The 56,019-nt window shown below is 72.0% G+C and carries 55 protein-coding genes and 1 pseudogene (2 of these 56 cut by a window edge); 14 read left to right on the forward strand and 42 right to left on the reverse strand.

The window, feature by feature from the left end:
* The 7 genes in view from FB470_RS00270 to FB470_RS00300 are tightly spaced (at most 29 nt apart) and all read right to left on the reverse strand, a layout consistent with a single transcriptional unit that may run on beyond the window.
* On the reverse strand, positions 1-145 hold the 5' portion of the coding sequence (locus FB470_RS00270; protein WP_306987730.1) for an acyl carrier protein. Its footprint begins 86 nt before the window's first position; only the first 145 of its 231 coding nucleotides appear in the window; the start codon lies at positions 143-145; its stop codon lies beyond the left edge, outside the window.
* 23 nt (positions 146-168) lie between these two features.
* Positions 169-1,260, reverse strand: a complete 1,092-nt coding sequence (locus FB470_RS00275) for a beta-ketoacyl-ACP synthase III (RefSeq protein ID WP_306987732.1) — start codon at positions 1,258-1,260, stop codon at positions 169-171.
* Positions 1,260-2,291 (reverse strand): 3-oxoacyl-ACP synthase III family protein, encoded by a 1,032-nt coding sequence (locus tag FB470_RS00280; protein WP_306987733.1) that lies wholly within the window; start codon positions 2,289-2,291, stop codon positions 1,260-1,262. The genes FB470_RS00275 and FB470_RS00280 overlap by 1 nt, the downstream gene beginning before the upstream one ends.
* Positions 2,288-3,070 (reverse strand): enoyl-CoA hydratase/isomerase family protein, encoded by a 783-nt coding sequence (locus tag FB470_RS00285; RefSeq protein WP_306987734.1) that lies wholly within the window; start codon positions 3,068-3,070, stop codon positions 2,288-2,290. The genes FB470_RS00280 and FB470_RS00285 overlap by 4 nt, the downstream gene beginning before the upstream one ends.
* A gap of 29 nt (positions 3,071-3,099) precedes the next feature.
* Positions 3,100-3,966, reverse strand: a complete 867-nt coding sequence (locus FB470_RS00290; protein WP_442320119.1) for an SDR family NAD(P)-dependent oxidoreductase — start codon at positions 3,964-3,966, stop codon at positions 3,100-3,102.
* Positions 3,915-4,367, reverse strand: coding sequence for an acyl-CoA thioesterase (locus FB470_RS00295; RefSeq protein WP_306987737.1), 453 nt, complete (start codon positions 4,365-4,367; stop codon positions 3,915-3,917). The genes FB470_RS00290 and FB470_RS00295 overlap by 52 nt, the downstream gene beginning before the upstream one ends.
* Entirely contained in the window at positions 4,364-5,095 is a 732-nt protein-coding gene (locus tag FB470_RS00300) for a hypothetical protein (protein WP_306987739.1), read from the reverse strand. Before FB470_RS00300 ends, FB470_RS00295 begins: the two co-directional genes overlap by 4 nt.
* Positions 5,096-5,642: 547 nt before the next feature.
* Here FB470_RS00300 and FB470_RS00305 point away from each other — a divergent pair.
* Both FB470_RS00305 and FB470_RS00310 read left to right on the forward strand, forming a co-directional pair.
* Entirely contained in the window at positions 5,643-6,782 is a 1,140-nt protein-coding gene (locus FB470_RS00305; protein WP_306987740.1) for a hypothetical protein, read from the forward strand.
* Complete coding sequence (locus FB470_RS00310; RefSeq protein ID WP_306987741.1) at positions 6,760-7,101, forward strand: helix-turn-helix transcriptional regulator; 342 nt, start codon at positions 6,760-6,762, stop codon at positions 7,099-7,101. The genes FB470_RS00305 and FB470_RS00310 overlap by 23 nt, the downstream gene beginning before the upstream one ends.
* A gap of 360 nt (positions 7,102-7,461) precedes the next feature.
* On the opposite strand, the gene FB470_RS00315 is transcribed toward FB470_RS00310, so the two are convergent.
* A complete protein-coding gene (locus FB470_RS00315) occupies positions 7,462-8,493 on the reverse strand; it encodes an AraC family transcriptional regulator (RefSeq protein ID WP_306987743.1) in 1,032 nt (343 codons plus the stop codon).
* A gap of 245 nt (positions 8,494-8,738) precedes the next feature.
* On the opposite strand from FB470_RS00315, the gene tsrT reads away from it, so the two are divergent.
* The 3 genes from tsrT to FB470_RS00330 all read left to right on the forward strand — a co-directional run bounded on the left by tsrT (position 8,739) and on the right by FB470_RS00330 (position 12,332).
* Positions 8,739-10,388, forward strand: a complete 1,650-nt coding sequence (tsrT, locus tag FB470_RS00320; protein ID WP_306987744.1) for a tryptophan 2-C-methyltransferase — start codon at positions 8,739-8,741, stop codon at positions 10,386-10,388.
* A 163-nt stretch (positions 10,389-10,551) separates the two neighbouring features.
* Entirely contained in the window at positions 10,552-11,229 is a 678-nt protein-coding gene (locus tag FB470_RS00325) for a TetR/AcrR family transcriptional regulator (protein ID WP_306987745.1), read from the forward strand.
* 2 nt (positions 11,230-11,231) lie between these two features.
* A complete protein-coding gene (locus FB470_RS00330) occupies positions 11,232-12,332 on the forward strand; it encodes an FAD-dependent oxidoreductase (RefSeq protein ID WP_306987746.1) in 1,101 nt (366 codons plus the stop codon).
* Between the two features lie 27 nt (positions 12,333-12,359).
* Here FB470_RS00330 and FB470_RS00335 read toward each other — a convergent pair whose 3' ends face one another.
* Positions 12,360-12,722 carry an STAS domain-containing protein gene (locus FB470_RS00335; RefSeq protein WP_306987748.1) on the reverse strand — a complete coding sequence of 121 codons (363 nt, stop codon included), beginning with the start codon at positions 12,720-12,722 and terminating at the stop codon, positions 12,360-12,362.
* A 156-nt stretch (positions 12,723-12,878) separates the two neighbouring features.
* Between FB470_RS00335 and mftD the strand changes: the two genes are divergently transcribed.
* A complete protein-coding gene (mftD, locus tag FB470_RS00340) occupies positions 12,879-14,060 on the forward strand; it encodes a pre-mycofactocin synthase MftD (RefSeq protein ID WP_306987750.1) in 1,182 nt (393 codons plus the stop codon).
* Positions 14,061-14,198: 138 nt separating this feature from the next.
* Positions 14,199-16,079 (forward strand): MFS transporter, encoded by a 1,881-nt coding sequence (locus FB470_RS00345; RefSeq protein WP_306987752.1) that lies wholly within the window; start codon positions 14,199-14,201, stop codon positions 16,077-16,079.
* Here FB470_RS00345 and FB470_RS00350 read toward each other — a convergent pair.
* A complete protein-coding gene (locus FB470_RS00350) occupies positions 16,069-17,241 on the reverse strand; it encodes an MFS transporter (protein ID WP_306987754.1) in 1,173 nt (390 codons plus the stop codon). The genes FB470_RS00345 and FB470_RS00350 overlap by 11 nt on opposite strands.
* A 61-nt stretch (positions 17,242-17,302) precedes the next feature.
* Here FB470_RS00350 and FB470_RS00355 point away from each other — a divergent pair, with 61 nt between their 5' ends.
* A complete protein-coding gene (locus tag FB470_RS00355; RefSeq protein ID WP_306987755.1) occupies positions 17,303-17,680 on the forward strand; it encodes a MerR family transcriptional regulator in 378 nt (125 codons plus the stop codon).
* 98 nt (positions 17,681-17,778) lie between these two features.
* A complete protein-coding gene (locus tag FB470_RS00360) occupies positions 17,779-18,654 on the forward strand; it encodes an NAD-dependent protein deacetylase (RefSeq protein WP_306987756.1) in 876 nt (291 codons plus the stop codon).
* Here FB470_RS00360 and FB470_RS00365 read toward each other — a convergent pair whose 3' ends face one another.
* A complete protein-coding gene (locus FB470_RS00365) occupies positions 18,655-19,272 on the reverse strand; it encodes a class I SAM-dependent methyltransferase (RefSeq protein ID WP_306987757.1) in 618 nt (205 codons plus the stop codon). It abuts the gene before it with no gap.
* Positions 19,273-19,343: 71 nt separating this feature from the next.
* On the opposite strand from FB470_RS00365, the gene FB470_RS00370 reads away from it, so the two are divergent.
* Complete coding sequence (locus FB470_RS00370) at positions 19,344-20,141, forward strand: IclR family transcriptional regulator domain-containing protein (protein ID WP_306987759.1); 798 nt, start codon at positions 19,344-19,346, stop codon at positions 20,139-20,141.
* 3 nt (positions 20,142-20,144) lie between these two features.
* On the opposite strand, the gene FB470_RS00375 is transcribed toward FB470_RS00370, so the two are convergent.
* From FB470_RS00375 to FB470_RS00490, 24 genes are all read right to left on the reverse strand, one after another.
* A complete protein-coding gene (locus FB470_RS00375) occupies positions 20,145-20,519 on the reverse strand; it encodes a VOC family protein (protein WP_306987760.1) in 375 nt (124 codons plus the stop codon).
* Positions 20,520-20,654: 135 nt separating this feature from the next.
* Positions 20,655-21,014, reverse strand: coding sequence for a hypothetical protein (locus FB470_RS00380; protein WP_306987761.1), 360 nt, complete (start codon positions 21,012-21,014; stop codon positions 20,655-20,657).
* On the reverse strand, positions 21,011-21,871 hold the full coding sequence (locus tag FB470_RS00385) for a DODA-type extradiol aromatic ring-opening family dioxygenase (protein ID WP_306987763.1): 861 nt from the start codon (positions 21,869-21,871) through the stop codon (positions 21,011-21,013). Before FB470_RS00385 ends, FB470_RS00380 begins: the two co-directional genes overlap by 4 nt.
* Complete coding sequence (locus FB470_RS00390) at positions 21,864-22,652, reverse strand: citryl-CoA lyase (RefSeq protein WP_306987765.1); 789 nt, start codon at positions 22,650-22,652, stop codon at positions 21,864-21,866. The genes FB470_RS00385 and FB470_RS00390 overlap by 8 nt, the downstream gene beginning before the upstream one ends.
* Positions 22,645-23,796: a CaiB/BaiF CoA transferase family protein gene (locus tag FB470_RS00395; RefSeq protein ID WP_306987766.1), complete on the reverse strand. Its 1,152-nt coding sequence runs from the start codon at positions 23,794-23,796 to the stop codon at positions 22,645-22,647. Before FB470_RS00395 ends, FB470_RS00390 begins: the two co-directional genes overlap by 8 nt.
* A complete protein-coding gene (locus tag FB470_RS00400) occupies positions 23,793-25,241 on the reverse strand; it encodes an amidohydrolase family protein (RefSeq protein WP_306987767.1) in 1,449 nt (482 codons plus the stop codon). The genes FB470_RS00395 and FB470_RS00400 overlap by 4 nt, the downstream gene beginning before the upstream one ends.
* A 4-nt stretch (positions 25,242-25,245) precedes the next feature.
* Complete coding sequence (locus FB470_RS00405) at positions 25,246-25,755, reverse strand: DoxX family protein (RefSeq protein ID WP_306987768.1); 510 nt, start codon at positions 25,753-25,755, stop codon at positions 25,246-25,248.
* 75 nt (positions 25,756-25,830) lie between these two features.
* Positions 25,831-26,721, reverse strand: coding sequence for an RNA polymerase sigma-70 factor (locus FB470_RS00410; RefSeq protein ID WP_306987772.1), 891 nt, complete (start codon positions 26,719-26,721; stop codon positions 25,831-25,833).
* A 229-nt stretch (positions 26,722-26,950) separates the two neighbouring features.
* On the reverse strand, positions 26,951-27,337 hold the full coding sequence (locus FB470_RS00415) for a DoxX family protein (RefSeq protein WP_306987773.1): 387 nt from the start codon (positions 27,335-27,337) through the stop codon (positions 26,951-26,953).
* A gap of 303 nt (positions 27,338-27,640) precedes the next feature.
* Positions 27,641-28,942: an NAD(P)/FAD-dependent oxidoreductase gene (locus FB470_RS00420; RefSeq protein ID WP_306987774.1), complete on the reverse strand. Its 1,302-nt coding sequence runs from the start codon at positions 28,940-28,942 to the stop codon at positions 27,641-27,643.
* Positions 28,943-28,958: 16 nt separating this feature from the next.
* The gene (locus FB470_RS00425; RefSeq protein ID WP_306987775.1) at positions 28,959-29,753 is read right to left on the reverse strand and encodes an SDR family NAD(P)-dependent oxidoreductase; all 795 of its coding nucleotides are present in this window, start codon (positions 29,751-29,753) and stop codon (positions 28,959-28,961) included.
* Between the two features lie 224 nt (positions 29,754-29,977).
* Entirely contained in the window at positions 29,978-30,190 is a 213-nt protein-coding gene (locus FB470_RS00430) for a helix-turn-helix domain-containing protein (RefSeq protein WP_306987776.1), read from the reverse strand.
* On the reverse strand, positions 30,187-30,783 hold the full coding sequence (locus FB470_RS00435) for a LutC/YkgG family protein (protein ID WP_306987777.1): 597 nt from the start codon (positions 30,781-30,783) through the stop codon (positions 30,187-30,189). Before FB470_RS00435 ends, FB470_RS00430 begins: the two co-directional genes overlap by 4 nt.
* Positions 30,780-32,240, reverse strand: coding sequence for a lactate utilization protein B (locus tag FB470_RS00440; RefSeq protein ID WP_306987778.1), 1,461 nt, complete (start codon positions 32,238-32,240; stop codon positions 30,780-30,782). The genes FB470_RS00435 and FB470_RS00440 overlap by 4 nt, the downstream gene beginning before the upstream one ends.
* A complete protein-coding gene (locus tag FB470_RS00445) occupies positions 32,237-32,974 on the reverse strand; it encodes a (Fe-S)-binding protein (protein WP_306987780.1) in 738 nt (245 codons plus the stop codon). The genes FB470_RS00440 and FB470_RS00445 overlap by 4 nt, the downstream gene beginning before the upstream one ends.
* A complete protein-coding gene (locus FB470_RS00450) occupies positions 32,971-34,440 on the reverse strand; it encodes a rhamnulokinase (protein ID WP_306987782.1) in 1,470 nt (489 codons plus the stop codon). Before FB470_RS00450 ends, FB470_RS00445 begins: the two co-directional genes overlap by 4 nt.
* Positions 34,440-35,861: an L-fucose/L-arabinose isomerase family protein gene (locus FB470_RS00455; RefSeq protein WP_306987783.1), complete on the reverse strand. Its 1,422-nt coding sequence runs from the start codon at positions 35,859-35,861 to the stop codon at positions 34,440-34,442. Before FB470_RS00455 ends, FB470_RS00450 begins: the two co-directional genes overlap by 1 nt.
* A 21-nt stretch (positions 35,862-35,882) precedes the next feature.
* On the reverse strand, positions 35,883-37,919 hold the full coding sequence (locus tag FB470_RS00460) for a bifunctional aldolase/short-chain dehydrogenase (protein WP_306987785.1): 2,037 nt from the start codon (positions 37,917-37,919) through the stop codon (positions 35,883-35,885).
* 6 nt (positions 37,920-37,925) lie between these two features.
* A complete protein-coding gene (gene rhaI / locus FB470_RS00465) occupies positions 37,926-39,101 on the reverse strand; it encodes an L-rhamnose isomerase (RefSeq protein WP_306987786.1) in 1,176 nt (391 codons plus the stop codon).
* Positions 39,098-39,382 carry an L-rhamnose mutarotase gene (locus FB470_RS00470; RefSeq protein ID WP_370876648.1) on the reverse strand — a complete coding sequence of 95 codons (285 nt, stop codon included), beginning with the start codon at positions 39,380-39,382 and terminating at the stop codon, positions 39,098-39,100. The genes rhaI and FB470_RS00470 overlap by 4 nt, the downstream gene beginning before the upstream one ends.
* Positions 39,383-39,478: 96 nt before the next feature.
* Complete coding sequence (gene rhaS, locus FB470_RS00475) at positions 39,479-40,558, reverse strand: rhamnose ABC transporter substrate-binding protein (RefSeq protein ID WP_306987790.1); 1,080 nt, start codon at positions 40,556-40,558, stop codon at positions 39,479-39,481.
* A gap of 19 nt (positions 40,559-40,577) precedes the next feature.
* Positions 40,578-41,618 (reverse strand): ABC transporter permease, encoded by a 1,041-nt coding sequence (locus tag FB470_RS00480; protein WP_306987792.1) that lies wholly within the window; start codon positions 41,616-41,618, stop codon positions 40,578-40,580.
* Positions 41,611-42,654, reverse strand: coding sequence for an ABC transporter permease (locus FB470_RS00485; protein WP_370876426.1), 1,044 nt, complete (start codon positions 42,652-42,654; stop codon positions 41,611-41,613). Before FB470_RS00485 ends, FB470_RS00480 begins: the two co-directional genes overlap by 8 nt.
* A 37-nt stretch (positions 42,655-42,691) precedes the next feature.
* On the reverse strand, positions 42,692-44,209 hold the full coding sequence (locus tag FB470_RS00490; RefSeq protein WP_306987793.1) for a sugar ABC transporter ATP-binding protein: 1,518 nt from the start codon (positions 44,207-44,209) through the stop codon (positions 42,692-42,694).
* A gap of 160 nt (positions 44,210-44,369) precedes the next feature.
* Here FB470_RS00490 and FB470_RS00495 point away from each other — a divergent pair, with 160 nt between their 5' ends.
* Both FB470_RS00495 and FB470_RS00500 read left to right on the forward strand, forming a co-directional pair.
* Complete coding sequence (locus FB470_RS00495) at positions 44,370-45,425, forward strand: LacI family DNA-binding transcriptional regulator (protein ID WP_370876427.1); 1,056 nt, start codon at positions 44,370-44,372, stop codon at positions 45,423-45,425.
* Positions 45,426-45,480: 55 nt separating this feature from the next.
* The gene (locus FB470_RS00500) at positions 45,481-46,212 is read left to right on the forward strand and encodes a maleate cis-trans isomerase family protein (protein WP_306987794.1); all 732 of its coding nucleotides are present in this window, start codon (positions 45,481-45,483) and stop codon (positions 46,210-46,212) included.
* Between the two features lie 252 nt (positions 46,213-46,464).
* On the opposite strand, the gene FB470_RS00505 is transcribed toward FB470_RS00500, so the two are convergent.
* The 3 genes from FB470_RS00505 to FB470_RS00515 form a co-directional block, all read right to left on the reverse strand.
* Positions 46,465-50,592, reverse strand: coding sequence for a cation-translocating P-type ATPase (locus FB470_RS00505; RefSeq protein ID WP_306987796.1), 4,128 nt, complete (start codon positions 50,590-50,592; stop codon positions 46,465-46,467).
* Positions 50,593-50,595: 3 nt separating this feature from the next.
* On the reverse strand, positions 50,596-51,111 hold the full coding sequence (locus FB470_RS00510) for a hypothetical protein (RefSeq protein WP_306987798.1): 516 nt from the start codon (positions 51,109-51,111) through the stop codon (positions 50,596-50,598).
* 90 nt (positions 51,112-51,201) lie between these two features.
* Positions 51,202-52,026: an endonuclease/exonuclease/phosphatase family protein gene (locus tag FB470_RS00515; protein ID WP_370876428.1), complete on the reverse strand. Its 825-nt coding sequence runs from the start codon at positions 52,024-52,026 to the stop codon at positions 51,202-51,204.
* Positions 52,027-52,089: 63 nt separating this feature from the next.
* Between FB470_RS00515 and FB470_RS00520 the strand changes: the two genes are divergently transcribed.
* A complete protein-coding gene (locus FB470_RS00520; RefSeq protein ID WP_306987802.1) occupies positions 52,090-52,536 on the forward strand; it encodes a sigma factor-like helix-turn-helix DNA-binding protein in 447 nt (148 codons plus the stop codon).
* A 22-nt stretch (positions 52,537-52,558) separates the two neighbouring features.
* Here FB470_RS00520 and FB470_RS00525 read toward each other — a convergent pair whose 3' ends face one another.
* From FB470_RS00525 to FB470_RS00535, 3 genes and pseudogenes are all read right to left on the reverse strand, one after another.
* The gene (locus tag FB470_RS00525; RefSeq protein ID WP_306987803.1) at positions 52,559-52,720 is read right to left on the reverse strand and encodes a hypothetical protein; all 162 of its coding nucleotides are present in this window, start codon (positions 52,718-52,720) and stop codon (positions 52,559-52,561) included.
* A 184-nt stretch (positions 52,721-52,904) separates the two neighbouring features.
* Complete coding sequence (locus FB470_RS00530) at positions 52,905-53,399, reverse strand: winged helix-turn-helix transcriptional regulator (RefSeq protein WP_306987805.1); 495 nt, start codon at positions 53,397-53,399, stop codon at positions 52,905-52,907.
* A 205-nt stretch (positions 53,400-53,604) separates the two neighbouring features.
* Positions 53,605-53,850: pseudogene (locus tag FB470_RS00535) on the reverse strand (DUF305 domain-containing protein); the annotation flags it as partial.
* A 362-nt stretch (positions 53,851-54,212) separates the two neighbouring features.
* Between FB470_RS00535 and FB470_RS00540 the strand changes: the two are divergent.
* Positions 54,213-55,028, forward strand: a complete 816-nt coding sequence (locus FB470_RS00540; protein WP_306987807.1) for a DUF427 domain-containing protein — start codon at positions 54,213-54,215, stop codon at positions 55,026-55,028.
* A 523-nt stretch (positions 55,029-55,551) separates the two neighbouring features.
* Here the strand turns inward: FB470_RS00540 and FB470_RS00545 are convergent.
* Positions 55,552-56,019, reverse strand: the 3' portion of a protein-coding gene (locus FB470_RS00545) for an alpha/beta fold hydrolase (RefSeq protein ID WP_306987809.1). It continues 360 nt past the right edge of the window; the window shows 468 of its 828 coding nt (coding positions 361-828); the start codon falls outside the window, past its right edge; the stop codon is at positions 55,552-55,554.

Below are 56,019 nucleotides of genomic sequence, written 5' to 3' on the forward strand. Positions count from 1 at the left end.
CGTCCTGCAGATTCATGAACAACTCGGCGACGGCGAGCGAATCCAGTCCCAGCTCCGCCAGCGTGACGCCGGGACTGATCTGCTCCGGGTCGGCGGAGAACTTCTCGACGAGGGTGCGAGTCAGCTGCTGATAGCGGTCGGTCATCATGTCCTCTCTTCGAACCGTGTTCAAGCCAGGGTCGTGGCCCGGCGTGCCGGGGCCGCGGGTATCGGCGCCCCGGCGGAGTGCGGAGCGAGGCTGTAGGGCATGGCCGCGGGGAACCGCAGCGTCGCCGAGCCCCACGTGTAGCCGGCGCCGAACGCGGCCAGAAGGGTGCGATCGCCCGGACGGGCGGCGCCGCGGACCGCCGCGTCAGCGATCGCCAGGGGAATGGACGCCGCCGCCGTGTTCCCCAGGTCGCGGAGGTTGCCCTGCTGACGGTCCGGTGGCAGGCCCAGGTGCTCGGCGACGCTGTCCAGGATCCGCTGGTTCGCCTGGTGGCCGATGAACACGTCGACGTCGTCGACCGACCACCCGGCCCCAGCCAGAGCGTCACGTGCGGTTGCCGTCATCCGTCGCACGGCGTTGGTGTAGAGCGCACGCCCGTTCATCCTGACGTACAACTCCTCGGCCGGGCCCTGGCCCATCCGGAACGGTGATCGGGAACCTCCGACCGGCACGTGCAAGACCTTCAGGCCGGTGCCGTCACTCCCGAGCCGGACTGACTCGAGCGCGCCCGGTTCGCCGTGCACCGTGGGAGCCACCACGGCAGCCCCGGCTCCGTCGCCGAACAGGATGGCCGTGTCCCGGTCGTGCGGATCGATCAGCGTCGTCGTGTACGTCTCGGCGGCGATCACGAGAACATGCCGATAGGCTCCGGCGACCACCAGTGCATGGGCGAGTGAGAGCGCATACACGAACCCCGAGCACGCCGCGGACACGTCCACGGCCGCGACGTCCTTGAGACCGAGGCGCTGCGCGATGTGGGGCGCGGTCGACGGGCACCGGTGATCGGGTGTGGTCGTCGCCAGGATCACCATGTCCGGCCGCACGTCGCCTCCGGTCGCGAACCGGGCCGACGCGAGTGCCGCGGCGCCCGCAGCCGCGCCCAGGTCTCCGGTGCTCGTGCACTCGTCCGCCATGCGCCGGGCGCTGATTCCGGTCCTTGTTCTGATCCAGTCGTCACTCGAATCGAGGCCGTTCTCGCGGATCAACCTCTCGTTGGACACGATGTCGGGCGGAAGGCTCAGCCCCAGCCCGACCAGGCCGGCAGTCGTCATCACAGGTTCTCCTTCGTGGCGTCCAGCAACTTCACACCCGGCGCCCAAGTCAGCAACGCGCCACCAAACGTCATGCCGGCCCCGAAGGCGACGAGGATGACGCGGGAACCCGGCTGCAGGAGATCCCGTGCTACCGCCTCCGCGATCGCGTAGGGCGTACATCCCGAACCGATGTTGCCGATCCGGTCGGCCACGACGATGAGCCTGCCCGGATCGACACCGTGCTCGGCGGCGACAGCCTTCAACAGCACGGGATTGGCTTGGTGACAGGCGAAGGCATCGATGTCGCCGAGCTTCAGGTCGTGGTCGTCGAGCAAGCCGTAGAGCAACTGTGGGAACCGGGACCGGAAGAACTGAGTGACGGCACGGCCGTCCATGCGGATCGTGTGCTCACGACGCTCCACTGTGGATGTGCTGGCCGGCAGCCGGCTGCCACCCCCGGGCACGATCACCGCGTCCGCGAGCGCACTTTCGGTGCCCAGGCGGATGTCGTCGAAACCCGTCCCCTCCGGGACCGGCCCGAGCACCGCCGCCGCGGCTCCGTCACCGAAGATGACGGCTGTGGCGCGGTCATCCGGGTCCAGGAACCGGGAGAACACCTCGACGCCGATGACGACCGCGTAACCGCTTCCTGGCTTGTCACGCAACCAGTCCCGCGCGATCTTGACGGCGAACAGCCAGCCGGCACACGCGCCGTTCACGTCGAAGGACACGGCGTCGGCGGCGCCGAGCGCGGCCTGGACCCGGCACGCGGTCGCGGGGCTGGGCTCGTCCGCGGTTGTGGTGGCCACCACGAGCAGGTCCACCTGCGCGGCGTCCAGACCAGCAGCCGACAACGCCGCCTCGGCGGCGGGAGCCGCCAGGTCCGACGCCGCTTCCCCGGGTGCGGCGACGAACCGGCTCAGCACCCCCGTCCGGCGCCCGACCCACTCCGCGTTCACCCCCGGAGTACGTGCGGCGACGTCCTCGTTCGTCCGCATCTCGCTGGGCAGGTACCTGCCCAAGCCGATGATCCCCACGTCAGTGCTCATGACCGCCCGCCTTTTCCGCTACCGGTCCCGAAGCGCGCTCGCCCCGGTCCGTGGTCCAGGAAGCTGCGCATGCCGATGGCCCGGTCGGGTGCCCGGAACGACTCGACGAAGTTCGCCAGTTCGGCGCCGAGACCGTCGTCCTGGCCGAACTCGAGCGCGGCCTTCGCCGCGCGAAGTGCCGTCGCCGAGCTGTGCTCGTAGCGGGCAGCCCAGCGCCTGGCCTCCGCGAGCACCTCGCCGTCGGCCGTCACCACGTCCACGAGCCCGATGTCCCTGGCCTCCTTCGCCTCGAGCGACCGTCCGGAGTAGACGATCTCCTTGGCCCTGGGCAGGCCGACCAGGGCAGGCAGGCGCTGGGTGCCGCCGCCGGTGGGGATGACACCCAACAGGATCTCCGGCAACCCGATCAGGGAGCCCTCGGCGCAGACCCGGAAATCAGCGGCGAGCGCGAGTTCGCAGCCTCCGCCGACCGCGGCGCCCCGGATCGCCGCGATCACCGGAACCGGGATGTGGACCACCGACATCACGGCGTCCTGCATCGCCCTGGCGTGCTGGGGCACGTCCTCATCGGTGAGCTGTTCCAGCTCGCGGATGTCGGCGCCGGCGGAAAAGACCGCCGGACCGCCGTACAACACGACAGCCTTGATCTCCGGTCGTGTGGCCACGTCCTCGGCCGCCGCGCGCAACGAGTTCAGCAGTTCCAGGTTCAGGACGTTGAGCGGCGGCCGGTCCATGCGGATCGTGGCCATCGCGCCTTCCCACTCCACCTCGACGTGCACGGTGCACTCCCTCCTGTCGATTCGCTTCGTCACGACCACAACAGACCGCCGTTGACCTCGAGGACGTGACCGTTGACGTACGACCCTTCGCCGCTCGCCAGGAACACCGCCGCGGCTGCGACCTCCGATGGTTCCCCCGGTCGCCCGGACACCATCGTGCGCTCGTACCTCGACCGCAGCCGCTCGTCGTCGCGCAGGGGCTCGTACATGCCGGTGTTGACGAACCCGGGTGCGATGCAGTTGGCGAGGATGCCCTTCTTCGCGAGCTCGACGGCGGACGCCCGCGTGAACATTTCGAGCGCCGCCTTCGAGGCGGAATAGGCGGCGGCGCCCGGCGCGACGCGCGACGACATACCGGCCGAGATGTTGATGATCCGCCCGCCCCCGGCCGCTTCCATGCAGGGCACCACGTACTTGGTGCAATAGAAGGCACCGGTGAGGTTGGTGTCCAGTACTTCTCGCCAGTCGCGTTCGGCGAGATCGGCGATCTTGCCGCTGCGGCTGACCCCCGCGTTGGAAACCAGGATGTCGACCCGGCCGAACCGCCGCATCACGCGCTCCATGAGCGATCGGACCGAATCCGCCGAGCAGACGTCGACCGTCTCGACGCGCACGCGATCGCCGTGCCTCCCGTCCAGTCCGGCGAGAGGAACCGCCCGCCTGGCCGCGCAGACAACGGTCGCGTCCTCGTCGAGAAAGGCGGTGGCCATCGCGAGACCCAACCCACGGGTGCCGCCGGTCACCACCGCGACCTTGCCGGCGAGCCTGCCCTCCGTGGCCCGATGCCCGGACCCCGGCGCCGCACCGGCCGGCGCGAACGCCGTGCCACTGTCACTGATCACGATCAACCTCCGTGTTTCGCCATCGATGCTGCCGGGGAGCCGGCCACCGCACACTCCCGGTAGGCTCCGAAATGAGTGCGTTCGTTTTCGCTGAGCCGGCGAGGTGTGCCGTACCTCAGATCGAGCGGGACGAGATCGGCCTCACCCTCGACGTAGACCTGGGCGTGATCGCGGACCACATGGGCGAACCGCACAATCGCCGCCTTCATGTCCGTGACCCAGGTTTCGACGACGATCGGCTCAGCGCGGTAGCACAGCGGCCTGAGGTAGGACATGGACTGCCGGGTGACGACACTGCCACTGGCCAGATCCTGCGCCTCGTACCGCGGCAGCAAACGGTGGATCAGCTCGAGCCGGGATTCTTCGAGGTAGCGCAGGTAGGAGATGTCGGCAACGTGTCCACGGGTGTCCAGATCGGACCAGCGCATCGGGCAGAACTGGACGAACCTGGTCATGGTTCCACCGCCGCACCGGCGCCTCGCACCCGTCGCCCCGGCGGCCACTCCCGTCCGGAGCGCAGATCGTCGATCAGGCTGGTCGTGGCGCGACCAGCCGTGGCGTTCCCCCGGCGGCGCGGATAGTCGGGCCACGTGGCCAACCAGGACCGCGGAATTCCTGACCGCCGGAGCACGCCGGGCAGAGCGTGATGGCACTGCACGTCACCCACGTCGCGTGCCCCGGCCGCACCCGCACGGTAGAGATCGCCCGAGCGGGCCATCGTCGCCCGCATGTCCTGCTCGAACTCCGCGCGGGCGCCGGCTTCGGCGAGCAGCGGTGCCGCTGCCAGCCTCCACTGACCGAATTGCCGCGACTGTCCACGCTCGACCAGCACGATCGCCCGCCGCCAGCAAGGGTCGCTGACGGCGACGAGCTGCGACCGGGCCAGGACCACCAGAGCGGCTGACAGGACGAGCCCCCGGGCGATCACCGACGACCAGCTCTGGTCGGAAGTCCGGAACAGACCACTCGGCCACCAGTCCCGAGGCGGGCGGCGGGTCAGCCGCACCCGGTCAGGTGCCACGCCGTCGCGGCAGACAACCGTCATCTCCTCTGCGTGAGCCAGATTGTTCTCGCTGATGGAATCGAGGACGCGAGCCCTTGCCGGGCGCGCGTCGTGCTGCTGCCTCCACGCCACGAACGCCATCAGGCACAAGTCGTCCACCAGAGCGGTCCAGATCTCCACCGACCCGTCGTCGGGCCGTGAATCCGCGGGGAACGAGTGGCCTGATCGCCGTCCGTGGACCGAGTCCACGGAACCGACTTTCACGAAGATCCTCTCCGCGTCGGAGGCCAGGCTGATCCGCCTCGTACTTCCGTGGTAACGGGCGAGATCCGCATGACCCCATGCCACCTACGTCATCCATGTAAGCGGCGATCAACTCCGCACGCCAGCGTTGGCACGCGCCAGGCTGTTGAACGTGTTGAACCTCCGCACGGTTCGCCGCAGTGCTGTTTGGCCCCTGCCCCGCACGACGGGGACAGGGGTATGAAGCCTGTGGGAGGCCGTAGGAATGCCACGTGATCCGAACGAGAAGTTGCGCAGGCTGCTCGCCGTGGCCGATTGGACGCGGGACGGCCTGGCGCGGGCGGTCAACGCCGTGGCCGCCGAATCGGGACGGACGCTCACGTACGACCGGACCTCCGTTTCACACTGGCTCCGGGGGTCTCTGCCGCGGGGAGACACCCCGCTCTACATCGCCGAAGCCTTGTCCCGGAAGCTGGGGCGGATCGTGACCCCGGACGAGGCTGGTTTCCCCGGACATCACGGGAACGGTGACGGACATCGCGGCACCGGGCCCGGCGCGCTCGCGGCGCTTCGCAAGCTCGCTCGGGAAGACCTCTCCTCGCTCTGGTCCGATGTTCCGCGGAAACGGCTCTACCGGCGAGCCGACCTCGACGTGGCCCCCTGGCCGGGAACCGCGCCTTCAGCCTCGCCGTCCCCTCCGGAGCCGCCACCGACATCAGCGGCCGAGGCGCTGGCGGTGATGACCACCGCGTTCGAATCAGCGGACCGGCGGTTCGGCGGCGGCCACGCACGCGGCGCGCTGGTGGCGTATCTGGCAGTGGACGTCGTGGAGGCTGCTCGTCACGCACCACCGGGAACCCCTCGGCGAGCGGTGTGGTCGGCGGCTGCCCGATCCTGTGATCTGGCCGGGTTCATGTCCTTCGACAGCAACCTCCACGGGCTCGCACTGGCCTACTTCCGCATCGCCCTGCGCCTGGCCGTCGAGGCGGCGGATCGCAACACCTATGCCGCGGTTCTGCGCAACATCAGCCTGCAGGCGTGGAACCTGAACGACGCCGCGAGCGCGGCACGCATCGCCGAACTGGCTCTCGTCACCGCACAGCACAGCATGCCGGGACACCAGCTGGCGGAACTCCTCGGGCACGTGGCCGTCATGCGTGCGGCGCTGAACCAGCAGGCCGGAGCCCGGCAGGCGATGGACACCGCCGAGGACCTCGTGACCGCATCCGGGCTCGAGAGCGCCACCCTCAGCTACCAGCGCGGAGTGGTCCTGGAGTACTCCGGCGAACTCGCCAAGGCACAGCACGCCCTCACCGTTTCGCTGAACCAGCGCACTTCGTCAGAGCGTCGATCTCGGGCGCTGACGAGTGCACGGCTCGCCGGCCTGCGGCTGCGGACGGGACAGGTGGAGAAGGCCCGCGAGGCGATCCGCAGCCTTCTGGACGACCACGCCGGGTTGACCTCGGCCCGGGTGGATTCCGCCCTCGAGGAGCTGAACCGGCACCTCACGCGCTTCCGGCGCCACCGGTCGTCGAACCTGCTGCTGCTCGAAGTGCGGGAGCGCCTTCGTCCTCCGACGACTTTCCCACCGGGGGGTGGACGTGACGACGCTGTCCAGGACTGATCTCGCGGCGGTCATCACCCTCATCGACGAACACGCCGACAAACGGCTATCGGTTCCGGAGCTCGCGCGGTACGCCCGCGTGAGCGTGCGGTGGCTGCAGCGCCGTTTCCAGGAGGAGTTCGGCCTTTCGCCGGGCACCTACATCCGGCTCACCCGGCTGCGGCGGATCCACGACGACCTCCTCGCCGCCGATCCGGAGTCCGGATGCACCGTGGAGGCGGTCACGAGCCGTTGGGGCGTGCGGCACAGCGGTCGCTTCGCCGCTTGGTACCGCAGTCACTACGACGAACTGCCCTCGGTCACTCTGAATCGGCGGTGACCCGGCGGCGGCTCGCCCGGCCGGGGCTGTCACCCCGCCGGCGCCACGGGCCCGGTGGTCGGCTCGGGCTGCCTCCTCGAGCGCCCTGTCGGGCAGGTGCAGCACCACGGCCAGCCATGCCCGCCAGTAGGCTCGCGGCACCCGTTTGCCGCGCTCCCACCGCGCGACCTGCTCCCGCGTGATCGCGGAGTTTCCCGACACGCTCAGCAGCTCGTCCGCGAGCCGGTACTGGCTGTACCCCAGACGTGACCGGGCGGTTCTGATCAGCGATCCGACGGCGGTGGAGGCTCCGGAGACCGTCGCTACGTGCGAGTAGGTGGTCACCACCCCACGCTAGGAACGGCAACGACGGAAACCTATTCACTCCGCGACAGGTTCTTGTCCATTTCCCGACATCGAGGCCATCCCGGCTCGGCGTTTCGTTTCGGACGGCAGTTCGCCGTACCTTTCCCGGTACACGCGTGCGAAGCGGCCGAAATTCGACACCCCCGCCCGAGCTGCGATCTGGGTCACCGTACCGGTTCCGGATTGTCCGGCATGACGCAACTCCTCGTGGACACGCCGCAATCGAACATCGCTCACGTAACGCATCGGCGAGACACCGAGTTGTTCGCGAAATGCACGCTGCAGCGAGCGTTCGCTGACTCCGGCGAAAGCGGCCAGTTCCGCGGTCGTCGTCGGCAGCGCGGTGGTCTCGTCGATGAACCCGACCACGTCCCGCACCACGCGGGAGGTCGCCGACGCCTCGGCTCGCGTGAGCTCGTCCGAATAGCTGTGCGGCTGTGTGTAGAGGAGAGCCGTGGTGATCATCTGCTCGACCGTGGCGAGCATTCCGTGGTGCGCCAACAGCGGACTGCCCGCGTTCAAGCCGTCGGTGATGCCCTGCACCAGGTCCCACACCTGGTGGCCACCACCGGCGCGCAGATCGACGAAGGGCTCGAACCTCGGCGCTGAGTCGATCGGCCGGTGGAGAAGGGACTCCAGCCTCTTCGTCACGACACCTGTCGGCAACTTGACCATGAGCTGGCCGCAACCGCGTTCCCACAGCATGTCCAGCGTGTCGTCCGGCGAGATCAGGGCGGCGGTTCCGGGAGCGATGACCCGGCTGCGATCGCCGGTGGTGACCACGCAGCGCCCGCTGTGCGGGATCAGCAGGACGTAGAAGGTTTCCAACGGCCCGGGAATGACGTGGATGTCGTCGCGCCCGTAGCTGACGTAGTGCAGGGAGGCCTCACCGACCGGCGCCACGTGATGGCGTGCTTCGAACCCGGCGGCGCGTCGATCGAGGGGGACGAGACGATGCGACCGCATCATCCGGGCAGTCTTCTCACGCGACTCGTCGACTCTCGTGGTGTAGTAATACTCGAATCGCTTCAGCGGCAACTCATTCATCGGTCCCTCGCGAGCGTGGACAGCCTGATACTCGGATCCGCGCTGACCCTCCGGGTGACGACGGTACCGAGACGACCCGCCGCGCCGCGACCCGCCGAGCCAAGCCACCCGAGTCGGACTGAGCAGTTCACCTGTTCGGCCGAGAGCCGGGAACCGCTGGCCCCTACCCGGTCCCACGGATCTTTTGCATCCTGGTACCGCGGCGAAGCCACAAATACCGCCGGTACCGAGAAACTGGGGGAACGATGACCACGCGTCTGATCACGCTCGTCAACCCGAATCTGGTGCACCCGCCGATCACACCGTATGCGCTCGACATCTTGACGACCGCACTCGAGGACGCCGGATTCGACGTCGAAGTCCTGGACCTCACGTTCGAGCGGGACCGCTGGCCCGGCGCGGTCGCCGACTACTTCCGGCGGAGGCAACCGATGCTGGTGGGAGTGACGATCCGCAACACCGACACGATCTACCCCCAGGAACAACGCGTTTTCCTGAGCTCCCACAAGGCGATCATCGACTACCTCCGCACCCGGACGACGGCACCGGTGGTCGCCGGCGGCGTTGGCTTCTCATCCATGCCGCACGCCCTGGTCGTCTACTTCGGAATCGACTACGGAGTCAAGGGGCCGGGCGAACTCACCCTGGTACAACTCGCCGAGGCACTGGCGGGCGGCGAGGCACCGGAAACGGTGCCCGGCTTGATCATCAACGACACCACCGGTGTCCGCCAGGTCCCCTACGGCGACCCTTCGGCCGCCGCGGGGCGGGTGTCGCTGGTACAGCGTGCCAAGCCCTATCGCCGGCATTCCGGGCGAGCCGACCGCGTCGACAACCTCGCCTACTTCCGGCGCGGCGGATTGGGAAACATCCTCACCAAGAACGGATGCACGTTCGCCTGTAGTCATTGTCTGGAGCCGGACGCCAAAGGCAACCGGTTCGCCCGCCGGGCCGAAGCCGCCGTGGTGGACGAGATGGAGAGCCTGCTCACCCAAGGGATCCAGGACCTGCACACGACGGACAGCGAGTTCAACCTCAACATCGCCCACAGCAAAGCGGTCCTGCGTGAGATCGTGCGCCGCAAGTCCCGTGACGACTCGTCACCATTGCACGATCTGCGCCTGTGGATCTACGTGCAACCGGCGCCGTTCGACGCCGAATACGCGGCGCTGCTCGCCCAAGCGGGGTGCGCGGGCATCAACGTCGCGCCGGACCATTCACGGCCCGAGCTGCTCGAGGGCTGGAAGGTGAGTTCCGGCGGAACGCGCTTCTACGACTTCGAGGACGTCCGCAAGCTCTGCCGCTGGGCGGCCGAGTACGGGATGGCGACGATGGTCGAAGCCCTGCTCGGCATGCCCGGCGAGACTCCGGACACGATGCGGGCGTGCGTGGCGGACTTCCAGTCCCTCGACGCCACCGTCGTCGGCTACACACTCGGAATCCGGGTGTTCCCCTACTCGCCGCTGGGACGCAGCCTGGCCGCGAAAAGCGCGGGTTCACGACCGGTACCGGGCCTGCAGTCCAACAACGCCACCGAGCCGATCGTGCTGACCCCACTCGAGGGCTGCCCTGACATCGCCAGTTATGAACGGCAGTTCATGTTCGATGGCGCGGGCGGATTCCGGCCGGTCTACTACTTCTCTCCCGCCCTCCTCGGGGAAGGTGAACGCGGACCGGGGCAGCGGTATGACCACGCTTTGGAACGGCTGTGGAGCTACGTACCCCGCAGCGACCGGCTCCGGGTGATGCTGCCGACCGCGCCAGGGCTGAGCCCGGAGGACAACAATTACGCCGACAATCCGTTCCTCCTCCGGCTGACGGAGCTGGGCTACACCGGGGCGTACTGGTCGCACTGGCCGAAGCGGTACCGGATCATGCAGGGGGCGCTCGCGTGAACGGAAACCCGCGAGCTGACCAGGTGACGGCGGTGCTACGGCTCTGAGCGCCGTCAACCCGACCATCGTGACGTGAGGTCCGTGCTGCGCGGGGAGGACGGCTGACGCGTCGCACCGCGGAACGAACTTGTTCGTTACGAACATGTTCTGTCATGATGGAGGCATGCCACCACGCAGTCGCCGGGAGCGGCCGGCCAAGCCGGCCCTCAGCCGGGCCGGGATCGTCGCCACCGCGGTCCGGCTGATGAACACCGAGGGGCTCGAGCGGGTGACCATGCGGCGCCTGGCGCAGGAGCTGGACACCGGCCCGGCCTCGCTCTACGTCTACGTCCGCAACACCGCCGAGCTGCACGCGGCGGTGCTCGACGAGATGCTCGGCACCGTGGACCTGCGCCCGGTGCGGGCGCCCGGCGACTGGCGCGACCGCCTGGTCGACGTGCTCAGCTCCTACTCCGACGTGCTGTTCGAGCACCCGGGCCTGGCGCAGTCGGCGCTCGTGGCGCGGCCGTCCGGCCGGAACTACCTGAACCTCCTGGAAGCCCTGCTCACCCTGCTGCACGAGGGCGGCGTGCCGGACGAACAGGCGGCGTGGGGCGTCGACCTGCTGCTGCAGACCGCCACGGCGACCGCGGCCGAGCACTCCACCCGGCGCGGCCTGCCCGGCACCGCCGACGAGGAGAACACCCTCGCCGAAGCCCTGCGCACCGCCTCCGCACGGACCCATCCGCGGCTCGCCGCGCTCGGCGCCGAACTGCTCACCGGCAGCGGAGGAGAGCGGCGCCGGTGGGCCTTCCACGCGCTGATCAACGGCACGCTCCGGACACCCAGAAGGGGAACCTGATCATGACGGGACACCACTCCATCGCGGTGATCGGCGCGGGCCTCGGCGGCCTGGCGCTGGCCGCCGTCCTGCACCGGCACGGCATCGCGGCGACGGTCTTCGACCTCGACGCCGGCCCCACCGCACGAGACCAGGGCGGAATGCTCGACATGCACGAGGACACCGGACAGGTCGCGCTGCGCGCCGCCGGGGTGTTCGACGAGTTCACCGCCGCGGTGCACGCGGGCGGGCAGGCGATCCGGGTGGTCGGCCCGGACGGCACGCTGCTCCTGGCCGACAACCGCGACGACGGCGGACGGCCCGAGGTCGGCAGGCAGGACCTGCGGCGGATGCTGCTCGACTCCGTGCCCGCGGTCCGGTGGGGTGCGAAGGTGACCGGCGCCCGCCCCCTCGGTGACGGGCGGCACGAGGTGGTCCTCGCCGACGGGACCACGTTCACCACCGACCTGCTCGTCGGCGCGGACGGCGCCTGGTCGAAGGTGCGGCCGCTGGTCTCGGACGCGACGCCCGCGTACGCGGGAGTGTCCTTTGTGGAGACCGACGTGCCGGCCGCGCGTCACCCCGCGACCGCCCGGCTCGCCGGTGGCGGGATGATGTTCGCCCTGGACGACGGAAAGGGCTTTCTGACGCACCTCGAGCCGGCTGGGGTCCTGCACGCCTACGTCGCCCTCACCGAACCGCCGGAGGTCGACCACTCCGACGCGGCAGCGGTGAAAACCGCGCTGCTGGGCCAGTTCGAGGGGTGGGACCCCCGGTTGCGCACGCTCGTCTCGGGCGCGGAAGGCGACCTGGTGCCGCGGCCGATCCACGCCCTGCCGGTGGGTCACCGCTGGCCGCGCACACCCGGGGTGACACTGCTCGGCGACGCCGCGCACCTGATGTCGCCGTTCGCGGGCGAGGGCGCGAACCTGGCCCTGCTCGACGGCGCCGAGCTGGCTGATGCGCTGGTGGCGCACCGGGACGTGGAGGAGGCGCTGGCGACGTACGAGGAGCGCATGTTCACCCGCGCCGCGGAAGCCGCGCAGGAGTCCGCGGACACCATGGCGATGCTCTTCGGCCGGGACCCGCTGCCGCGGCTGGTCGCGATGTTCACCGCCGCGTGAGCCGGCCGCCCGACGTAGCGGGGCGGGTCAGCCGTCCCCGAGCGCCTCGTCCCGCGTCGTCCACAGGTGGACCACTTCCTCGGCGCCGGTGATCTCCAGCGGCCGCCGCGTGAAGCCCGATCCGGCCACCACGTGCACCCGGCCGGGCGCCGCGACCCCGGCCGCCAGCACGACCGCGATCCCCGCCGACGCCAGGAACCCGACCTGGCTGAGGTCGATCACCAGCCGTCCGGAGCACTGACGCGCCGCGGGCAGCGCGACGGCCTCGAACGCGGGAGCCGTGAGGTGGTCGAGATCCCCGGTGACCCGTACGAGGGTCGCACCGCCGGGCAGGTGCTCGACATCCACGTCCACGTGGGCGACCGGGTCGCTCGGTTCGAAGGTGGACACCGGTCCGATCTAACCCCGCCCGGATCACGGCCGGAAGACCACCGCCGGAGGCGGCTCGGTCTTGCTTCCCGGGTCGCGCTGTGGCCTAATATGGCATCAGGTGCCAAAATGGCGTCCACGACGGGCGCAGCGCAGCGTGACCCAGGAGGGACGAAGATGTCCAACGGTTGGTTCGAGACGGTGGCCGAGGCTCAGCGGCGCGCGAAGAAGCGGCTGCCGAAATCGGTCTACGGCGCCCTGGTCGCGGGTTCCGAACGCGGCATCACGGTCGACGACAACACGGCGGCCTTCGCCGAACTGGGTTTCGCCCCGCACGTCGCCGGCCTGTCCGACAAGCGCGAGCTGTCCACCACCGTGATGGGGCAGCCGATCTCGCTGCCGGTCATCATCTCCCCCACCGGTGTCCAGGCGGTGCACCCCGAAGGCGAAGTGGCCGTCGCCCGCGCCGCGGCCGCGCGCGGCACCGCGATGAGCCTGAGCTCGTTCGCCAGCAAGTCGATCGAGGAGGTCGCGGCGGTCAACCCGCAGACCTTCTTCCAGATGTACTGGGTGGGCAGCCGCGACGTGCTGGTGCAGCGCATGGAGCGCGCCCGCGCGGCCGGGGCGGTCGGGCTGATCATGACGCTGGACTGGTCGTTCTCCAACGGCCGCGACTGGGGCAGCCCGGTCATCCCGGAGAAGCTGGACCTCAAGGCGATGGCGCGGTTCGCGCCGGAGGGCATCACCCGCCCGAAGTGGCTGTGGGAGTTCGCCAAGACCCGGAAACTGCCCGACCTGACCACCCCCAACCTGACCCCGCCCGGCGGCACGGCGCCGACGTTCTTCGGCGCCTACGGCGAGTGGATGGGCACGCCACTGCCGACCTGGGAGGACGTGGCGTGGCTGCGGGAACGGTGGGGCGGGCCGTTCATGCTCAAGGGCGTGATGCGGGTGGACGACGCCAAGCGCGCCGTCGACGCGGGGGTCACCGCGATCTCGGTGTCCAACCACGGCGGCAACAACCTCGACGGGACACCGGCCCCGATCCGCGCGCTGCCGTCGATCGTGGACGCCGTCGGCGGTGAGGTCGAGGTGCTGCTCGACGGCGGCGTCCGGCGCGGCAGCGACGTGGTCAAGGCGCTCGCCCTGGGCGCGAAGGCCGTGCTGATCGGGCGCGCCTACCTGTGGGGTCTGGCCGCCAACGGGCAGGCCGGCGTCGAGAACGTGCTGGACATCCTGCGCGGCGGCATCGACTCGGCCGTGCTGGGCCTGGGCCGGGCCTCGATCCACGAACTCACCCGCGACGACGTGGTCGTCCCGCCGGGCTTCGAGCGCGCCCTCGGCCTGCCGAAGAGCTGAGCCACCCCGGCGGCGGGCTGCGCGTGGACGAGCCCGCCGCCGGGGTTTCCAGTGGGATGCCGGACATTCCCCTCGGCGCGGGGCGTTCCGGGCGGTACTTTCCTCGAGCAACCGTCCGTACACGAACCCCGGAGCCGCATGTCCCCGTCGCCCGGCCGCCTGACCGCGGTGCTCGCCTTCGCCGGTGTCGTCGTCGCCGTGATGCAGACCCTCATGGTGCCCCTGCTGGCCGACCTGCCGTCGCTGCTGCACTCGTCCAGCTCGGACACGGCGTGGGTCATCACGATCACCCTGCTCACCGGTGCGGTCGCCACGCCGGTGCTCGGCAGGCTCGGTGACATGCACGGCAAGCGGCGGATGATGCTCGTCGCGCTCACGCTGCAGGTCGCGGGCTGCCTGGTGTGCGGCCTGACCACCGCGCTGCTGCCGATGATGATCGGCCGGGGCCTGCAGGGCTTCGCGATCGGCGCGATCCCGCTGGGCATCAGCATCATGCGCGACGAACTGCCACCGGAACGCCTCGGCGGCGCCGTCGGCCTGATGAGCTCGTCGCTGGGGATCGGCGGCGCGCTCGCGCTGCCGGTCGCGGCACTGGTCGCCGAGCACTTCGACTGGCACATCCTGTTCCTCGGCGCGGGCGCGCTGGGACTCGTCGGGCTCGTGCTGCTCCTGGTCGTCGTGCCGGAGTCGGCGGTCCGCTCACCCGGCCGGTTCGACGTGCCCGGCGCGATCGGCCTGTCCGCGGCGCTGGTGTGCCTGCTGCTGGCGATCTCGAAGGGCGGCGACTGGGGCTGGGGCAGCGCGCGCACCCTGGGCTTCGCGGGCGCGGCCGTCGCGCTGTTCGTGGCGTGGGGCTTCCTGGAGCTGCGCACCGCGGAACCACTCGTGGACCTGCGCACCACCGCGCGGCGCCCGGTCCTGCTCACCAACCTGGCGTCGATCACGGTCGGCTTCGCGCTGTACGCGACCCAGCTGGTGCCGCCGCAGCTGCTGCAGCTGCCGGCGGAGACCGGGTACGGGCTCGGGTTGCCGATGGTGATCGCGGGGCTGTGCGTCGCACCGTCGGGCGTGATGATGATGGCGATGTCCCCGGTCGCCGCCCGGCTGATCGCCTCGCGGGGCCCGAAGGTGTCGCTGCTGTGCGGGATCACGGTGCTCGGCGTCGCCTACACCGCCGGCCTGGGGCTGACGGGTGCGGGCTGGCAGCTGGCGATCTTCTCCGGTCTGGCCGGTGCGGGCGTCGGCCTCGCCTACGCCGCGATGCCCAGCCTGATCATGGGTGCGGTGCCCGCGACCGAGACCGCGGCGGCCAACGGCCTGAACACCCTGATGCGCTCGATCGGCACGTCGTCGTCCAGCGCCGTGGTCGGCATGGTGCTCGCCGGGATGACCGTCGACTTCGGCGGCACCCCGGTGCCGAGCCTCGGCGGGTTCCGCGTGACGTTCCTGATCGGCTGCGCCGCCTGCGTGGCCGGGCTGGTGGTCGCGTTCGGCATCCCGGGCCGCGTGCGCGCGGCCGACACCGTGCTGGCCGGCGTCGTGCGCTCGGCGGGCGGTGTCGTCGGCGCTGCCGCGGTCACGCTGATCGGCAAGACCGGGCAGCAGGCCGGCACCACCGCCACCGACGTCAACGGCCGGTACTCGCTGAACGTCCCCGACGGCGAGTTCGTCCTGGTCTGCTCGGCCCCCGGCTACCAGCCGGAGGCGGCGCCGGTGAGCGGACCGGGGGAACAGGACTTCGCCCTGTCCCCGGCCGGCCGCGTCACCGGCACCGTCGGAGTGCCCGGCGCGCTGCTGATCGCGACCGACGAGCGCGGCGAGGTCGCGGGCACCGTCAGCTCCCGCGCGGACGGGTCGTTCGAGCTGGCGGGGCTGCTGCCCGGCCGCTACGCGCTCGCCGTGGCCAAGCGCGGCTACCGCACCACGGCCGTCCCGGTGCGGGTCGGCGACGGGACGGTGCGCTGCGACCTGACGCTGTCGCCCTGCCCCACGCCCGACGACGTCGAGCTCACGCGCTGACCGGGAACCCGTGCCGCCGCGCGGTCAGCACGACGGCCAGGACCGGCACGAGCAACGCCAGGACGCTCCACGGGAACACCCCCGGGCCGAACGCGTCGAGCAGGATGCCGCCCACCACGCCGCCGCCGGCCATGGCCGCGTTCCACAACGTCACCAGCGCGGCTTGTGCGGTGTCGGCCGCCGCACCGCCCGCGTTGCCGGCGGCGGTCTGCAGCAGCGTCGGGACCCCGCCCCAGCCCAGGCCCCACAGCCCCGCGGCGACGTAGACGAGTTCCGCGCTGCCGGACACCACCGCCAGGATCGCCGCGGCGACGGCCACCAGCACGGTCGCGGCGACGGTGAGCCGCCGCAGCGCCCGGTCGATGCGGGCGCCGACGACCGCGATGCTCAGCACCGACGCGATCCCGAAGACGAGCAGGACCGCGTCGACGCGGGTGCCCAGGCCGGCGCGCTCCAGGAAGGTGGCCAGGTAGGTGTAGAGGACGGTGTGCGCGAGGACGAAGACGAGCGTGACGGCCAGGACCGGCGCCACGCCGGGGACCGCGACCGCGCGCCGGACGGGGATCCGCGTGCCGTCGCGCCGGCCCGGGTGGTCGGGCACGGTCGCGAGGATCCAGGCGATCAGCGCGGCGGCGATCACGGACATCACCCCGAACGTCACGCGCCAGCCGGCCACCGCGCCGAGGAGGGTCCCCGCCGGCACGCCCAGCGACAGCGCGAGCGGGATGCCGGCCATGACGACGGCGATCGCCTTGCCCTGCAGGTGTTCCGGCGCCAGCCGCCGCGCGTACCCGGCCAGCAGGGCCCACACGACGCCGGCGGCCACCCCGGCGGCGAACCGCCCGGCCATGGTCAGCGCGTAGACGCCCGAAACGGCGGTGACGGTGTTGGCGACGGCGAACCCGGCGACGCCCGCGAGCAGCAGGCGCTTGCGGCGCCAGCCGGCCGTCGCCGCCGACAGCGGGATCGCCGCGAGGGCCGTGCCGACCGCGTAGATCGTGACGGCCTGTCCCATCGCGGACTCGCCGACCCGCAGATCGGCGCTCATCGCGGGCAGCACACCCGCGGGGAGGGCTTCGGTGAGGACGGTGATGAACGCCGCGGTCGCCAACGCCAGCAGGGACCGCAGCGGGAGTCTTTCCCTGATCCGGACTTCGATCATGGCGTTATGCTGAAACCTTCACACAGATGTGAGGGTCAACCGGCCGTGAGGAGGAGCACACATGCGCATCGGAGAGCTGTCCGACCGCACCGAGACACCGCGCCGGCTGCTGCGGTACTACGAGGAGCAGGGGCTCATCGTGTCCCGCCGCCTGCCTAACGGCTACCGCGACTACGACGAGTACAACGTCGGCCGGGTACTGCAGATCCGCGGCCTGCTCGACGCCGGCCTGCCCACGCGCATCATCAAACAGATCCTGCCGTGCCTGGACAAGCCGCGGTCGATCTACTTCCCCGACGCCACACCGGAGATGCTGGCGACCCTGGAACGCGAGCGCGACCGGATGACCCGCCGCATCGACTGCCTCACCCGCAACCGGGACGCCATCACCGAGTACCTGGACATCGTGCGGCAGGGACGTCAGCCCGAGATGGTCTGAGCGTCCGGGCCGGACGGACCCGCCGAGGGCCGCGGCCCACGCGGTGACCGGTTCGCGTGCCCGAGGGCCCGCCGGTTTCCCGGCCGTACACTCGAAGCGTGCGGACGCGACCGACCCTGAGCTGGACGCCGCCGGGCGAGCCGCTGCCCCGGACGACCAGCCTGCACGAGGTCGTCCGCCTCGTCGGCGCGGGCGGTGTCGTTGTGCTCAGCGGTGCCGGACTGTCCACCGAATCGGGGATCCCCGACTACCGCGGCGCGACCGGCAGCCTGCGGCGGCACACGCCGATGACGTACCAGGAGTTCGTGGGCGCCGAGCACGCGCGGCGCCGGTACTGGGCGCGCAGCCACCTGGGCTGGCGCACGATCGCGCGGGCGCACCCGAACGACGGGCACCGCGCGGTGACGGCCCTGCGGAACGCCGGTCTGGTGGACGGCGTGATCACGCAGAACGTCGACGGGCTGCACCGCGCCGCGGGCACGCCGGACGCGATCGAGCTGCACGGCAGCCTGGACCGCGTGGTGTGCCTGTCCTGCCGGGAAACCAGCCCGCGCGAGGAGCTGGACCGCCGCCTGCACGCGGCGAACCCGGGCTTCACCGCGACCGCCACGCGCGTCAACCCGGACGGCGACGCCGACCTGGCGGACGCCGACGTGCGGGGCTTCCGGGTCGTGCCGTGCCGGTCGTGCGCGGGCGTGCTGAAGCCGGACGTGGTGTTCTTCGGCGAGAACGTCGAACCGTCCCGTGTGGACCGGTGCTACCGGCTGGTGGACGCGGCGCGGGCGATGCTGGTGCTCGGCTCGTCCCTGACGGTCATGTCGGGCCTGCGGTTCGTGCGCCGCGCCGCCGAGGCCGGCAAGCCCGTCGCGATCGTCAACCAGGGCCCCACCCGGGGCGACAAGTACGCCGAGCACCGCGTGGACCTGCCGCTGGGCCGGGCGCTGACGGACCTCGCCGCACGACTGGCCGCCTGATCAGGGCGAGACCGCCACCCCGAGCGAGTCCGCGGCGAGGACGCGCGGCGCACCCTTCTCGTAGAACTGCTCGATCTCGGTGATGCGGAACCCGGCGCCGGTGAGCAGCTCGGGGATCGACCGCGTCAGGTGGCAACCGCCGAACAGGCGCTGCTCCAGCGGGTCCAGCCGGTGCTGCCAGCGCCGCACCCCCTCGTCCGGCGCGAGGCCGTGGTCGACGAAGTGCAGCGTCCCGCCCGGCTTGAGCACGCGGCGGATCTCCGCCAGCGCCGTGGCCACGTCCGGGATCGTGCACAGCGTCCACGTCGACAACGCCGTGTCGCAGCTGCCGGTGTCCAGCGGCAGGGACTGCCCGTCGAGACCGGCGCGCGTGATCGGTACCGGCGAGGCGGCCACCCGGTCGCCCGCGATCTTCCACGCGGTGTCCGACGGCTCGATCGCCACGACCTCGGTGACGGCCGCGGGGTAGAACGGGACGTTGAGCCCCGACCCGAACCCGACCTCCACGACCCGCCCGTGCAGTCCCGCGCACGCCCGCTGCCGGTACTGGTCGGCGGTCTTCATCCCGCAGAACACGTCGATGATCCGTGGCAGGACCTGCTCGTTGTAGAGTCCCATGCCCGTCATGCTGGGCGCGCCGCGCGCGGCGGGGCAAGGGCCGAACGGCCCTCGGCGGCTAACCTGCACGTATGCGTCGAGACGGCAATCCGGACTTCATCGAGGCCCTGGCCCGCGGCCTGGACGTCCTGTGCGCGTTCCGGCCGGGGCGGCCGGTCATGACGCTGTCCGAGGTGGCCACCGCGGCCGGGCTGGCGCGCCCCACCGCGCGGCGCATCCTCATCACCCTGGACCAGCTCGGGTACGTGCGCAACGGTGAGCGCGGTTTCTCCCTCACCCCGCGCGTGCTGGACCTGGGCATGGCCTACATCGGCTCGGTGAACCTGTGGGACCTGGCCCGCCCGCACCTGGAGGACCTGGTCGCGCGGACGAACGAGTCGTGCTCGATCGCGCAGCTGGACGGGTCGGACATCGTCTACGTCGCGCGCGTGGCCGTGCCGAAGCTGGTCACGCTGGCCGTCACGATCGGGACCCGGTTCCCGGCCGTGCAGACCTCGCTCGGCAAGGTCCTGCTCGCCGCGCTCACCCCCGGGGAACTGGACCGCGCGCTGGCGGAGCCGAGCCGCTCGGGTGTCGAGCCGCGCTGGCAGCCGGCCCGCGACGAGGTCGACGCCCAGCTGCGGGAGGTGCGCACGAAGGGCTGGGCGGCCACCGACCAGCAGCTCGCGCTCGGCATCCGGTCGGTGGCCGCCCCGATCCGCGACGGTGACGGCCGCGTCGTGGCGGCGGTGAACGTGAACGCCCACGCCGCCGAAACGAGCATGGAGACCCTGACCGGCCACCACCTGCCGCTGCTGCTGGAGGCGGCCGCCGCGATCGGCTCCGACTGGGACGCCTGGCACGCGCGCCCCATCGAGACGGTCTCCTGACCGCTACAGGTAAGGCCGCGTGATCAGCTCGATCGCGTGCCCGGCGGGGTCCTTGAAGTACACGCCCCGCCCGCCGTGCTCGGTGTTGGTCTCGCCCGGCCGCCGCATCTGCGGATCGGCCCAGTGCTCGATCCCCCGCTCGACGATGCGGCCGTAGGCGCGGTCGAACAGCTCGTCGTCGACGAGGAACGCGTAGTGCTGCATCTGGATGTCCACCGGCGGTTCGGCGAACTGCAGCAGCACGCCCTCGTCGAGCTGGACGTTGGTGAACGGCCCCCAGGATGGCGCCTCCGGCACTTCGAGCAGCTCGCGGAAGAAGCGGGCCGACTCGTGGCGGTCCTTGGCGGCGATGATGGTGTGGTTGAAGGTGACAGTCATGAAATCCTCGTGATCGGGAAGTGGACCGGGCGGCGGATGCGCGCGCATCCGGCGGTCCCCGCGCCGCGATCAGCCCGCCACCGGGTCGCCTTCCCGTGTGTGGCGCGCGGCCGTCCCGATGATCACTGCGTCAGCCTACGTCGAGATGTCCGGGTAGGGCAACGAGAAATGCGCCAGCCGCCGCGCGTACTCCTTCTGGAACTCCAGCGGCCCGTGGTCCCGCTCGAACATCCCGATGAACAGCGTCAGCGTCAGGAACGGGTGTGCGCCCAGCTCGAACAGCTTCACGTAGTCGTGGGAAGCCAGCGCGTCCCGCTCCACGTCGTCGAAGGCCAGCCACGTCGACGACTCCCCGGCGCAGCAGTTCAGGATCCGGTTCGCCTGCGTTTCCTCCCACCACGCGACCGTTCCCGCGGGGTCCTCGCGGTAGCGCTCGACGAGCGAGGGGTCGCGGTCGACGGTGTAGAGGAACTTGTCCAGCAGGTACCTGCTCACCACGCGCCTCCCGGGTACCAGGTGAAGTAGGCCTCCATGGTGTGGAACAGGTCGTAGGTGTCGACGTAGTCCGCCCGCTGCCCCTCCCCCGCGACCCCCATCATGAGCATGAAGTCCATGAACCCGTGCGTCGCGTTGCCGGGCAGGTGCAGGCTCTCCAGCGTGACCTCGCCGAGGCACTTCTCGATGTCGCCGCCCGCGATCCAGTCCACGGCCTTGCGGTCGAACTCGGGATCCGGGCCGTGCGGGCCGAACTGGCGCGGCCCGCCCAGCTCGAGCGACAGGTGCCCGGTGCCGATCACCGCGACCCGCTGGGACGACGGCCACGCCTCGACCAGCTGCCGGATCGTCCGTCCCAGCTGGACGAACCGCTTCGGCTGGGGCAGCGGCGGGGCGAAGATGTTGGTGTAGACCGGCACGATCGGCAGGTCGTTCTGCGGCCGCAGCGTGATGATCGGGCACGTGATGGAGTGGTCGATCCGCAGCTCGTTGGAGAACGCCAGGTCGAACCCGGCGTCGAGCCCCTCCCGCAGCACGTACGCGGACAGGTCCTCCTGCCCCTTCAGCAGCATCCGTGGCAACCCGAACTCGCGTTCCTCGTTGTAGAAGTTCGCGTCGTAGAAGGGTGCCTTGCCGACGAGGAACTGCGGCATGTTGTCCAGCCACAGCTGGTGGAAGTGGTCCGAGCCGACCATCACGAGCACGTCCGGGCGCGCCCGGGACAGGGTCTCGCGGAAGGCTTCGACCTTGCGGACCCACTCGTCGGCGAAGCCGGGGCGGTCCGCGCCGGTCGCGGTGCTGGCGCGGTAGTAGAACGGGTGGTGCGTGGACGCGATCACCGCGACCAGTTCAGCCATGGCGGTCTCCTGCCGGTGGGACGGGCCGGTTGTTGAGGTCGACGGACAGGAAGATGTCGTTCGCGACGGGGGTGCGCAGTTCCTCGGCGAGTTGCCCGATGAGACCCGCGGTGCGGGCGAGCAGGGCGAACCCGCGCAGCAGTTCCAGCGGCAACCCGAGGTCGGCCAGGGCCGCGCCGCAGACACCGGCGCCGTTGAGCGGCAAGGTCTTCCCGAGGACCCGGGGATGCACGCGGCCGATGGCTTCGAACAGCGCGAGATGCGGCCCGAACCGGCCCTCGGCGCGGGCGATCTCGAACAGCCGCGGTGTACGGGGGTCGCCGTTCTTGTGCACGTGGTGGCCCAGGCCGGGGATGAACCGGCCCGCCGCGCGCTCGGCCGTCACCGTCGCCAGGGCGACCGCGTCCCAGTCCACCGGATCCACAGTGGACACCGTGCGCACGACGCCGTGCAGGAACCGCCCGCAGTCCTCGGTCACGCCGAGGAACCGCGACCCGCCGCCGAGCAGACCGGCGGCGAGCGCACCCTGGACCGAGTCCGGCGCCGACAGGTAGGTCAACCGGGTCACGATCGCGGTGGGCGTGAACCCGTGATCGGCCAGCGCCGCGAGCACGGCCTCGAACACCCGCGTCTCCCCCGGCGACGGGCGTCGCTGGGTGGCCAGCCAGAACGCCAGCTCGCCGAAGCCGACCTCGCCCATCACGTCGCGGGCCAGGTCCCGGCCGAGCAACGTGATCCGCTCCAGCGACGACGCGCCGAGCGCGGTGGGGTACTCAGGCACCGGTCTCCTCCAGCCACTTCCGGATCTGCGCGCCGTGCTCGTCCAGTTCCGGCGGCGGCAACCGGTAGGACGCCGGCGTCTCGGAGAGCCGGATCGGGTGCCGGGTGGTGGGCACGTCGCCGACCACGACGACCGGGTCCAGCTCGAAGCGCTCGGCCATCGCGAACCCGCCGTCGACCGTGTTGATCGGCCCGGACGGCACCCCGGCCGCCACCAGCAGGTCGAACCACTCGACCGCGCCGCGCGTGCGCAGCCGCTCGACCAGCAGCGGCCGCAGCTCCTCCCGGTTCGCGGTGCGGTCGGCGTTGCGGGCGAACCGCGGATCGTCCGCGACCTCAGGGATGCCCAGGACCTGGCACAGCTTCCGGAACTGCCCGTCGTTCGCCGCCGTGATGATCAGGTCGTTGTCCGCGGTCGGCAACGGTTCGTAGGGGAACACGCTCGGGTGCGCGTTGCCCATCCGGTAGGGCACCGTCCCGCCGGCCACGTACGCCGAGCTGTGGTTGACCAGCCCGGTCAGCGCCGACGACAGCAGGTTCACCTCGACCAGCTGCCCCCGCCCGGTCGCCTCCCGGTGCCGCAGGGCCGCGAGGATCCCGATCACCGCGTGGTTGCCCGCCATCACGTCGAACACCGAGATACCCGCCCGGAACGGCGGGCCGTCGGGGTCACCGGTCAGCGACATCAGCCCGGAGATCGCCTGCACCATCAGGTCGTAGCCCGGCACATCGCGGCCCGCGCCGGAGCCGAACCCGGTGATCGAGGCGTAGACGATGCCCGCGTTGTCCGCGGCCACGCTGTCGAAGTCCAGGCCGTACTTGCCCAGACCGCCGGGTTTGAAGTTCTCGATCAGCACGTCCGCCCGCCGGGCCAGCTCCCGCGCGACCCCGGCGTCCGCGGAGTCGCGCAGGTCCAGCGCGATCGACCGCTTGCCGCGGTTGATGCCCAGGTAGTAGGTCGACACGCCGTCCCGCACCGGCGGCATCCACGACCGCGTGTCGTCCCCCGCCGGGCCCTCCACCTTGACGACGTCCGCGCCGAGGTCGGCGAGCAGCATCGTCGCGTAGGGGCCGGCCAGGATCCGGGAGAAGTCCGCGACCAGCACACCGGCGAGCGGGCCGCTGTTCGGACCGCTGTCCGTCATGCGTCTGCGCGCCGCACGGCGACGCCGTCGCCACGGTAGTCGCTGTAGGTGTAGGGGTTCGGGATGAGCTCGGTCTGCGGGATCTCCGGCTCGCGGGCCTGCTGCCAGGCCTCCTCGCCCATCGTCGTCCGGGCGTGGACGACGGTCGCCTCGACGGCGCGGCGCGCGCGGTCCAGTCCCGGGACGGTCAGTTCGTGATCGTGCTTGACCACGGTGCCGTTGACCAGGACGGTGTGCACGTCACCGCGCCCGGCCTGGAAGACGACGTGCCCGTAGGGGTGCAGGAGCGGGAACATCACCGGCGAGCGGTCGTTCTTGATGAGCACGACGTCGGCCTTCTTGCCCGGGGTGAGGGAGCCGATCTCGTCGTCCAGCCCGAGCGCGCGGGCGCCGCCGATCGTGGCCCACTCGACGACGTCGCGGGCCCGCAGTTTGTTGTGCACCACGGTCTCGCCGGCGGCGTGGGCTTCCAGGTGCTCGCGTGACCGGTCCGCGGACAAGGTCGCCCGCATGGTGGAAAACAGGTCGCCGCTCCACCACACGCTCGTGTCCATCGACAGCGACACCGGGATGCCGTGCTTGCGCAGCTGCCAGGTGGGCGGGTAACCCTGCCCGGCGCTCTGCTCGCTCTCGGTGGACACCGAGGCGGTGCCGCCGGAGGCCGCGATGCGCTGGTAGGAGTCCTCGCTCAGCGTCGCGGCGTGCACGTAGGTGACGCGCGGCGTGCAGAACCCGTGGTCCCACATCAGCCGGATGCCGTTGTCGTTGGTCGCGCCCCACACCCCGGCGTGCGTGGTGACCCGCAGGTCCAGCTCGCGCGCGGCCTCGAAGGCGCCCTTCTCGGGGAACTGCTCGTCGCCGGTGACGTCGAAGGCCAGCTGCAGGCCGAGCATCTCGTCGGGCGAGCTGAAGTGCCGGTCCACGAACGCGCGGAACTCCGGCGAGTTGGCCCACTCCCACGGCGCCCCGAGCAGGTTGCCGTAGGCCAGCACGAACCGGCCGGGCACCGCGCGCAGCGCCTCGACCGCCGCGTCGCCGTGCTCCGGGGTCTGCAGGCCGTGCGACCAGTCGACGGTCGTGGTGACCCCGGCGTCGAGGGCCTCCAGGGCGGCGAGGAGGTTACCCGCGTGGATGTCTTCCGGACGGAAGATCTTGCCCCAGTTGAGGTAGTAGAAGACGAAGTACTGCGACAGCGTCCAGTCGGCACCGAGACCGCGCAGGGCGGTCTGCCACATGTGCCGGTGGGTGTCGACCATGCCCGGCATCAGGATGCCGCCGGAGGAATCGATCACCGTCGCCTCCGGTGGCGGGTCGAGGTCGCGGCCGACCTGGTCGATCCGCTCCCCGCGCACGAGGACGTCACCGCCTTCGAGGACGCCGATCGCCGGGTCCATCGACAGCACGGTGGCGTTGCGGAACAGGACGGGCCGCGTGGGCTCGGTCATGGGGTCACCTCGTCGTGGTCGTGGACCGGCCGCGCAGCACGCGGGCTCGGGCGGTGAGCGGGACGGCGGCGGCGAGCAGCCCGAGCACGAGCGCGCCCAGACCCCACCACAGGCCGAAGGCGAGGCCGAGTGCGTGGTCGAGCGACCAGGCGCCGGGGCCGGTGACGGCGAGGACGACGGCGAGCGCGCCGTAGCAGAACGGGACCTCACAGCCGCCCTGCTGGGCCCAGAACCCGTTGGGCGCGGTGGCGGCCGCGGCCACGGCCATGGTCCCGATGATCACCGCGCAGCCGCCGGGCGTCAGCAACCCGGTCGCGATGCTCGCGGCACCGGCCAGTTCGGACAGTCCGGCGAGCACGACGAGCCCGCGGCCCGGCACGAAACCCCACTGTTCGAAGATCCCGGCGGTCTTCACCGGCCCGGCGCCGCCGAACCAGCCCAGCAGCTTCTGCGTGCTGTGCCCGAACAGCAGGGCGGCGAGCAGGAGCCGCAGGAGCACCAGACCGAGGTCCATCACCGCACCTCTTCGTCCTCCGGACGAATGTCCGTCAAGCGGACAGCTTGGTCTCCTGCGGCGGAGAAGTCAAGCTCAGCGCCGGGTCAGCGGGGTTTCGGACTCGACGCGCGTCAGCTTCTCCGGGTTGCGGACGTAGTAGAGGCCCGTGATGCGCGCGTCCTCGACGCGGACCGCCATCACCCCGTCGAACTCGCCCTCGACGTGCAGCGCGAGGGCCGGGTTGCCGTTGACCACCGCGGGTTCGGCCGTGAACGCGGCCCCGGTCTTGGCGAGCCCGCCGATGATGTAGCGGACCAGCTTGTCGGCGCCGCTGATCGGCCGCAGCGCCGCCTGCTTGAGCCCGCCGCCGTCGCTCATCAGGACGACGTCGGGGGCGAGCACGTCGAGCAGCCCCTGCACGTCCCTGCTCTCGAGCGCCCGCTGGAACGACTCCAGCACGACCCGGGTCTGGCTCGCGGAGACCGCCTGGCGGGGGCGGCGGGCGTCGACGTGCTTGCGTGCGCGGCTGGCGATCTGGCGGACGGCCGCCGGGCTCTTGCCGACCGCGTCCGCGATCTCGTCGTAGCCGAAGTCGAAGACCTCGCGCAGCACGAACACCGCGCGCTCGGTCGGCCCGAGCGTCTCGAGCACGAGCATCAGGGCCATCGAAACGCTCTCGGCGAGTTCGACGTCCTCGGCCACGTCGGGCGCGGTGAGCAGCGGCTCGGGCAGCCAGGGGCCGACGTAGGACTCCTTGCGGCGCTGCATCGTGCGCAGCCGGTTGAGCGACTGCCGGGTCGTGATGCGGACCAGGTAGGCGCGCGGGTCGCGCACCTCGGCGGCGTCGATTTTGACCCACCGCAACCAGGTTTCCTGCAGCACGTCCTCGGCGTCGGCCGCCGATCCGAGCATCTCGTAGGCGACGGTGAAGAGCAGGTTGCGGTGGGCGACGAACGCCTCGGTCGCCGCGGCCTGGTCGCTCATGCCTGGTCCCTCCTCATGACCGGCCGGCCGTGACCGCCGGGTTCCGCCGGGCCTGCCGGTTGCCGGCGCCGGTCATCCTTCACCCTCCGCCCGCGCTGGCCGGGATGGGCCGGCCGGACCGCCTCGGCGGCGGTGGCGTCGATGCGGGGCCGGCACGCCGCCGCACCCGCCGCGAGCACGACGACAACGGTGTTCCCCGGCATGGTGTGTCTCCCTGTTCCGTGGCGGGTCAGGCCGTGAAGGGGGCGAGGTCGAAGCGACCCCAGGCGAGGAAGACCGCGAGCGCGAGGTAGGCCAGGTTCAGCCCGACGAACTTGGCGCCGTCGCCGTGGCGGACGTGGGTGACCATCGCACCGATCATCAGCAGCACCCAGCAGGCGGCGGTCACCGGCACCATCACCGGCGCGACGCCGACGAGGGCGGGGACGACGAGGCCGATCGCGGCCAGGAGCTCGAGGACGCCGAGGCCGCGGACCACCCCGGCGCCGGCATCGCCGGTCCACTCCCCGCCCGGCGAGCCCGCGAGCTTCTCGACGGGCACGAACACCTTGCTGACCCCGCCGACCAAGGCGACCAGGGCAAGCGCCCCGGCCGCGATCCACAGCGCCACGTTCATGGGAACTCCTTCCGCTTCCGACGTTCGGCCACAAGACACCGCAGGCCGGGTCGTTGTGACAGCCGTGAGCGGGATCACTCCCGGGTTGTCGGCACTGGTCCGCTTGTCCCGCACGGCCGCCGGAGCACCGGGTAGAGCACGAAGATCGGCAGGCGCGCGATCCCGGAGGCGGCCATCACCGCACCGGGGGACCCAGTCCCTCGGTTCGGCGCCACGACAAGGGACCGGTGCGGCGGAGCCCGGCCACCGCGGCAGGTGTTCTGTTCCGGCCGCGCCGACCTCAGCCGAGTCCAACGTGGACCGTCACTGCTGCGGAACCTGCGCCGTCTCCAGGGGAACCGAATCCGAGCGCACCAGGCCCAGCTGCACGGTCTGCCGGCCGATCGCCGCGTCCAGGGCCCAGTCCACGGCGGTCCGGGTGCGGTTGCCCGGCATCGCCAGCAGGTGGTAGCCCCGGGTGACGGCCTTGGCGGGCAGGCCCGACAACGGGATGTGGAACGGGTTGGCGGCCGCCTGGGCACCGCCGAGGTCGACGACGAAACCGAGGTCGTGGTGCCGGTAGTCGCGCATCGTGCCGTAGCCCAGCGACGCCGCGAGGTTGTGCCCGGCCAGGGTGCCCTGCCGCGTCGCGTGCTGGGCCGTCATCGCCGTCACCTGGCCCGGCCGCGTCAGGTCCGGCACGGCCGCGGCGTCCCCGCACGCGAACACTTCGGGGTGCCCCGGCACGACCAGCGTGGGCTCCACGCAGAGCCGTCCGCGCTGGGTCGCCACCCCGGCGGACTCCACGAGCGGGTCGGGGCGCACGCCGACGCACCACGCCAGCGTCCGCGTCGGCACGAAATCGCCGGTCGTGAGCAGGACGCCGTCGGTCTTGGCCTCCTTGACCGAGCATTCCGTCATGATCTCGACGCCGCGCCTGCGCAGCACCCGGTCGGCGGCGCGGGACAACCGCTTGTCGAGTTCGGGCAGCACCCTGGGCGCCAGGTCGAGCAGCAGCCAGCGCATCCGCTGCCCGTCCAGCTCGCGGTGGTGCCGCGCGATGGCGCTGGTGAACAACGGGCCCTGCGCGGCCACCTCGGTGCCGGTGTACCCGGCGCCCACCACGACGAAGGTGCAGCGCGCCTCCCGCTCGGCGGCGTCGTCCGCGGCGGCCGCCAGCTCCACCTGCCGGATCACGTGGTCGCGCAGGTACAGCGCCTCCGACACGCTGCGGAACCCGTGCGCGTGCTCGGCGATGCCGGGGATCGGCAGCAGCTTGTTGACGCTGCCCACGGCGATCACCAGCCGGTCGTAGTCGAGGCTCCGGGAGGCTCCTTCCGGGTCCACGTAGGTCAGCTTGCGGTCGTCCAGGGCCAGCGCGGTGACCTCGCCGAGGAAGAGCCGGACCCCGGGTAGCGCGGCCGGCAGCGACACCGTGACACGGCGGGGGTCGATCACCGCCGCGGCCACCTCGGGCAGCAGCGGCAGGTAGAGGAAGTAGTCGGTGCGGTTGACCAGCACGATCTCGGCGCCCGCCTCGGGTGGGAGCGTCTTGAGCAGGGCCCGGGCCGCGGAGAACCCCGCGAACCCGCCGCCGACGATGACGATCCGCGTGCGTCCGGGCATGACGCCTCCCAAGGGGTCAGGGCACGATCGAGTCCACGTATCCGCCGTCCACGCGCACCGCCGCGCCGGTCGTGGCCGACGCCAGCGGTGAACCGAGGTACACCACCATGTTCGCGATCTCCTCGGGTTCGATCAGGCGCTGCAGCAACGACTGCGGCCGGTGTTCGCGCATGAACCGCCGCTGCGCCTCGTCCCACGGCAGGTCGCGGTCGACCAGCTGGTACACGAAGTCCTCGACACCGCCGGTGTGCGTGGGACCGGCGATCACGGCGTTGACGGTCACCCCGGTGCCCGCGGCGGCCTTGGCGAAACCGCGGGACACGCCCAGCAGAGCCGTTTTCGACATGCCGTAGTGGATCATCTCGGCGGGGATGACGATCGCCGAGTCGCTCGCGATGTACTGGACGCGGCCCCAGCCGCGCTCGGTCATGCCCGGCAGGTAGGCGCGGGTCAGCCGCACCGCGGCGAGCACGTTGACCTCGAAGTACCGGCGCCACTCGTCGTCGGTGATCGCCAGCGGCTCCGCGGCGCCGAAGATACCGAGGTTGTTGACCAGGACGTCGGCCCGCGGCAGCTGGTCCACCACGTCGCGAGCGCCCTGCTCGGTCGCGATGTCGGCGACCACCGGCACCACCTGGGCGTCGGGCACCTCGGCCGTCAGCTGCTCGACGGCCTTCGTGACGGACCCCTCGCTGCGCCCGTTGACGGCGACGCGGGCCCCCGCCCGCGCCAGACCGAGCGCGATCGCGGCCCCGATGCCCTGCGTGGAGCCGGTGACCAGGGCGGTCTTGCCGGTGAGATCCAGGTGCATGAGTCCCTCCCCCAGCGATCGTAGGGGCGGCCGCGCGGCACCGCAGGACGAGCGACCACCCCGGCGGACCCTGGCAGCCCGCCGGGGCCCGGCCGGCAGCGCGCGTACCTCGAGAGTTCCCTTGCGAACAGCCGGAAGTTGCACCTCGGCCAGCTGCCGCCGGCCGGTCACGTCGGGAAGGGGTTTCCCGGCGGCACAAGGGTTTTCTACACGGCGGCGGGGTGTCAGAGGAGGCCGCGGCGGGCGGCCCAGACGACGGCCTGGATCGGCGCCACGAACCCCAGGCGGTCGCAGACGGCGCGCAGCCGCCGTCGCACCGTGCGTTCCGACAGGTCCAGCCGCCGGCCGATGGCGTCCAGCGGCAACCCGTCGGCGAGCAGCTCCAGCAGATCGAGATCCGCGCGCGGCAACGTGCCGGGCCGCTGAGCCGTCGTCACGACGACACCAGCAGCACGTGCAGCGTCCGCGGCCCGTGCACGCCCTCGACGCGGTTCAGCTCGATGTCGCTCGTCGCGCTGGGACCGCTGATCCAGGTCTGCGGGTGGCCCGGCGACAGGGCCGCCACGGCCTGCGGCACGCCGGGCACGATCTGGTCGGTCCGCAGCACGCACACGTGCCGGTCGGGCACCAGGCTGACCGCGCGGCGCCCCTGCCCCGGCCCGTGATCCAGCACGATCGTGCCGGTGGTCGCGATGGCCAGCGCGGCCAGCGTCACCACCGCGTCCAGCCGGTCCAGCTCGGCGGCGGACTGACCGGTGTCCGGCACCGCCCCCGGCACCGCCCAGGGGAAGCCGTCGGGCACCAGCACGGCTTCCGACGGCCCCAGTGCCGACGCGAGCGCCTCGGGCAGGGTGTCCGGCGTGCACCGCGTCAGCTCGGCCCGGTAGTCGACCAGCCGCTCGGCGAACAGCTCGACCACATCACCGGACGGCACGGACGACCGGTAACCCCGCGGGACCGGCGTCTCGGACCGGTCCGCCGAGGCCAGCGCCGACCGCACCCGGCCCAGGATCTCCTCGCGCGCGCTCATCGCCGACCCTCCCGCCGCCACCAGGATCGGAACGACTCCACCGGTGGCGCCGGCACGTCCCGCGCGTTGCTCCACAACGAACCCGGCCACGGCAGCCGTCCCAGGGCTCGCCGCCCGCCGGGCATCACCTTGCGCCCCACCCGGTTCAGCACCCGGCCGGCGAGGCCCATCCCCCGCTCGGCCCAGTTCAGGCGCCGCGCGTCGGCCAGCACCCACGACGCCGACTTCATCGCGACCGCCTCCGCCTTGGGCGAGGACCGGTGCGCGTCGACCACCTTCGCCCGCAGGTGCACCAGCACCTCGGGGATGTCGATCCGCACCGGGCAGGCGTCGAAACACGCGCCGCACAGGCTGGAGGCGTAGGGCAGCGAGTCGGTCTGCTCGTCCACCCCGGTGCCGCGCAGCAGCGGGTTCAGGATCGCCCCGATCGGGCCGGGGTAGACCGAGCCGTAGGCGTGCCCGCCGGTGCGCTCGTAGACCGGGCACACGTTCAGGCAGGCCGAGCACCGGATGCACCGCAGCGCCTGCCGTCCGACCTCGTCGGCCAGTGCGCGGGTGCGGCCGTTGTCCAGCAGCACGACGTGCGCCTCCTGGCCCTCGGTGGAACCGGACCACGTCGAGGTGTAGGGGTTCATCCGCTCCCCCGTGCTCGACCGCGGCAGCAGCTGCAGGAACACGTCGAGGTCGGACCACGTCGGCACGATCTTCTCGATCCCGACCACCGACACCAGCACCTCGGGCAGCGTCAGGCACATCCGCCCGTTGCCCTCGGACTCCACCACGACGAGCGTGCCGGACTCGGCGACGGCGAAGTTCGCGCCGGAGACGGCCATGCGCGCCCGCAGGAACTTCTCCCGCAGGTGCAGCCGGGCCGCGCCGGCGAGTTCGGCGGGCCGGTCGGACAGGTCGTCCGGCGCGGGCCGCCCGGCCGCGGCCATCCTGCTGCGGAAGATCTCCCGGATCTCCGCGCGGTTGCGGTGGATCGCGGGCACCAGGATGTGCGAGGGCAGGTCGTCGCCGAGCTGCACGATCAGCTCGGCCAGGTCGGTCTCCCACGCGGTGATGCCCTGCGCGGCGAGCGCCTCGTTGAGCCCGATCTCCTGGGTCGCCATCGACTTGACCTTCACCACCTCGTCGACGGCGTGCTGCCGCGCGATCGAGGCGACGATCTCGCACGCCTCGGCCGCGTCGCGCGCCCAGTGCACGGTGGCGCCGCGGTCGGTCAGCGACTTCTCCAGCCGCAGCAGGTGCTCGTCGAGGTGGCGCAGCACGTTGTCCTTGATCGCCGCGCCCGCCAGGCGCAGCTCCTCCCAGTCGTCGACCTCGCCGACGACCGCGGCCCGCTTGGCCCGGATCGTTCCGGTGGCGTGCGCGAGGTTGCGGCGCAGCTGCGTGTCCGACAACGCCTCGCGCGCCGCCTTCGGAAAGGCGGGCATCCCCACGAAAGTGGCACTCATGCGGCGTCCTCCGTTCCGGCGAGAACCTCGGCCAGATGCATCACCCGGACGCCGGTGCGCTGCCGCGACAACAGGCCGCCGATGTGCAGCAGGCACGAGTTGTCGCCGGCGACCAGCACCTCGGCCCCGGCCTCCAGCACGTGCCGCGCCTTGTCCGCGCCCATCGCGGTCGAGGTCTCCGCGTTCTTCACGGCGAACGTGCCGCCGAAGCCGCAGCACTCGGTGGCCGCGGGCAGCTCCACGAGGTCGAGCCCGCGCACCTCGCGCAGCAGCCGCAGCGGCCGGTCCCCGACGCCGAGCATCCGCAGCGAGTGGCACGTGGGGTGGTAGGTGACGCGGTGCGGGAAGTACGCGCCGACGTCGGTCACGCCGAGCACGTCGACCAGGAACTCGGTCAGCTCGTACACCTTCGGCGAGGTCCGGGCGACCGCCTCCCGCAGACGGGCGTCCCCGCTGCGCCGGGCGACGATCGAGTGCTGGTGGCGCGCCGAGCCCGCGCAGGACCCGGACGGGGTCACGATCGCGTCGTAGCCGGCGAACGCGTCGACGAAGTTGCGCACCACCGGCACGGCCTCGTCGAGGTAGCCGGTGTTGACCATCGGCTGCGCGCAGCAGGTCTGGGCGGCCGGGAAGTCGGCCTCCACGCCGAGCCGCCGCAGCAGCGTGAACACCGCTTTGCCGGTGTCCGGGAACATCGTGTCGTTGATGCAGGTGACCTGTACGGCGACCTTCATGCCACCACCCTCGAGTCGATTCGCGCGGCCGCCTCCGCCCACCCGGACTCGCGGCCCGACGGTTCGTACCGGCGGAGTTCGTGGGTTGCCCGGATCAGCGCGCGCATCGCGGCCAGGTCCGGCAGGTCCGCCCCCAGCGCGCGGGCCTGGACGAGCACGTTGCCCAATGCGGCGGCCTCGACCGGCCCGGCCAGCACCGGCACGCCGCAGGCGTCGGCCGTGAGCTGGCACAGCAGTTCGTTGCGGACGCCGCCACCGACGACGTGCACCACGTCGACCGGCCGTCCGGTCAGCTCCGAGGCCTGCCGCACGGTCCGGCGGTAGGCCAGCGCGAGGCTGTCCAGGATGCACCGGACCACCTCGCCCGGTGCCTCCGGCGGCCGCTGCCCGGTGTCCACGCAGGCCTGCCGGATCCGGGCCGGCATGTCGCCCGGCGGCAGGAAGACCGGCGCGTCGATGTCCACGACCGCGGACAACGGCGGGACCCCGGCCGCCTGCGCGAGCACCTCCGGCAGCGACATCGGGGTGCCCTGCGCCTCCCAGGTGCGCAGCGACTCCGACAGCACCCACAGGCCCGTCACGTTGCGCAGGAACCGGATCGTGCCGTCGACACCGCCCTCGTTGGTGAAGTTGGCCGCCAGCGCCGAGTCACCCAGCTCGGGCGACTCCAGCTCGAGGCCGACCAGCGACCAGGTGCCGGAGGAGATGTAGGCGAAGTTGGTGCCCGGCTCGGCCGGCACCCCGACCACCGCCGACGCCGTGTCGTGCGAGCCGACCGCGACCACCGGCAGCTCCGGCAACCCGAGCTCGGCGGCCAGATCGGGCAGCAGCGTGCCCACCACCGAACCAGGGTCGCGCAGCGGCGGCAGCAGCCGCGACGGGATCCCCAGCCGCGACGCCAGACCGGTCGCCCACTGACCGGACCGCACGTCGTAGAGCTGGGTGGTCGAGGCGTTGGTGCGTTCGGCGCCGCGCACCCCGGTCAGCCAGTAGTTCAGCAGGTCCGGGATCAGCAGCATCGTCTCGGCGGAGCCGAGATCGCGTTCGGCCAGCAGCTGGTACAGGGTGTTGAACGGCAGTTGCTGCAGGCCGGTGATGTCGAACAGTTCCCGCGCCGGCACCACCTCCGCCACCCGCTGGGCGATGCCGTCGGTGCGCGAGTCCCGGTAGTTGACGGGGTTGCCCAGCAGTGCGCCCGAGGCGTCGAGCAACCCGTAGTCCACGGCCCACGAGTCTATGCCGAGTCCGGCCAGTTCACCTCCCCGCTGCGCGGCCTGGATGCCGGTCAGCATCTCCCGGTACAGGCCGAGGATGTCCCAGTGCAGGGTCGACCCACCCCCGTGGGCGACGCGCACGCCACCGTTGGGGAACCGGTGCACCTCCTCGACGGACAGCACACCGGGCCCCACGGCGCCCGCCATGACGCGCCCGCTGGAGGCGCCCAGGTCGACGGCCGCCAGGCGCATCACACCTTCACCACGCGCAGCTCGAGGCCGACCAGATCGGCCACGGCCTCCAGTTCGGCCACGCGGTGCCCGGTGCCCAGCGCCCAGTGGTGGTCGACGCCGGTGCCCGACCAGGCGTCGGTCCACTCCCCCGGGTCGCAGCCGAAGTCCACCCGGGAGGTGGTGTTGCCGATGCCCAGCAGCGGACCGGGCACGACCTCGCCCTCGGAGGCGACCAGGACGAACCGCCCGTCCCGCTCCTGGCCGAGGCCGAGCAGGGTGACCGGGCCGTGCTTGACGTCGAACTCGACGGACACGCCCCAGCCGCGCTTGCCGTGGTAGACGCCGAGTCCGCGCAGCAGTGGCTTGCGCGCGCTGATCGCCAGGTGCGCCGGCCCGTCGTGACCCATCTCGACCACGTTGTCCCGGAAGTTCAGCGCCTGCAGCTCGGTGAACGAGCCGCCCGCGCCGAGCCGGTCCATGATCAGCATCGCCAGCGAGTTGCGCAGCTCGTACTCCCCCGCCGCCGGGATGCCGCGCGCGGTGAGCAGCGAGGCGCCGAGGATGAACCCGGCGCCGACGCGCTCGTGGGTCTCACCGTCCAGTCCCCGGTGGTAGTAGGCCAGGGAGTCCAGCGAGAAGTCCTCGACCAGCCGGTCCAGCGCCACCGACACCTTCGCGCCCCACGCGAAGTCGTCCTCGACGACCGAGTCGTCCAGGTCGAAGATCTCCCGCGCGAGGTCCATCCGCGCCCGGGTCTCGTCGTCGGTGACCTTCTCGACCCGCACCCGCAGGTCGTCGATCTCCAGGATCTCCACGTGACCGCCGAGCTGGGCGGACACCAGGGTCGGGTCGGTGGAGACGTCCATCATGCCCGGGTAGAGGTGGCCGAGCAGGCCGTGCCGCCCGTGCCGGAGCGCGGCGCGCACCCCGGCGGCGGAGATCCAGCGCTCGATGCGGGTCCAGGCCCGCTCGTCCTCCAGGTACCCGGACACCGACCGGAACTCGACCCCGACGCGACGGAAGGCGTTGGCCATCTCCGGCAGCGGGCAGGCACCGCAGTAGGCGAGCCAGGCCCCGGTGTCGAAGGTCGCGTGGTCCATCGCCTCCGTCGGCTGCAGGTTGATCAGCAGCACCGGCGAGCCGCTGCGCTGCGCGATCGGCGCCAGCATGCTGGAGGTCAGGTACGTGGTGAGGAAACCGATGATCAGGTCGCAGTCGGCGACCCGCAGCTTCTCCGCCGCGGCCGCGCCCTCGGCGGCGTCCGAGACGAACCCGGCGTCCACCACCTCGCAGTCCATTCCGGACAGCCGCTCGGCCACGCGCCGTGCGGAGGCCTGCAGCTGCGGCAGCAGCCCGGGGAACTGCGGCCAGTACGCGCCCAGGCCACCGGCCACCAGGCCGACGCGGGTGCGCCTCGGCGTGATCCGCTCCAGGGTCATGTCTCCCAGTCCTTTCCTGCGTCAGCGGAGGAAGGCGGCCGCGACACCCGCGTCGACGGGCACGTGCAGGCCGGTGGTGTGCGTGAGGTCGCCGCCGGTGAGCGCGAACACCGCCGCGGCCACGTGCTCGGGCAGCACTTCGCGCTTGAGGATGGTGCGCTGGGCGTAGAACTTGCCCAGGTCCTCCTCCGGCACGCCGTAGACCGCGGCGCGCTGCGCGCCCCAGCCGCCGGCGAAGATCCCGGAGCCGCGCACCACGCCGTCGGGGTTGACGCCGTTGACGCGGATGCCGTGCTCGCCCAGCTCGGCGGCCAGCAGCCGGACCTGGTGCGCCTGGTCGGCCTTGGCCGCGCCGTAGGCGACGTTGTTCGGGCCGGCGAACACCGAGTTCTTCGAGGAGATGTAGACGATGTCGCCGCCGAGGCCCTGCGCGATCATCGCCTTCGCGGCGGCCTGGGAGACCAGGAACGAGCCCTTGGCCATCACGTCGTGCTGGAGGTCCCAGTCCTTCTCGGTGGTTTCCAGCAGCGGCTTGGAGATCGACAGGCCGGCGTTGTTGACGACCAGGTCGATGCCGCCGAACGCGAGCACGGTCGCGTCGACCGCACCGGCGACCGCATCGGCGTCGGTCACGTTCGCCACGACGGAGACGGCCTTGTCCGCCGACCCGATGCCCCGCGCGACCGCCTCGGCCGACTCCGCGTTGAGGTCGGCGATCGCCACGCACGCGCCTTCGGCGGCGAGCCGTTCGGCGATGGCGCGGCCGATGCCCGAACCGGCGCCGGTGACCAGGGCGATCCGGCCGGCGAGGGGCTTGGGCTTGGGCATGCGCTGGAGCTTGGCCTCCTCCAGCGCCCAGTACTCGATGCGGAACTTCTCGCTCTCCGGGATCGGCGCGTAGCGGGAGACCGCTTCGGCGCCGCGCATCACGTTGATCGCGTTGACGTAGAACTCGCCGGCGACGCGCGCGGTCTGCTTGTCCTTGCCGAAGGAGAACATGCCGACGCCGGGCACGAGCACGATCGCCGGGTCGGCGCCGCGCATCGCGGGGCTGTCCGGGGTGGCGTGCCGCTCGTAGTAGGCGCGGTAGTCCTCGCGGTAGGCCTGGTGCAGTTCCCTCAGCCGCGCGACGACGTCCGCCAGCGGCGCGGTCGCGGGGAGGTCGACCACGAGCGGGCGGACCTTGGTGCGCAGGAAGTGGTCCGGGCACGAGGTGCCGAGCGCGGCCAGCGGCTGCAGCTTCTCCCGGGACAGGAACTCCAGCACCACGTCGCTGTCGGTGTAGTGCCCCACCTGACGCTGGTCGGTCGACGCCAGTCCGCGGATCACCGGTGCGAGCGCGGCGGCTCGCGCGCGGCGCTCCGCCTCGGGCAGCGGCTCGAAGCCGGGAACCACCGGGCCGAACGGCTCGGCGCTGCCCCGCTCGGCGAGGAACTTCTCCGCGGTGCGGATGATCTCCAGGGAGTTCTTCTGGCACTCCTGCGAGGTCTCGCCCCACGCGGTGATGCCGTGCCCGCCCAGGATCACGCCGATCGCCTGCGGGTTGGCCTTCTTGACGGCCGCGATGTCCAGGCCCAGCTGGAACCCGGGGCGGCGCCAGTCGACCCACACCACGCGGTCGCCGAAGCACTCCTTGGTCAGCGCGGGCCCGTCGGCGGCGGTGGCCAGCGCGATGCCCGAGTCCGGGTGCAGGTGATCCACGTGCGGAGCCTCGACCAGGCCGTGCATCGCGGTGTCGATCGACGGCGCGGCGCCACCACGGCCGTGCAGGCAGTAGTCGAACGCGGCGACCATCTCGTCCTCGCGCTCGACGCCGGGGTAGACGTCGACGAGGGCGCGCAGGCGGTCCAGCCGCAGCACGGCCAGCCCGGCCTCGGTGAGCGTGCCCAGGTCACCCCCGGATCCCTTGACCCACAACAGGTCCGTCGGCTGCCCGGTGACGGGGTCGGTCTCGCTGCCCTTGGCCGAGGTGTTGCCCCCGGCGTAGTTGGTGTTGCGCGGGTCGGCGCCGAGGGCGTTGCTGCGCTGGATGAGTTCGGCGGCGGGATTGTTCGTCATGGTGGTTCAGGCTCCCCAACCGGCCTGCTGGCCGTCGGCTCGTTCGGCGACGATCTTGTCCTGGTATCCGCTGCGGTGGTAGGCGGCGACCGGGTCCGGGTCGAGCCCGGCGTCCTCGCGCAGTTCGGCCAGCAGCGGCCGCACGTCGGTGTTGTAGGCGTCCATCAGCACCGCGTTGGCGCCGAGCACGTCCCCGTTGCGCTGCGCGGCGAACAGGGCGTCCCGGTCCACCAGCAGGGCCTTCGCGGTGGCCTCCTGCACGTTGAGCACCGAACGGATGATCGCCGGGATCTTCGCCTCGATGTTGTGGCACTGGTCGAGCATGAAGTTGATGCCGTAGGACGGGTCCAGCGCGTCGGCGCGCACGATCTCCCACATGATGCGGAAGAGCTGGAACGGGTCGGCCGCGCCGGCCATCAGGTCGTCGTCGGCGTAGAAGCGCGAGTTGAAGTCGAACGCGCCGAGCTTGCCCTGCCGCAGCAGGAACGCGACGATGAACTCGATGTTGGTGCCCGGCGCGTGGTGACCGGTGTCGATGCACACGGTGGCCTTCGGGCCGAGCTCGACGCAGTGCGCGTACGAGGTGCCCCAGTCCGGCACGTCGGTGGCGTAGAAGGCCGGCTCGAACAGCTTGTACTCCAGCAGGATCCGCTGGTCGTCACCGAGCCGGTCGTAGGCCTCGCGCAGCGCGGCGGCCAGCCGGTCCTGACGGGTGCGCAGGTCGTCCTGGCCCGGGTAGTTGATGCCGTCGGAGAACCAGAACTTCAGGTCCTTCGAACCCGTGGCGTCCATGATGTCGATCGCCTCGAGCAGGTGGTCGGTGGCCTTGCGGCGGATCCGCGGGTCGGGGTTGGTGACCGAGCCGAGCTTGTAGTCCTCGTCCTGGAAGACGTTGGTGTTGATGGCGCCGATCGAGATGCCCAGGTCGTTGGCGTACTTCGACAGCGCGCCGAAGTCGTCGACCCGGTCCCACGGGATGTGCAGGGCCACGCTGGGCGCGATGCCGGTCAGCTCGTGCACCTTGGCCGCGTCGGCGATCTTCTCCTCCGGCGTGCGCGGAACCCCGGGCTGGGGGAACACCTTGAACCGGGTGCCGGAGTTGGCGTAGGCCCACGAAGGCGTCTCGATCCGCTGAGCCCGCAGGGCTTCTTTCACGGCGTTCAGGTCGGACAACGGGATCACTTTCCTTCCAGGTGGAAGACCTCGGTGAGCAACTGGAACCCCTCGTCGGGTCCTTGCCCCTCCAGGCCCGTGAAGAATTCGGCCATCTCGGCCTGCCAGCGGGCGTTGACCTCGGTGCGGGCCATGGCCGCCTGCGCGGCATCGAGATCATCGGCCTCGACGTAGCCGATCAGCAGGCCGTCGTCGCGCAGGAACAGCGAGTAGTTGCGCCATCCGGTGTCGGTCAGTGCCTGCCGCATCTCCGGCCACACCGCCCGGTGCCGCTCGGTGTACTCGGCCATCCGTTCGGGCTTCACCTGCAGGCAGAAGCAGTATCGGGCCACGATTCGTCCTTGGTGGAGACCGGCCGGGCCGCGTGCGCGGCCCGGCCGGGAGCATCAGAAGTTGTACTGGTCGATGTTGCTCGCGTCGAACACCGTCGGCGGGCCGAGGACGATCTCGCCGTCCTTGCCGATGGTGTACTCACCGAGCTTGCCCGCCTTGAACTTCTGGCCCTCGACACCGGTGATCTGGTTGGAGGCCAGTGCGACACCCGCGTAGGCGGCCAGGTAGCCGATGTCGGCCGGGTTCCACAGTGCGAACTTGGTGACCGTGCCGTCCTTGACGTACTCGCGCATCTGGTTCGGCGTGCCCAGGCCGGTCACCGCGACCTTGCCCTTGTAGGCCGACGAGCTGATGTAGCGGGCGGCCGCGGCGATGCCGACGGTGGTCGGTGCGACGATGGCCTTCAGGTTCGGGTACGACTGCAGCAGGCCCTGCGCCTCCTGGAACGACTTCTGGTCGTCGTCGTTGCCGTAGGCGACCTTCACCAGCTTCAGGTTGGCGTACTCGGGCTTGGCCAGCTGCTGCTTGAACACCTCGATCCAGGCGTTCTGGTTGGTGGCGTTCGGCGTCGCGGACAGGATGGCGATCTCACCCGAGCCGCCGGCCAGCTCGCTGGCCATCTTCGCCAGCTGCTCGCCGATGCCCTCGGTGGTGGCCTGGTTGATGAACACGTCGCGGCAGTCCTTGGCCGCGTCGGAGTCGAACGCCACGACCTTGATGCCGGAGCTGCGGGCCTGGTTCAGCGACGGGCACACCGCGTTCGGGTCGTTCGCGGCGATGCCGATGACGTCCTGCTGCTGCTGGATCAGCGTGTTGATGTAGCTGACCTGCGAGGACGCGCTGGCGTCGTTGGGGCCGACGAGCTTGTACTCGCCCTTGAGCTCGTCCAGCGCGGTCTTGCCGCCGCCCACCTCGATGTCCGAGTACGGGTTGTTGAGCTGCTTGGGCAGGAAGGCCATCTTGACGCCTTCCTTGGTGGCGGCGTTCGGGTCGGCCTGGGCCGTGGACTGCGCGCCGCCGCTCCCCGCGGAGCTGCTGTCGTTCTTGGTGGTGCCACCGCACGCGGTGAGGGTCACCACCAGACTGGCCGCCGTGGCGGCCGAGAGGACGCCGGTGAGGAATCGACTGGTCATTGTCGTTGCCTTTCTGGACTTACTTGACGCCGGCGAGAGCTCCGGACTCGGGGGTTGGGGAGGCGAGACTTCGTTTCCGGCGCCGCTGCACGGCGGCGCGCGACTTGGTGATGATGTTGGGCAGCAGCACCGAAATGATCAGCAGCACGCCCGTGACGACGTTGAGCGCTTCGTTGGACACGTCCTGCAGCCGCAGCGCGTTCTGCAGCGTGGCCAGCAGGACCACCCCGGCGAGCACACCCGGCAGGGTGCCCTTGCCGCCGAAGATGGAGACGCCGCCGAGCAGGACCGCCGCCACGACGGCGAGTTCCATGCCGAGGCCGTTGTCGGCGCGGGCGCTGGAGTAGCGCAGGGTCCACAGCACGCCGGCCAGCCCGGCGATCAGCCCGCTCACCACGTACAGCCAGAACTTCAGGCGCCCCACGCGGATGCCGGCGAAGCGGGCGGCCTGCTCGCCGGCACCGGCGGCGAACACCGCGCGGCCGACCGGGGTCGCGTGCAGCGCCAGGCCGAACACCACGGCCAGCACCACGAGCGGGATCAGCACGTTCGGGATCGGGCCGCCGTCGATCGTGCCGGTCACCCACGAGGTGTAGGAGCGCGGGAAGTCGGCCACCGCGCTGTCGCCCAGCACCACGAACGCGAGACCGCGGTACAGCGCGAGCGTGCCGATGGTGACCGCCAGCGACGGCAGTTTCAGCACGGTCACGAAGAACCCGTTGAGCGCACCCAGCACCGCGCCGAGCACCAGGCACAGCGGGATGATCGTCTCGATGGACAGGCCGCGGTTCCACAGATCGCCCATCACGGCCGAGGTGAGGCCGAGCGTGCTGGCCACCGACAGGTCGATCTCGCCGGTCACGATCACGAACGTCATCGGCAGCGCGATGAGCGCGATCGGCAGCAGGTCCAGCAGCAGGAAGGTGAAGTTGCGGCTGCTGCCGAAGTTCTCCACGGCCCCGGACGCGATGAGCAGCACCACGACCGTGATCACGATGACGGCCGCGTCCCAGCTCGCCAGCCGGGACAGCCACGCGGGCCGGTTCCCCTTGTCAGACATGGGAATCCCTCTTCTTCAGCGACTTGGCGACCCGGACGGCGACCAGGCGGTCGGCCCCGATCGCGAGCAGGATCAGCGCACCGACGATGGCCTGCTGCCAGAACTGGTTGATGTCGAGGACGGCCAGCGAGCTGCCGATGACGGTCAGCAGCAGGGCGCCCAGGCCCGCGCCCCACACCGTGCCGCTGCCGCCGAACACCGCGACCCCACCGACCACCGCGGCGGCGACGACGTTGAGTTCGTAACCGTTGCCGGCGGCGGCGTCGATCGTGCCGAACCGCGCGGCGAACAGGACGCCGGCGATCCCGGCGAGCGCGCCGGAGACCAGGAACGCGGCGATCGTGTTGCGGCCGACCTTGATGCCGGCCAGCTCGGCGGCCTGCGGGCTCGACCCCATCGCGTACAGCTCGCGCCCGGCGCGGTAGTTGCGCAACACGACACCGGCGACGATCAGCACGATCACGGCGATCAGCACCAGCCACGGGATGCCCAGGATCGAGGAGTTGCCGAAGCGCAGGAAGTGGCCGGGCAGCTCGTCGGCGTTGATCTGCTCGCCGCCGGCCCAGAAGTAGGCGGCGCCGCGGAACGCGTACAGCGTGCCGAGGGTGACCACCAGCGCGGGCACCTGCCCGAACCGGACCAGGACCCCGTTGACCAGGCCGCACGCGGCGCCGACGACGAGACCGGCGATCAGCGCCACGATCACCGGCATGCCCTGGTTGGCCTGCAGCAGCGACCCGACCGCGAACGCGGACAGGCCGAGCACCGAGCCGACCGACAGGTCGATGTTGCGGGTGATCATCACCGTCGCCTGCCCGACCGCGAGCACGGCCAGGATCGCGGTGCCGAGCAGGATGTCGCGGATGCTCTGGGCGGACAGGAACCGCGAGTTCTGCGTCGCGGTGAACGCGACCAGCGCGATCAGGGCCAGGACGATGCCCGCCTCACGCGCCTTGAACAGGCCGCCGAGGGAGAACCTCCGCGATGCCGCCGTCCGGCCGCTCATCTTGGGAGCCACCACCTTCGTCGCGTTCACGCCGCCTCCTTTTCGGACGCGGACCGGCGAGCAGTCCTCATGCCGCCGCTCCCTGCCCCATCGCTGCGAACATCACCGAGTCCTCACTCGCGTCCTCGCGGTCGATCTCCGCGACGATCCGGCCTTCCCGCATCACCAGCACCCGGTCGGCCATGCCCAGCACCTCGGGCAGCTCGGACGACACCATGATCACGGCGACGCCCTCGGCGGCCAGGGACGACATCAGCCGGTGCACCTCGGCCTTCGTGCCGACGTCGATGCCGCGGGTGGGCTCGTCGACGATGAGCACGCTCGGCGCCATGGACAGCCACTTGGCCAGCACGACCTTCTGCTGGTTGCCGCCGGACAGCGTGCCCACCAGGTCGCTGAGGCGGCCGTACTTCGTCTGCAGGCGCTCGGTCCAGCGCAGCGCCTCCTTGCGTTCCCCGCCGCCGAACAGGAACCCGAGCTTGGCCAGCGCACCCGAGCGCGGCAGCGTCACGTTCCGCTCGATCGAGAGGTCCATGACCAGGCCCTGCTGACGCCGGTCCTCCGGCACCAGCGCCATGCCCGCGGCCATCGCGGCGCGCGGCGAGCCCGGCTTGAGCTTCTTCCCGTGCAGCTTCACGGTTCCCGCGTCGCGTTCGTCCACCCCGAACACCGCCTGGACCACTTCGGACCGTCCACTGCCGACCAGGCCGGCGAACGCCACGATCTCGCCCGCCCGCACCTGGAAGGAGACGTCGCGGAAGACGCCCTCGCGGGTCAGACCGTCCACTTCGAGCACGACCTCGCCCGGCGTGACGTCCTGCTTGGGGAACAGCGCGTCCAGCTCGCGGCCGACCATGCGCCGCACCATCTCGTCGACGGTCAGCTCGTCCATCGGGTCGGTGGAGACGTGCTTGCCGTCGCGCATGATCGTCACCCGCTGGCACAGCTCGGTGATCTCCTCGAACCGGTGTGAGATGAACATGATCGCCGCGCCCTCGTCGCGCAGGTTGCGCGCGACCGAGAACAGGCGCTCGACCTCGACCAGCGACAGCGCCGCGGTCGGCTCGTCCATGATCAGCACGCGCGCGTCCGCCGACAGCGCCTTGGCGATCTCCACGATCTGCTGGTCGGCGATCGACAGGCCGCGCGCCGGGCGGGCCGGGTCGATCCGCACGCCCAGGCGGGCGAACAGCTTCTCCGCCTCGGCCCGGATCGCCCCGCGGTCGATCACGCCCAGCCGCTTGCGCGGGTGGCGGCCCATCACGATGTTCTCCTCGACCGTGAGGTCGGGGAACAGCGTGGGTTCCTGGTAGATCACCGCGATCCCGGCGGCCTTGGCGTCGGCCGGCGAGGAGAACTCGACGGGCTGCCCGTCGACCAGCAGCGTCCCGGTGTCCGGGCGGTGGACGCCGGCGAGCATCTTCACGATGGTCGACTTGCCCGCGCCGTTCTCCCCGACCAGCGCGTGGGCCTCGCCGGAGTAGAGGGGGAACGACACCCCCTGCACGGCGGCCACCGCGCCGAACGACTTCGTGACGCCGCGGACCTCCAGCAAGGGCACCGTGCCCGGGTCCTGCCGCACCATCGCGACCTCCGAATGAAAGGTTTCACAAACCTGGCGCGCTGACGCTACTATGCGCTGGATCACGAAGTCAACGACAAGTTTCCAGCGCAGGTCAGGAGCCGTTTTTTCAGTCGCGATCCGATAACATCGATCTTGTTACACGTTTCAACTGGAGGGTCACGTGACGCGCACGACGACGGATGGGACGGCGGTTCCCGAGCCCCGCGCGGCGGGGATCAAGGACGTCGCGGCGGCGGCCGGCGTGTCACTGGGGACCGTGTCGAACGTGCTCAACCGGCCGGACCGGGTCAGCCCGCGCACGCGCGCGAAGGTGGAGGCGGCCATGGCCGAGTTGAAGTTCGTGCGCAACGAAACGGCGCGGCAGCTGCGGGCCGGGCGCAGCCGGATCCTGGCTTACGTGATGCTCGACGGGCGCAACCCGTTCTTCACCGACGTGGCCGAGGGTGTGGAGGACGCGGCGGACGAGGCCGACCTGTCGTTGTTCCTGTGCAACAGCGCCAACCGGGCCGAACGCGAGCGCGACTACCTGAGCCGGCTGGAGCAGCAGCGGGTGCAGGGCATCCTGATCACGCCGGTCGATCCGGACTCGCCGGTGCTGGACGAGACGGCGGCGCACGGTGTCCCGGTGGTGATCGTCGACCGGACCGGGCGGTCGGGGAACCACTGCTCGGTCGCGGTCGACGACGTCCTGGGCGGGCGGCTCGCGGTGCAGCACCTGCTGGAGCTGGGACATGAACGGGTGGCGTTCATCGGCGGGCCGGACACGCTGGGCCAGGTGCGCGACCGGCGCGAGGGCGCGTTGCGGGCGCTCGAGGAGGCCGGGCTGGGGCCGGAGAACCTGGTCGACCTGACGACGTCCGCGTTGACGGTCGCGGAGGGGCGCACCGCGGGCCAGCGCCTGGCCGGGCTGCCGTCGTCACTGCGCCCGACGGCCGCGTTCTGCGCGAACGACCTGCTGGCGCTCGGGCTGCTGCAGACGTGCGTGAGCCTGCGCCTGCGCGTGCCCGACGACCTGGCGATCGTCGGCTACGACGACATCGACTTCGCCGCGGCGGCCGCCGTGCCGCTGACCTCGGTGCGGCAGCCGCGCCGCCGGCTCGGCCGCACCGCCGCGGAACTGCTGCTGCAGGAGACGACCGACCCGGGGCACGAGCACCAGCAGGTGGTGTTCACGCCGGAACTGGTGGTGCGAGCCTCGACGCGCCACGGTGCGTGACCGGGCCGGCCGGCGACGCGCGCTGGATGCCCGGGAGTTCGGGTAGCCTGCGGTCATGACGCGCCACGTTCAGGGGCCGGAACCCCAGACGGGCGTCGGCATCGTCGCGCCCTACGACTTCGCCCGTGACCGCGAGCTGTGGCGGTGGGTACCGGCCACCGTGAGCCTGTTCATCGCCCGCACCGGCGGCTCCCCGGAGGGGGACAACCTCGACTCCGCGTCGGCGCTGAACCGCCCCGCGAGCGTCCGGCGGCCCACCCGCGAGGTGTGCGCGGTGGGTGCCGAGGTGGTGATCTACGCGTGCACCGCGTGCAGCTTCGTCGGCGGCGCGCTCGGGGAGGCCGCGCTGCGCCAGGCCATGCTGGACGCCGGCGCCCCGCGCGCGCTGACGACCTCGGGGGCCGCCGTGTCGGCGCTGCGCACCGTCAAGGCGCAGCGGGTCGCGGTGGTGCACCCCTACGAACGGCCGGTCGGCAACCGGCTGCGTGACTACCTGACCGCGTCCGGCTTCGACGTCGTCGGCTGCACGCCGCTGGGCATCCCCGTGCACGAGGTCGCCGGCACCGGGTATGCCGAGGTCGCGGAGCTGATCCGCACCGGCGACCGCGACGACGCCGATGCGATCTTCGTCAGCTGCACCGCCCTGCCCACCTACGACCTCATCGCACCGCTGGAAGAGGAACTGGGCAAACCCGTCGTGACGGCCAACCAGGCCACGGTGTGGGCGGCGCTGCGCGCGCTGGACCTGCGGGCCGTGGGGCCGGACCAGATCCTGCTCGGTCTGTGAAACCGTCAGGCGGTGGCCGGTGCGAACGAGTTCGCGAACAGCGACCGCGCGATGCGCAGCACCAGCGACTCGATGAGGTTGGCACCGATCTTCGCGAGAACGGTGGCGAGGAACTCGGCCATCGGGGACTCCTGGCGTTCGTGGAAAACCTTCCCCGGCACGGTCGCTGCCGCGGATGAGGCGCGCGCAGAGTGCGAGTTTCGGGCGGGTGAACCCGCCGGGAACTCCCCGTGCGAACCGCGCGCTGGGTGATCAGCCCCTGGTCAGGCGCTGCACCACCAACTGGGCGACCGTCGCCGCGCAGGCCGCTCCCAGTGCGATCCCCCACTGGTGCGGCAGCAGCGGACGGCAGCCGAAGAACCCGCTGACCCCCGGGATCTGGACGATCGCGGCGAGCGCGAGCAGCGACCCGGCTCCGGCGGCCAGCACCAGCGGAGTCCGCCCGCGCACCGCCATCGTCTGCCCCAGCTGGGCGGCGACCAGGGCGACCAGCCCGGTCGTGCTGGCCTGCACCGGCGTGCTGACCGGGCGCGCCAGCAACCAGCCGCCCAGCGCCGCCCCCGCCGTGGTCGCGGCCCGCGCGACCAGGTCCTTCGTCAGCACCGCCCCCAGCGACGCCTCCGGCCCCTCCGACAGCAGCCGCCCGGGGTCGGCGTCCGGCGGCGGCCGCACCGCGACGGCCATCGCGGGCAGGACGTCGGTCAGCAGGTTGATCAGCAGCAACTGGCGGGCGTTGAGCGCCTCGCGCGAACTCAGCATCCCCGCGCCCACCGTGAACGCCACCTCACCGAGGTTGCCGCCGAGCAGGATCGACAACGCGTCCCGCACCGACGCCCACATCGCCCGGCCCTCGACGATCGCGTCGGTGATCGTCTCGATCCGGTCGTCGGTGACCACCAGGTCCGCGGCCTGGCGCGTCGCCGGGGTCGCGGTCGCGCCGAGCGCGATGCCGACGTGGGCCAGCCGGATCGCCGGCACGTCGTTGGCGCCGTCCCCCGTCATCGCGACCACCCGCCCGGCGCGGTTGAGCTGCCGCACGATCCGGGCCTTCTGCGCCGGGCTCACCCGGGCGAACACCGCGACACCGGGCGCCCGCTCGCTCAGCTCGTCGTCGCTCGCGGCGTCGACCTCGGCGCCGGTCATGACCGGTGCCCCGTCCGCCAGGCCGAGTTCGGTGGCGACCGCCTCGGCGGTGCTCGGGTGGTCGCCGGTGATCATCGCGGCCCGCACCCCGGCGCGCCGCAGATCGGCCACCGCCCGCGCGGCCGTGGGACGCACCGGGTCGGCGAGCGCGAGCAGACCCCGGAACGTCAGGCCGCGGATGCGATCCTCGTCCAGGTCGCCTCGTCCCGACGCGCGCCGCTCGGCCACCGCCAGCACGCGAAACCCTTGCCGGGCCAGCGAATCCACCAGGTCCAGGTGGGCGGGCCCGTCGCATCGCGCGAGCACCGCCTCCGGCGCGCCCTTGACGCTGAGCAGCGGCCCGTCCGGGGTGTCGGCCAGCACCGCGTGATAACCCCGGGCCGGCTCGAACGCCAGTTCCGACAACCACGTCACCGCACCCGGCCCGATGCCCTGCGCGGCCGCGGCGTCGAGCACCGCGCGGTCGGTGGGGTGCGGCAACGTCTCCCCCGTCAGGTGCCACGGGCTCCCCCGCACCGCCGCGGCCAGGACCTCCGCGAGTTCCGGCGTCAGCTCCCCCACCGGACGCGTGGTCCGCCCGTCGGACACCTCCTGCAGGCGGATCCGCCCCTCGGTGAGCGTCCCGGTCTTGTCGAAGCACAACAGGTCGACCCGGCCCAGCGCCTCGATGGTCGACGGGCTGCGCGCGAGCACCCCGCGGTGGGCCAGGCGCCGTGCGGACGCCAGTTCGGCGACCGTCGCCACGAACGGCAGCCCCTCCGGTACGGCGGCCACCGACAGGCCGACGGCGCGCCCGAGCGCCTGGCTGATCCCGTTGCCCCGCGCCAGATCCGCGAGCAGGAGGGCCATCCCGGCGCCCAGCGTCACCGGCAGCGTGATGCGGGTCAGCTCGGCCAGCCGGGCGGCCACCCCGGTCACCGGCGGCGCCTCGCCGTTCAGCCGGGAGGTCCGGCCGGCCTCGGTGCGCTCACCGGTCGCCACCACCACCCCGGTGCCGCGCCCGGCCGCGACGACCGTGCCGCGGTAGAGCATCGACGAGCGGTCCGCGACGGCCGCCGCCACGGCCGGGGGCGTGCTCTTGGCCACCAGCTGGGACTCGCCGGTCAGGCTCGCCTCGTCCACCTCCAGGCCGACGGCCTCCAGCACGCGGCAGTCGGCGGGCACCGCGTCACCGGCGCGCAGCTCGATCACGTCACCGGGGACGAGCAACTCGGCGCGCGCGGTCAGCGCGGTACCCACCCGTCGCAGCCGCACCTGCAGGGCGCTGGTGTCGAGCAGGTGGTGCAGCTCGCGGTCGGCACCCAGCCGCTGCAACCCGCCGATCACGGCGTTCAGGCCGAGCACACCGATGATGAGGATCGCGTCGGTGATCGACCCGAGGCTCGCGCTCACCCCGGCACCCGCCGCGAGCGCCGGGGTGAGCGGCCCGGCGAGCTCCTCGGCGGAGGCGCGCGCGAGGTTCAGGGCCTCCGGTTCGCGGTACCCGGCGCGGCGGCGTTCCGCGGACTCCTCGGCGGCGAGCCCGCCGTGGCGGCTCTCCAGCCGGGCCAGCACGGCGTCCGGGGACATCGCGTGCCAGGGCGTGCGGTCCAGCGGGATCGGCAACGGCCTGCGGCCGGCCTCCGACCCGGTCCACAGGCCGGTGGCCAGCGCCAGCAGAGTCGCGAAATGCACCGGGAAACCGGCCCGGGTGCCCGCGGTGGCCGCCGGGCCGAAACCGCCGAACAACGCGCCGAGCGTGGAACCGGCCACGGAGAGCCCCGCGCCGTACCGGCTCGCGCGGTGCGCCGGTTCGACGGCCTCCAGCACCCCGCACGCCTGCTCCAGGCCGGGACAGAGCACGTGCGCGTGCCACGGCAGTGTCCCGTCCGGGCCGGGCACACCGATGCCGACGTCGGCCGTCGCCGTGGCGAGCGGGTCGGATGAGATCACCGCGACCATGTGGCCGTCGGCCTGCAGCTCGCGGACGCGGCCGTCCAGCTCGGGCGGTTCCGCGGTCTCCACCGTCCCGGCGCGCTTCGCCGCCGCCAGCACGGCTTCGGCGAGCGGGTGCCGTTCGTCGTCCAGGCCGGCGAAGGCGACCACCGCGTCCCGGTACCGCACCTCGAGCGTGTCGCCCCGGCGCCGCACGGTCCAGTCGCCCCGGTCGGTGTCCGCGCCGCCCGAATCCTGCACGACGGTGGTCACCTCGTCCGGGTCGGCGTCGCCGGTGACCGCCACCTCGCCGGCCACCCGGCGGCCGGTGCGCAGCAGCGCGGCGTCGACGACGACCCGGCCGACCCGGTCGAGCCGCCGCACCGCGGCCGGTTCCAGCACGAGCGTCCCGGCCGCGGCGAGATCCCGGACCAGCTGCGCGGCGAACGCCTCCCGGCCCGCCTTGGCCGGCCGCGGCACGGCGGCGAGCAGGATCCCGTTGGCGCGCTGACCGCTGCGAGTGGCCAGCAGGGTGCCGAGCGCGCCCACCGCGCCGAGCCCCGCGGAGGCGTGCGCGACGCGTTCGACCGGCCCCTCCGGGCGCGGGCGCGGACGGTCCGGCGGGCGGAGGGGCTCGGCGCGGTGCCGGTCGACGCGGTCGCCGGTGCGGTGCTCCCAGTGTTCCCAGGACTCGCGGCGCGCGGTGACCTCGCGCCGCGCGCACCAGCGGAAGGCGGCGTCGGTCACCAGGCCGATCGGCCGTTGCGCGAGGGCCTGGCTGATCGCCCCGCCGATGGCGAAGACGGCCTCCGTGGCGGGACGGCCCAGCGCGCGCTCGACCCCGCTGCGCAGTCCCGGAGTGGAGTCCACCAGTGACGCGACCGCGGGTACCACGGCCGGCAGCGCGGGGACCGGCAGGACCCGGCCCAGGACGGCGTAGGAGAAGCCGGCGAGGTTCGTGCCGAGGGCGATCAGTTCCCGCACCGCCGGCGCCGGGTTGGCCGGGTGGAGATCGCTCGCCGGTGCGGTGCCGGTCAGGCCCCGGTCCCGTTCGGTCGCGGCGACCACGGCGGCGAGCGCGCGCTGCGGCACGGCCGGGTCGTGGCGCACCGCGACCCGGCCGAGTGCGCCGTTGACGGCCGCGTCGTGGACGCCGTCCAGCTCGGTCAGGCGTTGTTCGAGGTCGCGGGCCGCCGCCGCGGTGCCGGGTTCGTGCAGCCCGCGGACCTCCAGGTGTGTGCGCTGCCCGGAACTCCAGGATCGGCGTCCGGTCAGTGCGGTCGTGAGGGATCTGGCGACGCCGAACGGGGAGGGCGGGCGCATGACCTACGCGCCGCCGCGCGCGCCCGTGCCGCCACCCTTCTTCTGCGTTCCGGCCCGCGCCCGCGCGACCTTCGCGACGGCGGGGGCGTCGGTCTCCGGTGCACCGGTCTCGGTGGCCGGCTGGGGAGTGCCGGCCGTGCCCGCCTTGACCGCCTGCTCGGAGGTGCCGGGCGGGCCGGTCTGCTTGCCGGTGTCCTGCGGCCGGGGTTCCTCGCCCTTGCCGCGCCCGGCGACCGCGGTGCCGACGCCGATCGCGACGGCCACCGGCCACTCGATCAGCTCCACCGCGGCGAGCAGGCCCAGGCCACCGTAGTAGGCGAGTTGCCGCGGCGGCGGCAGGTAGGACCGTGCCGTGTGGAGGGCGGCGGTCACCTCGTTGCGGTCGGGCAGGTGCGGTTTCGGCATTCGCGGGAGGCGCACGTCCGGCGCCCGGAACTCCGCGCGCAGGAAGGGCAGGTTCACGGTGGCGGTGCGGGCCGGACTGCCGTTCGTCGCCGGTTCCGGCGTGGTGCTGGTCATGACTGGCTCCCTCTCCTGCCCCCAGCGACCCGCGTCATCGTACGACCGAACGGAGATCCACTGAACCCTTGGTGAACCGGAGAGGGCGAATCAGCGCGAAAGGGTGAGGGTGGCGATCACCGGACGGTGATCGGACGCGGTCGTCGCGACGGTGCTCGCGGCGCGGATCCCGAACTGCCGGGACGCGGTCACGAAGTCGAGGCGCTTCACCGGTTGCGCGGCCGGATAGGTCGGGCCGTGGGGGTCCGCGTCGACCAGGTCCGTCCACAGTGGAGCCAGCTCGGGTGCTGACGGTTCGGCGTTGAAGTCGCCGGTGAGGATCTCCGGACCGGGCAGCCGTCCGAGGATCGAGCAGGTGTCGGCGACCTGCGCCCGCCGCACCGACGGATCGGCCCGGTAGTCCAGGTGGGTGGTGTAGACGCGGACCGGTGTCCCGCGCACGGCGACGGTCACCTCGGCGAAGCCCGGCGCCGGGGCCGGGGCCGGGGACGCGTCCGGGGTGAGCGTGGACAGGCGGGTGATCTCGAGGTTGCGGGCGGCGAGGATCGGGTGGCGGCTCAGCACGGCGACGCCGTACTGGCGGCGCGGCGCGCCGGGCGCGGGCGGGTCGAGGTCGTAGATCGGCGCGAAGAACACGTGCATGCCGAGGGCCCGGGCCAGTTCGCCGGCCTCGTCGCGGTACTCGCTGCGGGCGTCCCAGTGCACGTCGACCTCCTGCAGGCCGACGACATCGGCGTGCAGCTCGCGCAGCGCGTTCGCGGTGCGCGTGAGGTCGAAGACGCCGTCCTCGCCGGCGCCGGCGTGGATGTTGTAGCCGGCGACGATGAGCCGGGCCGGGGGCGCGGCGGCCGCCGGGGGCGCGCCGAGAGCCACGATCACCGCGACGACCACCGCTGCGAGCCGCATGAAGATCACCTTAGCGGGGCGGGCAACCGTTCGCGGGGCTGACGCGTATCCCTTCCGGAGGAGGGGAACGCCATGACTGTGCCGACCGCGGCGACGGTGTTTCCCGGTGCGGACGTGGTGGCGTCGGCGGCCGCCGGAGACGCCGCGGCGATCCGTGAACTGGTCGCCGCGATCACGCCGGTCGTGGTGCGCTACTGCCGGGCCCGGCTGGGTCCGGGCGCCGACGACGTGGCGCAGGAGGCGTGCCTGGCGGTGCTGCACGCCCTGCCCCGGTGGGAGGGCCCGTTGGCCGCGCTGGTGTACCGGACGGTCTCGGCGAAGGTCGACGCGGCCGGGTGGGTGCCGGAGGTGATTTCTCCGGTGACCGCCCTGCCCGCGGGCGAGCGGGAAGTGGTCGTGCTGCGCGTGGCGGCCGGGTTGTCGGCCGAGGACACGGCGTCGGCGCTGACCATGTCGACGGCCGCCGTGCGCCTCCGGCAGCACCGCGCGCTGAACCGCCTGCGGCGAGGGCCGCGCTGACGGTTCCGGGCACGGGAATGGTTCAGGCTTCGGGGGTACCGGGCCGGATGGTGACCAGCAGCCCGAGGCCGGCCATCACCCCGGCGAGGAAGTACCACGCGTCGCCGAGGGCGGCCGACGCGATGATCGCGAGGATGAGCACGCCCCCTGCCGCGGCCCATCCCGAGACGTTCGGCTCCGCCATGACTCCACCATCCTCCTCGGCGAGCCCGGCCGCACCACGACACGAAGAAATCACCCATCAAACGCAATTCGGACATCCGCGGGCGGTGATTCGACCCGGGCCGGGTCTCGCTCCGCGTCTGGCGGCCCTGTTGTCCCGCAGGCGGCCGACCCCGCACGAAAAAGCCGATTTGTCGACCGGCGGGTCAGGCGAAGCGCTTCCGCACCTCCGGCCGCTCAGCCAGCCGCTCCGGGAAGCCGGGCCCCCTGCGCATCCGGGTGTCCTCCGAGGTCAGCGGGTCGCCGCAGTGGGCGCACACGACCTCGGCGTGGGTGTCGTGCCCGCAGGCCTCGTGGTGGAGAGTGACCGGCGGGCCGGCCTCGTCGGCGAGCCACCGGTCGCCCCAGCGGGACATCGCGGCGAGGACCCCGAAGAAGTCCCGGCCCTTCTCGGTGAGGACGTAGTCGTGGCGGAGCGGCTCGGTCTGGTAGGGCCGCTTCTCCAGCAGCCCCTCCTCGACGAGCCGCCGCAGCCGGTCGGTGAGGGTGTTGCGCGCGATCCCCAGCGTCCGCTGGAACTCGTCGAACCGCCGCACCCCGTAGAACGCCTCGCGCAGCACCAGGGGTGTCCACCGGTCACCCAGCAGGTCCATGGTGCGCGCGATGGAACACGGCCACCGCGCGAAGGAGGTACGCCTCATCCCCGCAGGGTACTGCGGCCGGCGTGATCAGCCGGCCATCGCGCGCATCCGCGCGACCTCGTCCGTCTGCGTCGCGATCACCTCCTCCACGAAGATGTCCGAGCCCGCGCCGGGCACCTCCGCGGTCATCGTGGAGGAAGTGATCGCCCCCCTCGTGGTGGGCCGTCATCAGCTGCAGGAACAGCCGGTCGAACCCGGGCCCCGACGCGGCCTCCAGCGCGGCCGGCTGCTCCTCCGTCGCCATCCCGGGCATGGCACCGTGATCCACCTCGTGGTGCGCGTGCTCCCCCGGCACCTCGAGCCCGCGCTGCCGCAACCACGCGGTCATCGTCGCGATCTCCGGACCCTGCGTCGCGGCGATCCGCGCCGCGAGGCCCGTCACGTTCTCCCGCGCGGCACGCGCCGGCGCCAGCGAACCGATCCGGACCGCCTGCCCGTGGTGCACGATCATCCGCTGCAGGTAGGCGACATCCGCGTCGTTGTGCGGGCATCGTCCGGGCCGGTTCGCCGGGCGCGCCGGGCACCACGACCGGCGGCGCGCCAGGCTCCGCCGAGCACCCCCGAGCAGCGCCGCCACGACGATCCGCCGCCGGCCCTTCGCCGCCACGGGCGCTCCTCGCGCAGCGATAACTCCTGCGCCAGCACCGCGACCGCGAAGCCGGGGCGGATGGACGAGCTGAACGTGCAGCCGCAGGGCCGCTACCGCGGATGACCCGGCGGCGACGTTCACGCTGATCCTCGCGGCGTCGTTCGGGATCTCGCCCTGCGTCTTGAATCGTTGACGGGGCGCCCGGCGGGGCGGACAGTGGGCAGATGGCACTGCAGCTGAGCCTCCGGCAGGCACGTGAGCTGCCCGAACTGCGGTTCGAGCCGACGCGCAAGCGGGTGCGGGCGTCCTCCGGCGGGCAGGTGTTCGCTGACTCGCGCGACGCGGTCCTGGTGTGGGAGCCGCGGCGGGTGGTCCCGCAGTACGCCTTCCCGGACGACGACATCCGCGCCACGCTCAGCCCCGCCGGACCGTCCGAGGTGGCGGAGCGGCCGGTGTCGCTCGGACCCGCCCGCGTGCTGGACCCGTCGACGCCCTTCGGCGCCCACTCGACCGAGGGCGCCGCGCTCACGCTGCAGCTGGACGGGATCGTCCTGGAGGGCGCCGGGTTCCGCCCGTCCGACCCCGACCTGGCCGGCTACGTGATCGTCGACTTCGCCGCGTTCGACGAGTGGCGGGAAGAGGACGAGGTGATCGTGGCCCACCCGCGCGACCCGTTCCACCGCGTCGACGTCCGGCGCGGCTCGCGGCACGTCCACATCGAGGCCGACAGCGTCACCCTGGCCGACACGAAGGCGCCCCGGCTGGTGTTCGAGACGTCGCTGCCGCCCCGGTTCTACCTGCCACCGTCCGATGTGGACTTCTCGCGGCTGCGGGAGTCCTCCCGGGAGTCGGCGTGCGCGTACAAGGGCCGGGCGCGGTACTGGACCGCGGCCGACGGCGGGCGGGAGCTGGCGTGGGCGTACGAAGAACCGTTGCCGGACGCCGCGGAGATCGCGGGATACGTGGCGTTCTTCGACGAGCACGTCGATGTGACGCTGGACGGGGAGCGCCTGGAGCGGCCGGTCACCCCCTGGTCCTGAGCGGCCGGCTCCGGGTCCCGGCGTGACCCGGTTACGCCCTCCCCCGGACCGAAACGCAGGACGGCGCGCCTCCGGCACGGAGGCCGACGCATCCCGGCCAGCTGCTCAGCCCCGAGGCGGGACCTGACGCCGGCCGGGCAACGCTGAGTCCGGTCGGGTGAGGGTTGTAACGCTTGGTCAACGGCTGGGATCGACGTGAGCCCACCACCTTCATTGACTTCGGCCTTCGCAAGCCCGCCACTTGGCCGAAGTACACCACCACCACAGCCCAGGCTCCCCAGCTCGATCTACTACCGCTGCTGACTGCTCCTGTCCCCGCCGGCTAGTCCGACTTCACGACGAAGGACGCGCTGACGTAGATCATCCGGCTCTGCCGGTGGCTGGGCGAGAGCCCCGGTCCAGTGCTAGGCCGCGATCGCCACGGCGAGACCGCGGCAGGCTGGGGATCGGGGCCAGGACAGGAGCGCCCTGAGGGTGTTCCGTTGCCCCGGTCCCCGCGAAACCGGGGCCACGGCGCAATCGCTCAGGGCGTGTCCGCCCAGAAGGCGGTCACCAGGTCGTGGAATTCCTTCGCCCGTTCGATCTGCGGCATGTGGCCGGTGTAGGTGAACAGCCGCGTCTGCGCGTGCGGCAGCCGGGCGCGTGCCGCGTCCAGGTGCATCGCCGGCAGGATCAGGTCCCGGTCGCCCCACACGACGAGCGTCGGGAGCGCCTGGGCGGCCACCGCGTCCAGCAGCGACCTCCGCCAGTCCTCCCGCACGCCCCGCAGACCGCCCAGGCCGCGAGCCGTCTCCAGCATCACCCGCGCCGCGTGGGGTTGGCGCGCCAGCTCCAGCGCGTGGTCGACCCGGTCCGCCGTCGCGAACGCCCGGTCGAAGAACAACGCCCGCTCGGTGCGCATCGCCGTGGCGCGGCTCGGGCGGAGCAGCAGCTTGCCCAACGGCCGCACCGCGAGCACGCGCAGCGCGGCGGTCACCTCGCGCCCGAAACC

The sequence above is a fragment of the Amycolatopsis thermophila genome (assembly GCF_030814215.1).
Lineage (GTDB): Bacteria > Actinomycetota > Actinomycetes > Mycobacteriales > Pseudonocardiaceae > Amycolatopsis_E > Amycolatopsis_E thermophila.

Bases quoted from the DNA above. Each gene is read 5' to 3' on its own strand.
- FB470_RS00275 (WP_306987732.1), bottom strand. From the start codon at position 1,260: ATGACGACTGCCGGCCTGGTCGGGCTGGGGCTGAGCCTTCCGCCCGAC.
- FB470_RS00280 (WP_306987733.1), bottom strand. From the start codon at position 2,291: ATGAGCACTGACGTGGGGATCATCGGCTTGGGCAGGTACCTGCCCAGC.
- FB470_RS00295 (WP_306987737.1), bottom strand. From the start codon at position 4,367: ATGACCAGGTTCGTCCAGTTCTGCCCGATGCGCTGGTCCGATCTGGAC.
- FB470_RS00315 (WP_306987743.1), bottom strand. From the start codon at position 8,493: ATGAATGAGTTGCCGCTGAAGCGATTCGAGTATTACTACACCACGAGA.
- tsrT (WP_306987744.1), top strand. From the start codon at position 8,739: ATGACCACGCGTCTGATCACGCTCGTCAACCCGAATCTGGTGCACCCG.
- FB470_RS00325 (WP_306987745.1), top strand. From the start codon at position 10,552: ATGCCACCACGCAGTCGCCGGGAGCGGCCGGCCAAGCCGGCCCTCAGC.
- FB470_RS00330 (WP_306987746.1), top strand. From the start codon at position 11,232: ATGACGGGACACCACTCCATCGCGGTGATCGGCGCGGGCCTCGGCGGC.
- mftD (WP_306987750.1), top strand. From the start codon at position 12,879: ATGTCCAACGGTTGGTTCGAGACGGTGGCCGAGGCTCAGCGGCGCGCG.
- FB470_RS00345 (WP_306987752.1), top strand. From the start codon at position 14,199: ATGTCCCCGTCGCCCGGCCGCCTGACCGCGGTGCTCGCCTTCGCCGGT.
- FB470_RS00350 (WP_306987754.1), bottom strand. From the start codon at position 17,241: ATGATCGAAGTCCGGATCAGGGAAAGACTCCCGCTGCGGTCCCTGCTG.
- FB470_RS00355 (WP_306987755.1), top strand. From the start codon at position 17,303: ATGCGCATCGGAGAGCTGTCCGACCGCACCGAGACACCGCGCCGGCTG.
- FB470_RS00365 (WP_306987757.1), bottom strand. From the start codon at position 19,272: ATGGGACTCTACAACGAGCAGGTCCTGCCACGGATCATCGACGTGTTC.
- FB470_RS00370 (WP_306987759.1), top strand. From the start codon at position 19,344: ATGCGTCGAGACGGCAATCCGGACTTCATCGAGGCCCTGGCCCGCGGC.
- FB470_RS00375 (WP_306987760.1), bottom strand. From the start codon at position 20,519: ATGACTGTCACCTTCAACCACACCATCATCGCCGCCAAGGACCGCCAC.
- FB470_RS00385 (WP_306987763.1), bottom strand. From the start codon at position 21,871: ATGGCTGAACTGGTCGCGGTGATCGCGTCCACGCACCACCCGTTCTAC.
- FB470_RS00395 (WP_306987766.1), bottom strand. From the start codon at position 23,796: ATGACGGACAGCGGTCCGAACAGCGGCCCGCTCGCCGGTGTGCTGGTC.
- FB470_RS00400 (WP_306987767.1), bottom strand. From the start codon at position 25,241: ATGACCGAGCCCACGCGGCCCGTCCTGTTCCGCAACGCCACCGTGCTG.
- FB470_RS00405 (WP_306987768.1), bottom strand. From the start codon at position 25,755: ATGGACCTCGGTCTGGTGCTCCTGCGGCTCCTGCTCGCCGCCCTGCTG.
- FB470_RS00410 (WP_306987772.1), bottom strand. From the start codon at position 26,721: ATGAGCGACCAGGCCGCGGCGACCGAGGCGTTCGTCGCCCACCGCAAC.
- FB470_RS00415 (WP_306987773.1), bottom strand. From the start codon at position 27,337: ATGAACGTGGCGCTGTGGATCGCGGCCGGGGCGCTTGCCCTGGTCGCC.
- FB470_RS00420 (WP_306987774.1), bottom strand. From the start codon at position 28,942: ATGCCCGGACGCACGCGGATCGTCATCGTCGGCGGCGGGTTCGCGGGG.
- FB470_RS00425 (WP_306987775.1), bottom strand. From the start codon at position 29,753: ATGCACCTGGATCTCACCGGCAAGACCGCCCTGGTCACCGGCTCCACG.
- FB470_RS00435 (WP_306987777.1), bottom strand. From the start codon at position 30,783: ATGAGCGCGCGCGAGGAGATCCTGGGCCGGGTGCGGTCGGCGCTGGCC.
- FB470_RS00440 (WP_306987778.1), bottom strand. From the start codon at position 32,240: ATGAGTGCCACTTTCGTGGGGATGCCCGCCTTTCCGAAGGCGGCGCGC.
- FB470_RS00445 (WP_306987780.1), bottom strand. From the start codon at position 32,974: ATGAAGGTCGCCGTACAGGTCACCTGCATCAACGACACGATGTTCCCG.
- FB470_RS00450 (WP_306987782.1), bottom strand. From the start codon at position 34,440: ATGCGCCTGGCGGCCGTCGACCTGGGCGCCTCCAGCGGGCGCGTCATG.
- FB470_RS00455 (WP_306987783.1), bottom strand. From the start codon at position 35,861: ATGACCCTGGAGCGGATCACGCCGAGGCGCACCCGCGTCGGCCTGGTG.
- FB470_RS00460 (WP_306987785.1), bottom strand. From the start codon at position 37,919: ATGACGAACAATCCCGCCGCCGAACTCATCCAGCGCAGCAACGCCCTC.
- FB470_RS00470 (WP_370876648.1), bottom strand. From the start codon at position 39,382: ATGGCCGAGTACACCGAGCGGCACCGGGCGGTGTGGCCGGAGATGCGG.
- rhaS (WP_306987790.1), bottom strand. From the start codon at position 40,558: ATGACCAGTCGATTCCTCACCGGCGTCCTCTCGGCCGCCACGGCGGCC.
- FB470_RS00480 (WP_306987792.1), bottom strand. From the start codon at position 41,618: ATGTCTGACAAGGGGAACCGGCCCGCGTGGCTGTCCCGGCTGGCGAGC.
- FB470_RS00490 (WP_306987793.1), bottom strand. From the start codon at position 44,209: ATGGTGCGGCAGGACCCGGGCACGGTGCCCTTGCTGGAGGTCCGCGGC.
- FB470_RS00500 (WP_306987794.1), top strand. From the start codon at position 45,481: ATGACGCGCCACGTTCAGGGGCCGGAACCCCAGACGGGCGTCGGCATC.
- FB470_RS00505 (WP_306987796.1), bottom strand. From the start codon at position 50,592: ATGCGCCCGCCCTCCCCGTTCGGCGTCGCCAGATCCCTCACGACCGCA.
- FB470_RS00510 (WP_306987798.1), bottom strand. From the start codon at position 51,111: ATGACCAGCACCACGCCGGAACCGGCGACGAACGGCAGTCCGGCCCGC.
- FB470_RS00520 (WP_306987802.1), top strand. From the start codon at position 52,090: ATGACTGTGCCGACCGCGGCGACGGTGTTTCCCGGTGCGGACGTGGTG.
- FB470_RS00525 (WP_306987803.1), bottom strand. From the start codon at position 52,720: ATGGCGGAGCCGAACGTCTCGGGATGGGCCGCGGCAGGGGGCGTGCTC.
- FB470_RS00530 (WP_306987805.1), bottom strand. From the start codon at position 53,399: ATGAGGCGTACCTCCTTCGCGCGGTGGCCGTGTTCCATCGCGCGCACC.
- FB470_RS00540 (WP_306987807.1), top strand. From the start codon at position 54,213: ATGGCACTGCAGCTGAGCCTCCGGCAGGCACGTGAGCTGCCCGAACTG.